We start from the raw sequence: 57,671 nt of genomic DNA on the forward strand, positions 1-57,671 counted from the left end.
TGCATGGTCTGCATGGTCTGCATGGTCTGCATGGTCTGCATGGTCTGCATGGTCTGCATGGTCTGCATGGTCTGCATGGTCTGCATGGTCTGCATCATGCTCGGCTTCCAGCTCGTCATGGGCAACCCCGTGTGCATGCGGCGTGCTGTCCGGCAGAAGGGTTACAATATGCGCATCGGTGCGGGACAATGGTTTCTGCAGAAACTGCTCCAGCCCCGGACCGACCCAGATAACCACGTCGGCCGCCGTCAGCTTGCGCATGTCGGACGGCTTGAGTGCATAGTGGTGCGGGGTGCCTTCGGCCGGCAGCAACAACTCGGGTTCGGTCACTCCCGCGGTCAGGGCCGATGCGATCAATTGCAGCGGCTTGATGCTGGTGACCACCTCGGCTGCCTGAGTAACCGCAGGCATCCCCAGCAAAGCCGTCAATGACAGGCAGGACAGGGCAGGGCGCAGAAGGGCTTTCATGAGCAAGTCTCTCTTCAAAACGAATATGTAAGTTATACTATAACAAAACACCACCTGAACACACTGGAACATTATGGATAATCTGGCTTTCGAGTCCGGTCACAACCATCAGCACTGTATCGATCAGGCCTTGCAGCTGGCACGTCAGCTGTGCCGTGCCCGGCAACAGCGACTGACTCCCGTACGCGAACTGGTGCTGCAGCTGATCTGGCAGAGCCACAAGCCGATCGGCGCCTATGAGCTGCTGCCGGCGCTGGCCGAAGCCGGTTTCAATTCGGCACCGCCAACGGTCTACCGGGCACTGGAGTTTCTGCAGGAGCAGGGGCTGGTACACCGTATTGCGTCACTGAATGCCTTTGTCGGCTGCCCGCACCCCGAGGAGCAGCATCAGGGCTGCTTCCTGATTTGCCGCCAGTGTCATTCTACCTCCGAACTGGACTCCGCACCGGTACACGCCACGCTCATGCAAAGTGCCCAGACAGTAGGCTTTGCCATCGAGCAGGAAACGGTGGAGGTCACAGGCCTGTGCCCCAACTGCCGGGGAGACGCCTTGAATGCCTGAGCACAATCCCGATCTGGTACGACTGGAAGGGGTCAGTGTGCGCTTCAACAAACAGAGCGCCCTGAGCACCATCAACCTGCATCTGCATGACAACTGCATCACCACGCTGATCGGCCCCAACGGTGCCGGCAAGACCACACTGGTCCGCGTGGTACTGGGGCTGATCAAACCGTCTACCGGCAAGGTATGGCGTCAGCCCGGCCTGCGCATTGGGTATATGCCACAGAAGCTGCATATCGATCGCACCCTGCCATTGTCGGTGGAACGTTTTCTCAACACACCGAAGAAAGTCGACAAGACCTTGATGTTGCAGGCGTTGGAAGATGTAGGTGCGGCGCATCTGTTGAAACATTCCATCCACAATCTATCCGGTGGCGAGACCCAGCGAGTCCTTTTGGCACGGGCGCTGCTGCGTAATCCTCAGCTGCTGGTACTGGACGAGCCGGTGCAGGGCGTGGACCTGAATGGCCAGCTGGAGCTGTATCAACTGATCGCGGATATCCGCAAGCAACGCCGCTGCGGGGTACTGATGATCTCCCATGACCTGCATCTGGTGATGGCCTCCACCGATCACGTCATCTGCCTGAACCAGCATATCTGCTGCTCGGGCAACCCAGAGCATGTCAGCAACGATCCCTCGTTCATCGAGCTGTTTGGCCCGGCCCAGGCCAGCACCCTGGCGCTGTACAATCACCATCACGGACATCGACACGATGCCCACGGCGATATCATCGTCGATCACCCGCAACCTGACGAATGCAACGGACATCACTGTGGCTGAGTTTCTGATTCTGGCCCTGGCCGGTGGCCTGGGCATCGCCGCGCTGGCCGGACCCCTCGGGGCCTTTGTGGTTTGGCGCCGCATGGCCTATTTCGGCGATACACTGGCGCACTCGGCGCTGATGGGCATCGCCCTGGGCTTTCTGTTCGACATCAATCTGAACCTGGCCGTGGTGGCCTGTTGCGTACTGCTGGCGGTGCTGCTGGTCTCGCTGCAGCGCCAGCACCTGGTAGCCACGGATACGCTGCTGGGCATCATGGCACACAGCGCCCTGTCGCTGGGGCTGGTGGCCGTGGCACTGCTGGATAACGTGCGCATCGACCTGCTGGAATACCTGTTCGGCGACCTGCTGGCGATTGCACCGAGCGATCTGTACTGGATCTACGGCGGCGGTGCACTGGTATTGCTGTTGCTCTGGCGGCTGTGGAACCCGCTACTGGCGATCACCATCAACGAGGAGCTGGCACAGGTGGAAGGAGTGCCGGTGGCCCGAACCCGCCTGGCGCTGATGCTGCTGATCGCAGTGGTGATTGCAGTGGCCATGAAGCTGGTCGGTATCCTGCTGATCACCTCGCTGCTGATCATTCCGGCCGCCGCCGCCCGCCGACTGGCCAGCACCCCTGAACAGATGGCGGTCTTCGCCTCGCTGCTGGGCATGCTGGCGGTGGTAGGCGGCATCAGTGCCTCCTGGTTCTGGAACACCCCGGCGGGGCCCTCGGTGGTCGTGACCGCGCTGGTCGAGTTCCTGCTGCTGTACAGCCTGCCGGTACGAGCGCTGCAAACCCGATGACCCCTTCAGCAATATGACCTCCAAGACCCATTGGCCGGACAGGGCCACCCATAGCCGCGTTTGGGCACTGGCCTGGCCGATGATGCTGTCCAACATCACCGTGCCGCTGCTGGGCCTGATCGATACCGCCGTCATCGGCCATCTGCCCGAGCCCCACCATCTGGGGGCGGTGGCCGTGGGCAGCATGATCTTCTCCATTCTGTACTGGGCCTTCGGATTTTTGCGCATGGGCACCACCGGCATGGTATCCCAGGCCAGCGGCCGCGATGACGGCGAACGCATCCGCACCTTGCTGGGCCAGTCGCTGATCCTGGGTGCCGGCATCGGCCTGCTGATCCTGCTGCTGCGCACGCCGCTGACCGGCCTGGCGCTGCAGTGGATGGACCCGGAACCGGCGGTGCTGGCCTCGGCCGCCGAGTACACTGCCATTCGTGCCTTCGGCGCCCCGGCGGTGCTGTGCAACTTTGCCCTGCTGGGCTGGTTCGTAGGCAACCAGAACACCCGCATCGCGTTGATTTTGCTTACCAGCACCAACCTGCTCAACATGCTGCTCGACCTGTTGTTCGTGTTCGGCTTCGGCATGGCCGCCGATGGCGTAGCCCTGGCCACGGTCTGCGCGGAGTATTTCAGCCTGGCGCTGGGACTCTGGTTCTGTCGTCGCATGCTGGGGCGCATCCCCGGTCACTGGGCCTGGCAGCAACTGCGTCGGTTCAGCGATTATCGCGAACTGATCAGCGTCAATCGCTACCTGTTCGTGCGCACCCTGTTGCTGCTGATGACCTTTGCCTTCTTCACCAGTCAGGGGGCCCAGCAGGGCACCAGCATCCTCTCGGCCAACGCCGTGCTGCTCAACTTTCTGCTGCTGATCTCCAACGCCCTGGATGGCTTTGCCCACGCCACCGAAGCACTGACCGGCAAGGCACTGGGACAGAAACGCCGTGACGGCTTCTATCGCATCCTCATCTGCGCCACCCAGTGGTCGTTGGTGAGTGCCGTGCTGTTGACACTGGTGTTCTGGCTCGGCGGCCAGCCGATCATCCATCTGCTCACCGATATTCCTGAGGTGCGCGCGGAGGCGGTGCGTTACCTGCCCTGGATCATCCTGCTGCCGCTGGTGGGCACCTGGAGCTTCCTGCTCGACGGCATTTTCATCGGCACCACGCGGGTGAAGGCGATGCAGAACACCATGCTGGTCTCGGTGCTGCTGGTGTTTGCCCCGGTGTGGTGGCTGGCCCAGCCGCTGGGCAACCACGGTCTTTGGCTGGCGTTCCTGTCGCTGTTCGCCGCCCGCGGCATCACCGGTGCCTGGGTGTTCTGGTGTCTGGACCGACGTGACGCCTGGTTCAGTACCGAAGACAAGGTGGCGTAATCGACCCCGGACAGCCAGACTCTTTTTGAGCGTGAAGGATTGAGCCTGAAGGGAGATAAACGCATGCGCACACCTTTGCTGACCGCCGCCCTGAGCAGCCTTGCATTCAGCAGCAGCGTCCAGGCCCTGCCACTGGAGCAGCTGCAGCTGCCGCCGGGCTATCGAATCGAGATCGCCGCCGAGGTGCCCAACGCCCGGCAGATGGCGCTGAGCCCGGCGGGCATTCTCTATGTGGGCACCCGCCGCGATGGCCGGGTATTTGCGCTACAAGACCAAGATGGTGACCAGCGCTACGAAACCCGCCACACACTGCTGTCGGGCCGGCGCCTGCCCAACGGGGTGACCTGGTCAGACGGCGATCTGTACCTGGCCGAATTGACTCGTCTGGTCCGCCTGAACGGTATCGACACCCGGCTGGACAATCCGCCAGAACCGGAGGTGCTGCTCGACAACCTGCCCGACATTACCCATCACGGCTGGAAATACCTCAAGCGGGGGCCGGACGGCGCCTTCTACTTCACCCTCGGCGCGCCCTGCAACGTATGCCTGGAAACCGATCCCCGTTTCGCCAGCATCATGCGTTTCGATCCCGCCAGCGGCAACGCGGCCCCCTGGGCCCGGGGCGTGCGTAATTCGGTGGGCTTTGCCTGGCATCCTGAGGATAACAGCCTCTGGTTTACCGATAACGGCCGCGATCATCTGGGCGACGACCAGCCCGATGACGAACTCAATCGCGCCGGGCAGGGCGGCCTGCACTTCGGCTTTCCTTTCGTCCATGGCGATGGCTTGGCCGACCCGCGTTTCGGCGCAGGCGCACGAGCCCTCGACAGCCAGGCCCCGGTGGCCCTGCTCGGCGCCCATGTGGCCGCCCTGGGCATCAGTTTCTATACCGGTGAACAGTTTCCCGACACCCCAAATACCAGCCTGTTCATGGCCCAGCACGGTTCCTGGAACCGCTCCAGCAAGGTGGGCTACCGGGTCATGCGAGTCGATACCTCGGGGGAGAAGATCACCGCCGTCACCCCGTTCATCACCGGCTGGCTACAGGGCGAAACCGCCTGGGGCCGCCCGGTGGACGTGCTGGTGGAGCCCGACGGCGATCTGCTGATCTCCGATGACAAGGCCGATGTAATCTATCGGGTCTGGTATCAGCCTCTGAACCCCAAGCAGTAACCGGAACCGTGTAGCGACTTGCCACCCGAGCAGGGTTGCGCCAAGGAAAAACATCATAATAAAATTGATAACGATTCGTATTAAAATTAAATTCAATTTTATTTCGCTGGAACGCCAATGAAGCCATCCTTGTTAACCCTCGCCTGTGCCGTCGCACTCATGGCTCCGCTGTCCGTACACGCTGCCGACACCTCCGTTAGCGCCGAAATCGAAGCACTGAAACAACGCATCGCCGAGCTGGAAGCCCGTCAGGCTGCCCAACCGACAGCCGCACCGGCGGACGCCGGCAACCACTGGACCGACCGTGTCAGCCTCGGCGGCAAGGCTGAATTCCTCGCCACCCACAGTGAACTGGATGAAGGCAGCACCAATGATCTGGATGTGGATACCGTGGAGCTGGTGGTGGATGCACAGGTCAATGAATTCATTACGCTGTCCACCACACTGAAGTACGAAGACGAAGGTGCAGACGAAGAGTTCTTCGTCGATGAAGCGATCGCCGTGATCGCCAAAGAGGGCAGCCCGCTGTCCCTGACCGTCGGCAAGACCGGCATTCCCTTCGGCGTGATCGAAAGCGCCACCTGGACCGACCCGCTGACCGACGACCTGAGCGACAACACCGACGACCTGGCCATGCTGAGCTACGCTCAGGGCGGTTTCAGCTCCGATCTGTACATCTTCAAGGGTGATCAGGACAACGACGACCACGTCAACAATGCCGGCCTAAACCTGGGCTACGCCTTCGGCAATGGCCTGTCGGTCGGTGCCGGCTACCTGAACAATCTCGGCAACACCGAACTCTTCCTTGATGCCGGCGTTGATGAAAAGCAGTCCGCCTGGCGCATCAATGCCGCGCTGGAGCTGGGTGAGCTGGGCGTTTCAGCCGAGTGGATCCAGGCCGACGACTTTGCGGCCCTAGGTGGCGCCAAGCCGAGCGTCTGGCATCTGGGCACACATTATAATACGGCGGTCTTCGGTGCGCCGGGCACTCTGGCGCTGGGCTACAGCGAATCGGATGAGGCGGCAGGACTGGATTTGGCCGAGCAGCGTTTGGCGGCCAGCGTCAGCCGCGAGCTGGGCGCCCATGCCGAGCTGATCGCCGAATACGTGCGAGAGGAGGGCTACGCCGATGAGGACAGCGATACGCTGAATCTGGTACTGGCCACTTACTTCTGATCATACGACTCGGTCACGCCTGCATGGCCGAGCCCCTTACAGATCGGCCGCTTGCCCCAGCTCCCGACAGGCCTGATGGCGTGGACAGTGGCGCAGGTGGTCATTCACCAGGCCGACCGCCTGCATGTAGGCATAGGCGATGGTCGGGCCAAAGAAACGCATCCCTTCACGCTTGAGATCTTTCGCCAGCTGCTGTGACAGGGCGGTCTGAGCCGGAATCTGCTCCATCCGTTCGAAACCGGACTGGATAGGGCAACCCTCCACATAGCGCCACAGAAAACGGGCAAAGCAGCCGTGGCGCGCCTGCAATTCAAGAAACACCCGGGCATTGTTGATCGACGCCTCGATCTTGGCCCGATTGCGAATGATGCCGGGATCGGCCAGCATCTTTTCGATCTCGGCCTCACCGAACACCGCCACCTGCTCGGGATCGAAATCCCGATAGTGGCGGCGATAGCCGTCGCGCTTTTCCAGCACCGTGCGCCAGCTCAAGCCCGCCTGCGCCGACTCCAGCACCAGAAACTCGAACAGCACCCGATCATCGGTCCGGGGCACGCCCCACTCCTGATCGTGATAGGCCTGCTCAAGAGGGCTGTGCATCGCCCAGCCACAGGGCCGGGACAATGCAGAAGAGGCGGTCATCAGTGGTCGCGGCGGAACGCGCCGGGGTCCATGATCCTGATCGGCTGCGGACTGTCATCCGCCACTGCAGCCGGCGCCTTGTCAGAGCGCTCGCCGCTGACGCGGGTTTCGATCTGCTGGGGATCGGGACGGCCATCCAGGCGCAAGGAGTCAGCAAAACCGCACTTGATGCACTCGCGGTGCTCGCGCTCCTCGTCGCGGTACATACGTACCGTATCCATCTCACCGCAGCGCGGACAGACCGCGCCGGCAATGAATCGCTTGTGTACACTCATGGTCAAACCTCTCAACGGATACCGGAATGGCGCAGCAGGGCGTCAACACTGGGCTCGCGGCCACGGAAGGCGACAAACAGATCCATGGGATCGCCGGAGCCGCCCTGTTCCAGAATTTCCTGACGGAAGGCCAGACCGGTATCGGTATTGAAAATGCCTTCCTCCTCAAAACGGGAGAAGGCATCGGCAGACAGCACCTCGGCCCACTTATAACTGTAGTAACCGGCCGCATAGCCACCGGCAAAGATATGGCTGAAACCGTGCTGGAAGCGATTCTCCTTTGGTGGGCGGATCACCGCTACCTGTTCACGTACGCCATCCAAGAGTGCCTGGATCTCGGTTGTGCCCGGCTGATACTCGTGGTGCAGGCGGAAATCGAACAGCGAGAACTCCAGCTGACGCATCATCATCATGCCGGACTGGAAGTGCTTGGCCGCCAGCATCTTGTCCAGCAGCGCCTGCGGCAGGGGCTCACCGGTCTCGTGATAGCCAGAAATCAACGCCAGCGCTTCCGGCTCCCAGCACCAGTTTTCCATGAACTGACTCGGCAGCTCCACCGCATCCCAGGCCACACCGTTGATGCCGCTGATATCGGCCTCTTCCATCTGCGTCAGCATGTGATGCAGGCCGTGGCCGAATTCGTGGAACAGGGTGGTCACTTCATCGTGGGTCAGCAGCGCCGACTCGCCCGGCAGGGGCGGGGTGAAGTTGCACACCAAGTAGGCCACCGGCAGCTGCAGCTCGGCGTCGCTCAGACGGCGACGCACCCGGCAGTCGTCCATCCAGGCCCCGCCACGCTTGCCGCTGCGGGCAAAGGGGTCGAGGTAGCAATAGGCAAAAGGCTCGCCGTTGCGCTTGAGCGCGAACAGCCGTGCATCCCCGTGCCAGCTGTCAAAATCCTGCTGCTCTTCCACCTCCAGGTCAAACAGGCGACCGGCGATGGTGAACATGCCGTCCAGCACCTTCGGCAGCGGGAAGTAGGGGCGCAGCTCCTGCTGCGAGATATCGAACTTGGCCTGCTTCAGCTTCTCGCCGTAGTAGGTCAGATCCCAGGCATTGAGCTGTTCGATGCCATCACGCTCACGGGCAAAGGCCTGCAGCTCGGCCAGCTCCTGCTCGGCGATCGGTCGGGTTTCCGTGGCCAGATCCTCGAGGAAGCTGACCACCTGCTGCGGCGACTGGGCCATCTTGGTGGCCAGGGAGTAATCGGCATAGGTGTCGAAGCCCAGCAGCTGTGCCAGCTCATGACGCAGCGCCAGAATCTCGTTCATCACCGTGGAATTGTCCCATTCACCGGCCTTGGGGCCCTGATCGGAGGCGCGGGTGCTGAAGGCGCGGTACAGCTCCTCGCGCAGCTGACGGTTATCGGCAAAGGCCATCACCGCATAGTAGGCCGGGAAGTCCAGGGTGATCACCCAACCCTCCAGCTCCTTGGCCCTGGCGGCTTCTTTGGCGGCGGCGACCGCGTGCTCCGGCAGACCGGAGAGCTCGGCCTCGTCGCTGATCTCTTTCCACCAGCCCTGAGTGGCATCAAGCACGTTCTCGGAGAATTTGGTGGTCAGCTCGGACAGGCGCTGCTGCAGCTCGGCATAGCGCTTCTGCTGAGCCTCCGGCAGAGCAATGCCGGACAGGCGGAAGTCGCGCAGGGCGTTATCCACCACCTTGCGCCGTGAAGGGCTGAGCTGCTGATATTCGGCGCTGTTGGCCAGCGACTCGAAGGCCTGGAACAGGCCCTGATGCTGGCCCAGTTCGGTCCAATACTCGGACAGTTTGGGCAGGCAGGCGTTGTACGCCTCGCGCCAGGCATCGGAGTTCATCACCGCGTTCAGATGGGAGACCGGCGACCAGGCCTGCGCCAGTTCGTCGTTGAGCTGCTCCAGCTCGGCCACCAGCGCCCAGCCACTGACCGAGGCATCGGCGGTCAGCGCGGCAATACGGGCGCGGTTGCGTGCCAGCAGCTCGTCGATGGCGGGCTCGGCATGTTCCGGCAGGATGCGGCTGAACGGGGGCAGCAGATGGCGTTCGAGCAGGGGGTTGGACATGGGGTCTCTCCAATCGGGATCGGCATTATGGATCGCCTTCGGCCTCGGCAGGGCGAGGTCAAAGCCTTATTGAGTATACAATGGGGCCCAGCCAAGGTGATTTCAATCAGATTCAGGAGAGCCGCATGAACGTAAGACCCTATCAGGGCATGACCCCGCAACTGGCCGACAGCGTATTCGTGGATCCCAGCGCCGTGGTACTGGGCGATGTGGAGATCGGCGAGCACAGCTCGGTCTGGCCGATGACGGTGATCCGCGGCGACATGCACCGCATCCGCATTGGCCGCTACTCCAGCATTCAGGACGGCTCCGTACTGCATATCACCCATGCCGGTCCCTTCAACCCGGACGGTTTCCCGCTGATCATCGGCGACCATGTCACCGTAGGCCATCAGGCGATGCTGCACGGCTGCACGCTGGGCAGTCGCATTCTGGTCGGCATGGGCGCCATGATCATGGATGGCGCCGTGGTCGAGGACGAAGTGATTGTCGGCGCCGGTAGCCTGGTACCGCCGGGGAAAACGTTGAAAAGCGGCTATCTCTATGTGGGCCGCCCGGCCAAGCCGCAGCGCGAGTTGACCGAGAAAGAGAAGGAATTTTTCACCTACACGGCCGAAAACTACGCCCGACTGGCCAGCAAGCACGCCGCCGAAGACTGGGCCTGACCCGTCTCGGCCTCTCTCAGACAGGCCGCACCATTGCATGTTACAACCGACCTCCGAGGTCGGTTTTTTGGCGCGATCACACGAACATTATTGATAACGATTTGCATTTAGTTTAGTGTAGACAACAACCTAACTCAGCACGGGAGCTGTCATGTCTCTTAAACGTCTTCTGCTGCCTGCCGCGGTTGCGGCAGCGGTCATGTCTCCGTTCACTCCGGTCAGCATCAGCCAGGCGGTTGCCGCACCTGAGGCCGTCAAGGCCCAGGTCGAGAGCGTGAACCGCCACTACGCCGACATCGCCGAAGCCGTTTTTGCCGACTCCCTGGCAGCTGCCAAGCAGCTGCAGGCCGCCATCGACACCCTGATTGCCAACCCCACGGATGCCAATCTGAACGCCGCCCGCGAGGCCTGGAAAGCCGCACGCGTGCCTTATCAGCAGTCCGAAGTGTTCCGTTTCGGCAATGCCATCGTTGATGACTGGGAAGGCAAGGTCAACGCCTGGCCGCTGGATGAAGGCCTGATCGATTATGTTGATGCCAACCGCTACGGCAGCGAATCCGATATCAACGCCTGGTACAGCGCCAACATTATCGCCAACCCGGCCTTGAACATCGGGGGCCAGCAGGTGGATGCCGCCACCATCGACAAAACCTTGCTGGCGGAAACTCTGCACGAGATCGACGGTGTCGAAGCCAACGTGGCCACCGGCTACCACGCTATCGAGTTCTTGCTCTGGGGCCAGGACCTGCACGGTACCAAGCCCGGCGCGGGCGAACGTCCGGCGACCGATTTCGATACCGACAACTGCACCGGCGGCAATTGCGACCGTCGTGCCGCCTACCTGAAAGCCGCCACCGACCTGCTGGTCGATGATCTGGCCGAAATGGCCGCCCACTGGCAAGAGGGCGGTGATGCGCGCCAGCAGCTGGCGGCCAAGGGTGATCTGGGTGGTCTGGCCACGATTACCACCGGCATGGGCAGCCTGTCCTATGGCGAGCTGGGCGGCGAGCGCACCAAGCTGGGCCTGATGCTGCATGACCCGGAAGAGGAGCACGACTGCTTCTCCGACAACACCCACTGGTCGCACTACTATGATGCCCTGGGTATCCGTAACGCCTACCTGGGCGAGTACAGCCGCATCGACGGCAGCACCCTCAAGGGCGCTTCCCTGTCGGCGCTGACCCGGGCGGCAAATCCCACGCTGGATCAGAAGATGCGTGACCACCTGGATGCCACTCAGGCGGCGGCCCAGGTGATGGTGGATGCCGCTGCCCAGGGTGAAACCTTCGATGTATTGATCGCTGCCGGCAACACCGAAGGCAACGCCAAGGTACAGGCCTTTGTCGATGCCCTGACCGCTCAGACCCAGGTGCTCGAAGAAGTGATGACAACGCTGGGGATTGCGGATGTTGAGCTGGAAGGCTCCGATAGCCTGGATAACCCGTCAGCCGTGCTGGGTGGCTGATCAGCACCATGCACCACGCATTGTACGGCTGTCGGCGCCCTGGCCTGGGCTGGCTGATACTGTTGCTCGGTATCAGCCAGAGCCTGCCGATGGCCAGGGCTGACACGGACCGGGCCTCGCCCGGTCCGTCCGTTTCCGCCGCCGAGCGCAAGGCCTTCATGCGCGCCGAGCCCGATATGCCGTTCGAGCAGCGTATGACCTTTGTGCTGGGGCGCGCCATTTTCGAAAAGCTCTGGGTCTCCTCGCCCTCGTCCACCACCGCCAGCGATGGGCTGGGGCCGCTGTACAACGCCCGCGCCTGCTCTCGGTGCCATATCAATAATGGCCGCGGCCTGCCGCCGGACGAGCAGGGCAGTGCCAACCGCAACGGCATCCTGGTCCGGCTGGGCATTCCCGGCAAGGGCCATCAGACACCCTTGGGTGTCACGCCCGAGCCGACCTACGGCACCCAGCTGCAAACCTTTGCCGTGCCCGGCCTCAAGGCCGAAGGCAGCATCCGGCTGGAATACACATATCGCCTGGTTGAACTGGCCGGCGGTGAGTCAGTGGAACTGCGCCAACCGATCTATACCATCACCGATCCGGGCTACGGTCCCCTGCATCCGCAGACGCGACTCTCCCCTCGACTGGCCCCGGCGATGATCGGCCTGGGCTTGCTGGAGCTGATTCCGGCTGCCGATATTCTCGCCCGGGAAGACCCGGATGATGCCGACGACGACGGCATTTCGGGGCGGGCCAACCGGGTCTTTCATCCGGATCATGACCGACCACAGTTGGGACGTTTTGGCTGGAAAGCCGGACAGCCCGATTTGCGGCTGCAGAATGCCGGCGCTTTGAATACCGACATCGGTATTTCCAATCCCGACTACCCGGCGCCCGCCGGTGACTGCACCGTGGCACAGCTCGACTGTCGGCAGGCCCCCAATGGCAATACTGAAGCTCAGGGCGGGCACGAAGCCTCAGCCGAGATGATGGCAGTATTGCTGTTCTACACTCAACATCTGGCGGTACCACCGCAGCGCCGCGCCGAACACCCCGAAGTGCAAGCCGGTGCGCAGCTGTTTACCGAGCTGGGCTGCAGCCGGTGTCATACACCCACGCAACAAACCGGGCAGGCACCGGATCGACCGGCGCTGAGCAACCGGACGATCCACCCCTATACCGATCTGCTGCTGCACGACATGGGGGCTGCACTGGCCGATCATCGACCCGAATTTGCCGCCAATGGCCGCGAATGGCGCACGCCACCCCTCTGGGGTCTGGGCCTGCACCGTACGGTCAGTGGCGAGCGCGCCCTGCTGCACGACGGCCGGGCCCGTACCCTCGCCGAGGCGATCCTCTGGCATGGCGGGGAAGCCGCCGATAGCCGCGAATACTTCCGCCAATTACCATCGCAACAACGCGATCAACTGATCGCTTTTCTGGAGTCACTGTGATGCACACACCTGCCAAACGCATCTGGCCACTCTGGCTGGCCACCACCGGCCTGGTACTGGCCGCCGGTCTGGCCCACGCCGACACCTCAATTCCAGACTGGCCCCGCTTCAATCAGCAGGCCGTTCAGCAGCATGTGCTGCCCCGCTACGCCGCTCTGGAACACTCCACGGCAACCCTGGAGCGCACCACCAGCGCCTTCTGCACCACCCCTTCCGCCGCCGCGCTGGAGCAGGCCCGTGCCGACTGGCATAACGCCATGCAGGCCTGGCAAGGCATTCAGCATGTGCAGTTCGGCCCGGTGCAGTTTTTGATGCGCAACTTCGGCCTGGAGTTCTGGCCCGATCGCAAGAACATCGGTGCGCGTCAGCTGCGTCAGGCACTGGCATCCGACCAGCCCTATGATGCCAAGTTCTTCCGCCAGGCCAGCGTCTCCATTCAGGGCTTCCCGGCACTGGAGCGACTGCTGTTCGCCGACAACGCACTCGAACAGTTGCAACAGGGCCGCAAGTGCGAGCTGAGTCAGGCCATCAGCGGCCATGTTGCCGCGGTCAGCCGTGCCATCCACCAGGAATGGCAGACACAGGCCGAGGCGGATTTCACCGCGTCACAGGAGGATGAGGTCGCCGCCGAGCTGGCCGTAGAACTCATGGCTTCGCTGGTGGAGCCGATCGAAGCGATCCGCGACAGTAAATTGCTCAAGCCCATGGGCAAGAGCGCCGAAGCCGCACGCTATAAACGGCTGGAAAGCCACCGCAGCAGCAGCTCGCTGGCCAATATCCGCAGCAATCTGGCCGCGCTCCAAGAGCTGTATCAGGGCAACCAGCCCAGTGTCGACAGCCTGCTCAGAGAGGCCGGTGCCGCAGCTCTGGCCGATGAGATCAGTGCCACCTTCAACCAGCTTCAGCAGCAGTTGAAGCAGGTGTCGACGCCGTTGAAAATCGCCATCACCCAGCCGGAGCAGCATGCTCGCCTGACCGAGGTGACCGCCCAACTCAAGCAGCTGAGCGAACAGCTGGACAACGCCATGGACGTACTGGGCATCCAACTGGGGTTCAACAGCCGTGATGGAGACTAATCGCCGCCGCTTTCTGGGCCTGATGGCCGCGAGCCTGCTGCTGCCGGCCAGCCGTGTGCTAGCGCACCATCACACCGGCGGGCTGCTGGTCAGTGCCGCCAGCGATCGCCGCCAGCACTGGCTGCTGGTCACCGATGGCGAAGGACAGACACAGCTGCGCTACCCCTTGCCGGAACGTGCCCACCACGTGGAACTGCACCCGCACAAGCCCTGGGCCGCCGCCGTGGCTCGCCGCCCGGGACGCTACATCGAGGTGGTGGATTACCAAAACGGCCGGCAGGTCAAACGCATCGATGCCGGCGAGGGCTATCACTTCTATGGCCATGCCCTGTTCACCCCGGATGGTCGCTGGCTGGTCAGCACCGAAAACGATATGGCCAGCAACCAGGGGCAGGTAGTGGTCCGTGATGTAAGCAACCACTTCGCTCCGGTAAGCCGCATGCCAAGCTATGGTGTAGGCCCTCACGAACTGTTGTTGAATGGCTCCGAGGTCATTGTCGCCAATGGCGGCATCCTCACCCGCAACCGCGAAAAGCTCAACCTGGACAGCATGGAACCCTCTCTGGCTTATATCGACCTGGACTCCGGCAAGTTGCTGGAACAGGTCGGCATGAGCGCCGAAAACCACCAGCTCAGCATCCGTCACCTGGACCGCAACCCGGCCGGTACAGTGGCCATCGCCCTGCAATCCCAGGGCCCGGTCAGCGCCAACAAGCCGCTGGTGGCGCTGCACCGTCGCGGACAGCCACTGAAGCTGCTGCGTGCCCCCGAGCCGATTAACAACCAGATGGAGCAATATGCCGGCAGCGCCCGTATCGACCGCTCCGGCAGAATCGCTGCCATCTCGGCGCCCCGTGGCAACTTGATCACCTTCTGGGACCTTGAACAGGACCGCTTTATCAGCGCCATGCGCTGCCGTGACGGTTGCGGCCTCAGTGCCACCGAGGTGGCAGGGGAGTTTCTGGTCAGCTCCGGCATCGGCCATCTGTACCGCATGCGCCCCGAGGACAACCTGCGCGAGCGCCTGCCGCTGGACCCTATCGCCGCGCGCCTGGCCTGGGATAACCACCTGAGTATCAAAACCGCCTGAGCCAATGGACGCGTGATCGCTATGACCACATGGAAAGTCACCGGGCCGGGCGCACTCATGCTCGCCCTGATACTGAGCTGGCCGGATACCGGCAACGCCTTTGATGCCAACGCCTATCGCCAGCCTCCCGAGCACTGGCCGGCGGCGCACACACATCCTGAAGCAGGGGAGGTGCCCGAACTGGCACCGCTGCCCACACTGCCCCCGGTGGCCTGGCACACCCCGGCCACCGAGGCACTGGGTCAGCAACTGTTTTTTGATCCGCGCCTGTCCGGGTCGGGCCAGCATGCCTGCGCCAGCTGCCACGACCCGGATCTGGGCTGGGCCGATGGCCGCCGCTTTGCTTTCGGTCACGACCGCCAGAGCGGTACCCGCAACAGCATGAGCCTTCTCAATGCCGCCTGGTTCGAGCAGCTGTTCTGGGACGGCCGCGCCCGGGGCTTGCTGGGCCAGGCCCTGCAGCCAATCACCAACCCGGTAGAGATGAACGCCGAACTGGATGAGGTGCTGGCGCGGCTCAACCGCAGTCCGGGCTATCGTCGCGCTTTCGGCGAGGCCTTTGGTCCCGGCCCCATCGATGCCGACCGTCTGGCCAAGGCGCTGGCCGCTTTCGAGCGCCGCATCCTGTCACGGCCCAACCGGCTGGATCGCTTCATCGGCGGCCAGTATCAACTGCTGAATGACCAGGAGATTTTTGGCCTGCACCTGTACCGTACCAAGGCCGGTTGCCTGAACTGCCACAACGGCCCGCTGTACTCCGATGGTCGCTTTCATCATACCGGGCTGAGTTATTACGGGCGTCAATATGAAGACACTGGCCGTGAACAGGCTACCGGTCGGGCAGAGGACCGTGGCAAGTTCCGCACCCCCAGCCTGCGCGATTTTCAGTACACCGCCCCCTGGATGCATAACGGCTTTTTCCCCAGCCTGCGCGGTGTACTCAACATGTACAACGCCGGCATGATCGGCAACACCCGACTGCACCCGGAACTGCCGCCGTTATCCCCCCTGATTCAGCCGCTGCACCTGAGCCGCACTGAACTGGATGCACTGGAAGCCTTTTTGGCGACCCTCAATCGTCGACCTGTGGCGATACGACCGCCCGAACCGCTGATGAGCTCCACAACGCCCTGATCACAGCGACCCCAACCACACGCACGGATACGAACGCAACCCCGATAATGATAATGATTTGCGTAAGCAATTAGTTTATTATCCATTATCCTGCGGATGGCGATTCACCTGCATCTCGCCGATGCCCGGTCGTCTCTCAAGCTTTCACTGACGCACGCCAGGGGACTCTATGCGCTCTCATCATGCCTTATCGCCCATCATCATCATGCTCACCGGCTTATCGACAGCTGTCGTCCAGGCCGAAACAGCCGAGCACTGCCGCGACCCGCAACCGCAGACCTGCAGCCAGGAGCTGCCCAGTGTCACCATCACTGGGCATGAACTGGCGACCGGCGTTCAGGTCATTGACCAGGTGCTGATCGAGCAGCTGCCCACCGGCGAAGGCAATCTGGCCGACCTGTTGCGCATCAATCCGGCGGTGGACTTCTCCCGCAACGGGCGCGGCTCGGCCAATAGCGGAGTGATGCGCCCGGAGGAATTCTCCTTTCATGGCCAGGCGTATTATCAAAACCTGTTCATGATCGATGGCATCGGCGTCAACAACGACATCAACCCGGCGTCCGGCAGCAGCGACTACGGCACGCCCGGCCTGACCAAAACCGACGGCGGCAGCTCACCCCAGGGCTACTATCTGGATGTAGGCCTGCTGGAGCAGGTCGAGGTCTACGATGCCAACGTGCCGGCCAGTTTCGGCGGCTTCACCGGCGGCGTGGTGAGCGCCCGGATGAAACGCTATGACGGCAACGACTTCGTAGACTTGCGCTACGGTATTCAGCGCGATGAGTGGGAATCTTTTCATGTGGATGCCCGTGACCAGGACGACTTCGACAATGCCTCTGGCTTTAGCGCCGACTTCACCCCCATCTATCGCAAGGACAGCTACCACCTGTCAGCCCAGCAAGGGCTGAGCGATCGCAGCGGCGTGACCCTGGGCCTGAGCCGACGCACCTCATCCTTCCGCCAGACCGAACCGGATGGCGACAAGACCTATTTCAACGACCGCATCGATAATCTGCACACTCGACTGGATACGCGCTGGAACGACCGCCTGGAAACCGGTTTCAGCCTGCGCTATGCCGAGCGCCGCCATGACGGGATCACCTCACCGGTGTATGACGCTCCCTATGTGCAGGCTCACCGCGGCATCGGTCTGGGCACCAACCTCGAATACCACCTGACCGGCGGCCATACATTTACCCTGGACGCGGGGCTGGATCGACTGCAGGATGAGCTCGACTCCGGCAGCAACCATGCCTTCCAGGACGCCGCCGGTGGCGATTCTGGCGGTGGCTTCGGTGACAACGAGCGTAACCAGACCAGCCTCACCCTGGCACCCAGGCTGGCACTGGCAAGGCAACTCTGGGGCGCAACCGAACACCGCATCACGTTGGGTGGCGAGCTGCGCTATCAGGAGGCGCACTACAACCGCCCTCAGGATGTGACGATTGATCAAACCCTGGCCAACGGCATGCGCATCCACTCGACCTATGCCAAAGGTGAAATCGGGGTCGATTACTGGACCCGCTCGCTGTACCTGGATGACCGGATACGCTGGCGCAACCTCAATCTGCGCGCCGGTTTGCGAGCCGATTACAATGACTGGCTGGGCAATCTGGATATCGCCCCCCGCCTGAGCGCCGACTGGGACCTGTTCGGTGATGGCAGTACCCGTCTGCTGGCCGGTGCCAACCGCTATTACGGCCGCAGCTTCCTGCAATACGCCATCAACGATGCCCTCAGCGGCTTCTATACACGCAGGGTCTACCTGCCCAATGGCGCTGAGCTGCCACCCAAGCAGGGCGAAGACACCTCGGGGCCGCTTGATCTGGCTACGCCCTATTCGGATGAACTGATGCTGGGCTGGGTCCAGCAGGCCGGGCCGTTCAACAGCACACTGAAACTGGTGCAGCGCGACAGCCGCAACGGCATTCGCAAAACCAAAAGCGATGATCTTGAACTGTATTACAACAGCGGCCGCAGCGACACACTGAGCCTGACCTGGGAATTGGACCATGCCGAACACCCGCTGATGATCGGTAACAGCGCCACGGTCGCTCGCCTGGCGCTGGGCTGGAAAGACAGCACCAGCAACACCCAGGGCAACCATCACCTGGGCGAGTCCGACAGCTATGAAGACTTCATCAACCGCGAGCCAGTCTACTACCAGGGCAAACTGGTGGATCGCAGCGACTTGCCCGCCTGGGACTACAACATTCCGTTGAGTGTCAGCCTGAGCAGCGTCACTCAGCTGCCGGCCTGGAATCTGACCTGGTCCAATTTTATCAATCTGCGCCAGGGCGGCACTATCGCCCGTGACACGCGGAAGAACACCAGCGAGGGTTACGATGTGTATGAGGACTTCAGCCTGGAAGATCTGGTCACCGTCGATACCAAGGTGCAGTGGAAACCCAGAACCTGGGCCAACAGCCAAGGCTATGTAATGGTTGAGGTCAGCAACCTGTTTGACCAGGTGATCAACACCAATACCAGTGACCTGGACGCTTTCAGCGATCGCTACACACCGGGGCGCAAGGTCTGGCTGGAAGTGGGGATGCGCTTCTGACGCTGTCGGCGGGATACACCGTCTGGCGGGGCCTGCAGCCACAAGGCCCCGCCGGGGATTAGTGCGATATCAGGCCTTGGCCTTGGCCAGCTCGCGCAGGCGCTTGACCACCTGGGCGTTGATGCTGCGCTGGGTGAAGTGGCCATCGGTCTTGCGCACTCCGGCGCTGCGGCCCATCAGGATCTCCAGACACTCGTCCACCGTGGACACGGCATGCACGTGGAAGAGCCCATCCTCCACCGCCTGCACCACCTCGGCCTTGAGCATCAGGTGACGCACGTTGGCACGGGGAATCACACACCCCTGCCAGCCGGTCAGGCCGCGGGTCTTGCACAGGTGGAAAAAGCCCTCGATCTTCTCGTTGACACCACCGATCGCTTGCACCTCGCCATACTGGTTGATGGAGCCGGTAATGGCATACTGCTGACGAATGGGGATATGGGTGAGGGCGGAGATCAGGGTACAGATCTCCGCCAGCGAAGCGCTGTCGCCATCCACATAGCCGTAGGATTGCTCCATCGCCAGGCTGGCCGACAATGCCAGCGGAAAGTCACCCGCGTACTTGTGACCGAGGAAGCCGGACAGGATCAGCACCCCCTTGGAGTGGATCGGCTGCCCCAGCGTCACCTCGCGCTCGATATCGACGATGCCCTTGGTGCCCGGGTGGACCGTGGCGGTGATACGCGCCGGGCTGCCGAAGGAGACATCCCCTACCTGCAACACCGTCAGGCCGTTGGACTTGCCCACCGCCTCGCCATCGGTATCGATCAGCACCGTTTCGTTGAGGATGCTCTCCAGAATCTTCTGCGACAGCCGCCCGGTGCGTCGCTCCTTAGCCTCCAGCGCCAGCTCCACATGTTCGGCATTGATCTGGGTATCGCCCTGTTCACGGCGGCGGAAATCCGACTCGCAGAGCAGATCCACCAGTTCGCCCACATGGGCCGACAGCAGATCCTGATCCCCGGCCAGACGGGAGCTGTGCTCCACCAGCCGCGCCACCGCACGGCGGGTCAGCGGTGCCAGATTTTCTTCCGTGGCCAGGGTTTTCATCAGCCGCGCGTACTGACGAATGGAGTGGGGCGTGCGGTGTACGTCCTCGTCGAAGTCCACCACCACGCGGAACATCTTCTCGAAATCGTGATCCAGCTCCTGCAACAGATAGTAGGTATCGCGCTCACCGACCAGTACCACCTTGACCTTGAGGCTGGCCGGTTGCGGACTCAGGGTGATGGCGCTGATGCCGGCATACTCGCTGACCGGGTTCTCGATACGGATCTCGTGGGCCTTGAGTGCCCGCTTGAGCGCCCCATAGACGAAGGGCTGCTCCAGCAGCTTTTCCGCCTCCAGCACCAGGTAGCCACCGTTGGCTCTATGCAGGGCACCAGCACGGATCAGGGTGTAGTTGGTCACCATGGACCCCATTTCGCTGACGTACTCCACCCGACCAAAGAGATTCTCGTAGCTGGGGTGAGATTCGAACACCACCGGCGCACCCTTGGTCTTGTGATTATCCACCAGCAGGTTGAGGCCGTAGTTCTGCTCCAGATACTCGCGGCGCACCACGTCGCTCTTGCCTTCCAGGGCTCCCTCATCACCGAAAAGGTCACTGGCGTTGCGGATCAGGTCGATTTCCAGGTGCTTGAGATAATCGACGATGCCGCCGATATTGGCGTATTTATCGCGCAGCGGCTGAATCAGCGGTTCCACCGCCTGACGGGTGGTGTCTCGGTCCAACACTTTCATCCGCTCGGCCGCCTCACGGCGCCACACCGGCAGCCCGGTCAGGCTATCGTTGAGCATCTCTTCCAGTTCACTGATATGGGCCTGGATCGCCTCCCGCTCCGCTTCCGGCAGCTGGGAAAAGGCGGCCTCATCCATCGCCTGACCGTTGGCCACCGGGGTGAAGCCCACGGTAGCGCCATCACGGTAAACAGCAATGCTGTACTCACGCCCCTTGCGCTCCACTCGATCCAGCGCTTCGTCGTAGTGGCGGTTGAAGTCACGCTCGATCTGGCTTTTCAAGCGCTGATAGGCCGGGTTCTCGAAGGCGGCCGGCAGCTCGCCGAGCAGGGAGTCGAGCAGGTGGCGGATATCGCGCTGCAGATGCCCGGCCTTACCCGCCGGCAGTTCCAGAACCACCGGGTAGCGGTTGTCGCTGAGATTGTTAAGGTAGCACCAGTCACTGGGCTTGCTCTGCTTCTTGGCCGAGGTTTTCAGGCTTTCCATGGCAAAGGAGAAACGGCCGGTGTGCGGGTTGCCCATAACAAAGAGGTTATAGCCCGGGCGCTGCATGCCAATGCCGAAGGCCATGGCTTCGATGGCACGGTCCTGACCGAAGAAACCGGCAAAGGGTTCCAGAGACTCGGTGGTCTTGAAGGGCAGGAGTTCAGGGTCGCAGGTACGATAGAGCGCCGCAGGCGCCAGTGGCAGATGCTTGTCCATGCGCGTACTCCACTACAGAGGGGGTGTTTCTCTGTTATACCGCCTCGCATTTATCCGATGCAAGGCAGCCGGAGTAAAGAACATGTAAAAAGACGTTCATATTCAGGGGGCTAGCACTCGAATCTGACGTCTTGATGACAGCATTCAGGCGGTCTTGAGCGCCGTGCGCAGGGCCTGCATCACCGGCGCCGTGTCGGGCTGTACCCCGCGCCAGATGCGGAAGGACTCCGCTGCCTGCTCCACCAGCATACCCAGACCGTCAATTACCTGAGCAGCGCCCAGCTCCATCGCCCAGCGGCAGAAGGGGGTCGGCTCGGCACCGTACATCATGTCGTAACAGGCGGTGTTCGGCCCCACGCTGGCGGCGGCTATCGGAGGCAGTTCACCCTGCAGGCTGGCGGAAGTACCGTTGATGATCAGGTCGAAGGCTTCGGCGGGTATCTGATCGAAACCGCAGGCCTGCACCCGGCCATCATCGGCGAAGAGTTCGGCCAGCGTTTCGGCGCGGGCAACCGTGCGGTTGGCGACCAGAATGGCGGCCACACCGGCCGCCAGCAGCGGCTGCAGCACCCCGCGCACGGCCCCGCCGGCACCCAGCACCAGCACCCGGGCGCCGTTGAGGGTGACACCGTTATTTTCCGCCAGGTCGCGCACCAGACCGATGCCGTCGGTGTTGTCACCGGCGATGCGGCCATCGTCCAGCCGATACAGGGTGTTCACCGCCCCGGCCAGCTCGGCACGCTCGCTGCGCCACTGCGCCAGCGCCCAGGCCCGCTCCTTGAACGGCACGGTGATGTTCAGCCCCTTGCCGTGGCCCTGCAGAAAGCGCTCCACCGCCGCCTCGAAGTCCTTTTCTTCGATATGCTCGGCGGTGTAGATCAGCGCCTGCCCGGTCTGCGCGGCAAAGCGGGCGTGGATCTGCGGCGACTTGCTGTGCGCGATGGGGTTGCCAAACACGGCGTAGCGGTCGGTCATCTCAGGCCTCCAGCCAGTTGCGCGGCTGCAGGTAACGCTCGTACAGCACCGCTTCCTCGGTACCGGGTTCCGGCTTCCAGTCGTAGTCCCAGCGCACTTCCGGCGGCAGCGACATCAGGATGGATTCGGTGCGGCCACCGGATTGCAGGCCAAACAGAGTACCGCGGTCCCATACCAGGTTGAATTCCACGTAGCGGCCGCGACGGTGCAGCTGGAAGTCACGCTGACGCTCGCCGTAGGGGGTGTCCTTGCGCTTATCGATGATCGGCACGATGGCCGGTGCATAGGCATCGCCGATGGCGCGCATCAGGGCAAAGCTCTGCTCGAAGCCCAGCTCGTTGAGGTCATCGAAGAACAGACCGCCGATGCCACGCGGTTCCTGACGATGCTTGAGATAGAAGTAATCGTCGCACCACTGCTTGAAGCGCGGGTAGATGTCGTCACCGAAGGGAGCACAGGCATCGTGGGCCACCTGGTGCCAGTGGCGGCAGTCGTCGTCGTTGCCGTAGTAGGGCGTCAGATCGAAGCCGCCGCCGAACCACCATACCGGTTCTTCACCTTCCTTTTCGGCAATGAAGAAACGCACGTTGGCATGGGAGGTCGGCACATAGGGGTTGTGCGGATGGATCACCAGCGACACGCCCATGGCTTCAAAGCAGCGACCGGCCAGCTCGGGGCGGTGTGCCGTGGCCGAGCCCGGCAGGGTATCGCCATAGACATGCGAGAAGTTGACGCCACCTTTCTCGATCACCGCGCCCTGGCTGATCACGCGGGTCCGGCCACCACCGCCTTCGGCACGCTCCCAGCTGTCCTCGACAAAACGACCCTCGCCATCGGCCTGCTCCAGCGCCGCACAGATGCGGTCCTGCAGGTCCAGCAGATATTCTTTTACCCGTTTTGCATCAGGTGCCGACATCGTCTCTCTCCAATATGGTTAGCGAATACTTACTACGCCCGTATGGTTTGCATATCCATGATGTTACGAATCACGGTAGGCTTATTCAGGCCACCCAACTCACCCGGCAATATAAAATCAAGGCTGGCACCGAAGTAAGCACTGACTTTCAGTTTTGACTTTGCCGGCTCTGCGGCACTGCGATTGGCTGAAGTGGACACCAGCGGTCCACCGTACTCCCGGCAGAGCGCCTGTACCAGCGGATGCGCACTGACTCTGACCGCCACCTGACTGTGGCAGCCCTTCACCCAGCGCGGGATCAGGTTCTTGGGGTCCGGCAGCAGCCAGGTATTGGGGCCGGGCCAGGTCTCGCTCAGACGCTGGCGCTGTTCATCGCTCAACGGCGCCAGCAGGGGAGCGATCTGGTCTTCATGGGCCGCCACCAGGATCAGCCCCTTGTGTTCAGGCCGCCGTTTCAGCGCCAGCAGGCGCTGTACCGCCTGACGGCTGTAAGGGTCGCACCCCAGCCCCCAGACCGCCTCGGTCGGGTAGGCGATAACACCACCGTTGTTGATACAGCGAACCGCTTCCTTGATTTGCCAGTGATTCATGCGCATACCACCGCGAAAAAACAGAAGGGAAGGGAGGAGCGGCCCCCGTTCAGTGCCGCTCCGAAAGGCGCACGGAGACCTAGGCCTCCAGCTGGGCGATACTCCAGTCGAATACCACCTTGTCGGCCTCATCGACCAGTGTCTGCAACGCCTTCAGGCTGTCGATCAGTTCCGCAGTATTGGCCCGGCAGATATTGACGTGTCCGACCTTGCGGCCCGGACGGATCTCCTTGCCGTACCAGTGCACATGCACACCCGGCACCTGCAGCCACTCGGGCTGCCAGTTGCGTCCCAGCAGGTTGTACATCACCGATACGCCATCGACCGGCGGCGTGATCAGGGGCAGGTCGGCCAGCGCCCGCAGGTGCAGCTGGAACTGGCTGATCGCCGAGCCTTCTTGGGTCCAGTGACCGGAGTTGTGTACGCGCGGCGCCAGTTCGTTGACCAGCAACTTGCCATCAACCACGAAACACTCCATCGCCATCACGCCGATGTAGCCTTCGTCATCCATGATACGCCCCAGCCACTCCTCGGCATTCTGCTGCTGCTCGGCCGGCACCGGCAGATTGGCTACGCTGGCGCGCAGGATGCCGTTTTCGTGCCAATTGCGGGTCAGCGGGTAGAACACCTTTTCACCGGCCGCGTTACGCGCGCCGACCAAAGAGACTTCGTGGCTGAACGGGATCATCGCCTCGGCGATGCATTCACCGGCCCACTCGGCTTCGGGCTGGTCGCCTTTCTGCCAGCGCCACTGACCGCGACCGTCGTAACCGCCGCGACGGCGCTTGACGATCACCTTGTCGGCCACGGATTCCAACTGGGATGTCAGATCACCCTCTTCCAGGCTGACCCAGGGCGAGGTCGGCACCTGCAGGCGATCCAGCAACGCTTTCTGGCGCTGACGGTCGATCACCGCGTACAGGGCCTCGGCGTTGCGGAAATTCGGGTGCTGCTTCAGCTGCAGACCGCTGACACTGTCGGACCAGTGTTCGATCTCGACGGTGATCACATCGTCCGGGCGCAGACCCAGCTCGATATCGCCATTGGGATCAACAGGCATCACGTCCAGCTGCAGCGGCGCACCGGCCTGCTGCAGCATCTGGCCCAGCTGGCCGTTACCGGCGACGACGATTCGTGGCAGCATGGCAATCAACCTCGCGGATCGGGATTATCAAGAACGGTCTGGGTCTGGGCCTGACGCCAGTCGGCCAGGGTCTGCGCCAGCGCCTTGTCTTCGGTGGCCAGCATCTGCGCCGCCAAGAGACCGGCGTTGAAGGCACCGGCACCGCCGATGGCCAGGGTGCCGACCGGCACGCCACGCGGCATCTGCAGGATCGACAGCATGCTGTCCTGACCGTTCAGCGCCTTGCTCTGTACCGGCACGCCCAGTACCGGCACCAGGGTCTTGGCCGCGATCATACCCGGCAGATGGGCAGCCCCGCCGGCACCGGCGATGATCACCTTGAAACCGTTGTCGGCGGCCTGCTCGGCGAACCGAAACATCTTGTCCGGTGTACGGTGTGCGGAGACCACTTCGGTGTGGTACTCGACGCCCAGGGTGTCAAGAATTCCGGCCGCTTCCTCCATGGTGGGCCAATCCGAACGCGAACCCATCACGATCGCCACTTTTGCACTCATCTGTTACTCCCGTCATCACTCTGACTGCGCAGCAGGGCAGGGCGCCGCCACCACACGTACGGTCTGGCTTCCGGCCGGGCCGGAAAAAAGGAAAGGGCGCAATTATAGCAAGCGGTGGACGAAAATTCCCCACCTTCCTCATCCTAGCGCAGCCGGCGCACGCGTGAGCCGCTCAGCTCGATGCGGCCTTCCAGCTGCAGCAGCATCAGCCCGGCCTGCAGTTCGGCCACCGGCAGTGCCAGCTCGGTCGCCAGCTGGTCCAGCCAGACGCTGTCAAAGGGAATCTGCCGCAGCAGCGGGTCATCCGTCTCTGCGACATCAGCCGGCCCCGGCGCCACCTCGGCAGGACTCAGACAGCCCAGTAACGGCCCCAGCTGTTCAATAATCTGGTCAACCTGCTCCACCAGCGTAGCCCCCTCCCGAATCAGGGCATGGCAACCCCGGCTGACCGGGTTGTGAATCGAGCCGGGAATGGCAAACACCTCACGCCCCTGCTCCAGGGCCTGTCGTGCCGTGATCAACGAACCGCTGCGCAGCGCAGCTTCCACCACCAGCGTACCCAGCGACAGACCACTGATGATGCGGTTGCGGCGGGGAAAGTTGGCCGACAGTGGTGGCGTCCTGGGCGGGTACTCGGACACCAGGGCACCGCCCTGAGCAACGATGTCAGCCGCAAGCGCCTGGTGGCGGCGCGGATATACCTGATCGATGCCGGTGCCGATCACCGCCACCGTCGGCTGCCCCAGTTTGACGCAGGCCTGGTGAGCGGCGGCATCGATTCCCAACGCCAGCCCACTGACCGGGATCACGCCGGCACGGCTGAACGCCGCCGCAAAGTCATGTGCCAGACGACAGCCTTCCCGACTGGCCTTGCGGCTGCCCACCAGGGCCAGCTGGGGCAGGGACAGTATATCCGGGGCACCGCGCACCCACAGCAGGGCCGGAGGATCGATAATCTGGCGCAGAAGATCGGGATAGCGGGCATCGGACAACGTTATCAGATGCAGGGCTTCATGCTCGGCATAGGCCAACAGTTCGTCTGCCCGGCGATAGAGTGCGCCTTGGCGCTGGTAGTCATGGAGGGCAGCCAGTGTCTGGGGACGCAAGCGGCAGTGGGGTGGCAGGCCGGTTTCGGCCCGCAGCAGGCGGGGCAGATCCACGCCTTCCTGGCGGAGTCGTGCCAGCGTTGCCGGGCCCAGGCCCGGTAACAAACTGACAGCGACCCACTCCCTTGGATCGCTCATGGACATGGTCTCCTTGTATCAGGGGGTGCGTAGCTCGTCACCCACCGAAATCACATTGGTCGCATTGAGCACCAGTCCATAGCTGACACGGTCAAAGATCTTGAACACCATCAGCTCACCGGCACGCTCGGCCGGCAGGTTAACCAATTCGCCATTGACCGGGTCTTTGACCTGCTCGCCCTTCTTGTAGATGGCGAATACATGGCCGGGCTCGACCCCCTCGAACTCACCCACGCTCAAGGCCACAGCATCAAACTGGCCGATCTTGGCCACGCCGCCGAGTACGTCGATGATCACGCCACTCTCGACCTCAGGCGCCGGCTGCGGCTGGAATACGGACTGGATACGCTTGGACTGGCTGGGCAGCAGTCGATCGCGGGTGCGTACTTCCTCGCGGGTCTTATCAAGATCCAGCGTGACCACATCGCCATCCACGGAGGCAACCGACACGTCTGCCACCTTGTAGAGTTCATAACCGAGGAACTCGCCGGTCACCGGATGGGTGTACTCACGCGACGGACGGTACAGCGTCTGCTGCTCGGCCTCTTCCTCAACCAGCATGCCCCGGGCATAGACACGGTCACCGGCGCCGGCAATGATGCTTTCGTTACGACCGCCGATCACGTAGGGCGCCGACTGCAGCACATCATCCTGGGTCACCAGGTTATCGTTCAGGAAGCTGGCAATGTCACGCAGCGGGATGGCCGGTACCGGCTGCGCCAGCGGTTGCACGCGCACCTGCGGGCTGAGCTTGCGCAGGCCACGACGCAGGTTGAGACGCGGCTGACCATCGACCCAGGTCAGGTAGATCTGGTCGCCCGGATAGATCAGGTGAGGGTTTTCAATCTGAGGATTGACCTCCCAGACTTCGGGCCAGCGCCAGGGGGTCTGCAGGAAGCGCCCCGATATGTCCCACAGGGTATCGCCCTTGACCACCACATATTCGGTCGGGTGATCTTCCTGCAGTTTCAGCCGGTCCGCGCGCTCGGCGGCAGTTGCCGTTCCTGCCAGCATCAGGCAGGCGCCAACCACGCCATACAGCAATCCTCTCATTGTTCAGCTCCCTTGTACGTTAGGCCTAAGACAACCCGCCGCATCCGCGTGCTCCAGGTCCGCAAAGCAATGCATTAGTCAGGTTATTCAGTATAATGATGGCTGTTCATTTTTTTTACCACTAAGGGCCGGATTTTAACGTCCGCTAAAGCAGATACCTATGGCCAAGCTCAATATTCTCGAATTTCCTGATCCGCGTCTAAGAACCATCGCCGAACCGGTTGAACAGGTTGATGACGAGATCCGCCAACTGGTCGACGACATGTTCGAGACCATGTACGACGCGCCGGGCATCGGTCTGGCGGCGACCCAAGTGAACGTGCACAAGCAAGTCGTGACCATCGACCTGTCGGAAGACGGCACCGAGCCGCTGGTGATGATTAACCCGTCCTACACCGTGCTGCAGGATGAGCTGGAGCAGATGCAGGAAGGCTGTCTGTCGGTCCCCGGCTACTATGAAGAGGTCGAGCGTCCCAACCGCATTCTGCTCAAGGCGCTGGACCGGGATGGCAAGCCCTACGAACTGGAAGCGGACGGCCTGCTGGCCGTGTGCATTCAGCACGAACTGGATCACCTAAACGGCAAACTGTTCGTTGACTACCTCACCGCGCTGAAACGCAACCGCATTCGTACCAAGCTGGAGAAAAAGCACCGGCTTGAAGCCCAGCACCAGGGCTGATCGACCCGGCATGTTCCGAAACAGGTTTGCGCAGGCAAGCCTGTTTTTGTATGGAGTTTCGTTGAATGAGTAATACCCCTCTGCGCATCGTCTTTGCCGGCACCCCGGAATTTGCCGCCGAAAGCCTGGCGGCGGTCCTGGCCAGCGACCACCAGGTGGTGGCGGTCTATACCCAGCCGGACCGGCCTGCCGGCCGTGGCCGCAAGCTGCGTCCCAGTCCGGTCAAGGCGCTGGCCCTGCAACACGACCTACCGGTACACCAGCCCCTGAGCCTCAAGGATAGCGAACAGCAGCAGATCCTCGCTGACCTGAACGCGGACCTGATGATCGTGGTCGCCTATGGACTGCTGCTGCCACAGGCCGTTCTGGATACCCCGCGCCTGGGCTGCATCAACGTACACGCCTCGCTGCTGCCGCGCTGGCGCGGTGCCGCGCCGATCCACCGCGCGCTGCTGGCGGGTGACGCCACCACCGGCATCACCATCATGCAAATGGATGCCGGACTGGATACCGGCGACATGCTGAGCAAGGCCGAGTGCACTATTGAAGCCGGCGACACCAGCGGCAGCCTGCATGACCGCCTGGCGGCGATCGGCGCCAAGCTGCTGGTCGACACCCTGGCCCCTCTGGCTTCCGGTACCCTGACACCGGAAGCCCAGGACAACGACCAGGCCACCTATGCCCATAAGCTGGACAAACAGGAAGGGCAGATTGACTGGGCGCTGTCCGCGGAAGACGTGGCCCGCCGCGTGCGCGGCTTCAATCCCTGGCCGGTCTGTTTTACCCGGTTGGGTGAAGACAACCTGCGGGTCTGGTTGGCCGAACCGGAGACCGCCGTCGCGGCCGACGCAGCCCCCGGCACCATCGTCGCTGCCGACGCGGACGGCCTGCGCGTTGCCTGTGGCCAGGGCTGTGTTCGCCTGACCCAGCTGCAGCTGCCCGGCGGCAAGGCCCAGCCGGTCAAGACTCTGCTCAATGCCCACAGAGACCGTTTCGCCCCGGGGGTTCGCCTTGGCTGATGCAATCAACATTCGGGCGCTGGCTGCCGACGTGTTGGCGCCGCTGCTGCGTCAGCACGGCTCCCTGAACACTCATCTGCCCGACGCCCTGGCACACTGTCCGCCGCAGGATCGCGCCCTGCTGCAGCAGCTGTGCTATGGCAGCATGCGCGAGCTATTTCGACTGCAGGCTCTGGCGCAAAAGCTGCTGCAAAAGCCGTTCAAACCGCAGGATATGGACCTTCAGGCCCTGCTGCTGATCGGCCTCTGGCAGCTCAGGTCCAGCCGCATTCCGGCCCATGCCGCCCTGCATGAAACCGTTGAAGCTACGCTGGTCCTGAATAAACCCTGGGCCAAAAAGCTGTTCAACGCCGTGCTGCGCCGTTACCAGCGCGAGCAGGATACACTGGAACAGCAGCTGGCAGACGACCCCTGTTTCACGTGGAACCATCCCGACTGGTTCGTCAGCAAGCTGCAGCACAACTGGCCCGACCACTGGCAGCACATTCTCGCCGCCAACGACGAACAGGCACCGCTGACCCTGCGTGTCAACCGACGCCAGCAGAGCCGGGAGCAGGCACTCGCCCGTCTGAATGCGGCCGGCATCGACGCCAGCACCTGCCGCTTCAGCGCCGACGGCCTGACCCTGGCCCAGGCCATGGACGTCAACGCACTGCCCGGGTTCGAACAGGGCGCGCTGAGCGTGCAAGACGAGGCCGCCCAGCTGGCGGTCCAACTGCTTGATCTACAGCCGGGGCTGCGGGTACTGGATGCCTGTGCGGCGCCCGGCGGCAAGCTGTGTCATCTGCTTGAAGTCGCTCCCGAGCTACAGGCGGTCACCGCCGTCGAGCTGGAACCGGCCCGGGCCCAACGCATCGCCGACAACCTGCAGCGCTTGAACCTGCAGCTTGAATGCCAGGTGTTGACCGCCGATGCCAGCAGCCGCGACTGGTGGCAGGGCCAGCCCTATGACCGGATTCTGGTGGATGCCCCCTGCAGCGGCACCGGCGTCATTCGCCGCCACCCGGACATCAAGTGGTTGCGCCGGGGCGAAGACATCGCGGCTCTGGCGCAGGTACAGCTGGGCATCCTGGCCAACCTCTGGCAGCTGCTGCCGCCGGGCGGGCGTCTGGTCTATGCCACCTGCTCCATCTTCAGCCAGGAAAACGAGCGCATCATCGAACGCTTCCTTAAACAGCAGGCAGACGCACGCCACGCGCCCATCGAGGCACCCTGGGGCGAAGCCCGTCCCTTCGGGCGCCAGCTGTTTCCGCAGCCGGGCGGCCACGACGGTTTCTATTATGCGGTGCTGAGCAAAGCAACGGACACCTGAGCCTATGAAGATCATCATTCTGGGAGCCGGGCAGGTCGGCGGCTCGCTGGCCGAGCATCTGGCCAACGAAGCCAACGACATTACGGTCATCGACACCGACAGCGCACGCCTGCGCGAACTGCAGGACCGGCTCGATATCCGTACCATCGAAGGCAAGGCCTCCTATCCCAGCGCCCTGGAGCAGGCCAGCGCTCAGGATGCCGACATGCTGATTGCCGTTACCAACAGTGACGAGGTCAACATGATCGCCTGCCAGATCGCCCGCACCCTATTCACCGTGCCTACCAAGATCGCCCGCGTGCGCGAACATGACTACCTGCAGCGCAACCACGCCATCTTCGGTGACAAGGGCATCCCCGTGGACGTGCTGATCAGCCCGGAAGAACTGGTAACCCAGCACATCAAGCGCATGATCCAGTACCCCGGTGCCCTGCAGGTGCTCGACTTTGCCTCGGGTCAGGCCCAGTTGGTTGCGGTCAAGGCCTATTACGGCGGTCCGCTGGTCGGGCGCGAGATCTCCTTCCTGCGCTCGCACATGCCCAACATCGACACCCGCGTGGCCGCCATCTTCCGTCAGGATCATCCCATGATTCCGAAAGGGGATACGGTGATCGAGGCCGATGACGAGGTGTTCTTCATTGCCGCCCGGCGCGACATCCGCGCCGTCATGAGCGAACTGCGCCGACTGGACCGCTCCTACAAGCGCATTATGATCGCCGGCGGCGGCAATATCGGCGCCCGGCTGGCCGGCTCGCTGGAAAACGACTACCAGGTCAAGCTGATCGAGCGCGACCTGGGGCGCTGCAACTGGCTGGCCCGGGAGTTGAACAACACCATCGTGCTGCACGGCAGCGCCTCCGATCGCGATCTGCTGGTGGAGGAGAACATCGAGGACACCGACGTGTTCTGCGCGCTGACCAACGATGACGAGGCCAACATCATGGCCTCGATGCTGGCCAAGCGGCTGGGCGCGCGCACGGTGATGACCCTGATCAACAACCCGGCCTATGTCGATCTGGTGCAGGGCGGCGTCATCGATATCGCCATCTCGCCGCAGCAGACCACCATCGGCGCGCTGTTGACCCATGTGCGCCGCGGCGACGTCGCGGCCGTACACTCGCTGCGGCGCGGCGCCGCCGAGGCACTGGAAGCGGTCGCTCACGGTGACAAGCGCAGCTCGCGGGTTGTCGGGCGCGCCATCGAGGAGATCGACCTGCCGCCGGGCACCACCATCGGTGCCATCATCCGCGGCAACGAGGTGCTGATTGCCCATGACGATCTGGTGATCGAAAACGACGACCATGTCATCCTGTTCCTGGTAGACAAGCGGCGCATTGCGGAAGTGGAGCGCCTGTTCCAGGTCGGCCTGACCTTTTTCTGAGGCACTGTCGATGCACTTTCAAGTGATCCTGCGCATTCTGGGTATCCTGCTGATGATCTTCAGCATTACCCAGCTGCCGCCCCTGGCGGTCTCCCTGTTTTATCAGGACATGACTCACTGGGCCTTTGCCACCGCCTTTGCCATCACCCTGGTGACCGGCTTCATCATCTGGGTCCCGGTGTATGCGGTGCGTCAGGAGCTGAGTATTCGCGACGGTTTTCTGGTCACCGTGCTGTTCTGGACGGTGCTGGGCGTATTCGGTTCGCTGCCGCTGATGCTGGCCGAGGAGCCCGGCCTATCGGCGGTGGATGCGGTATTCGAGTCGATTTCCGGGCTGACCACTACCGGGGCCACGGTCATGACCGGCCTGGACAGCTTGCCACACTCGATTCTCTATTATCGCCAGCAGCTGCAGTGGCTGGGCGGCATGGGGATCATCGTGCTGGCGGTGGCGATTCTGCCCATGCTCGGCATCGGCGGCATGCAGCTGTACCGGGCCGAAACGCCGGGGCCGGTCAAGGACAACAAGCTGACGCCGCGTATCACCGAAACCGCCAAGGCACTCTGGTACATCTACCTGTCGCTGACCGTCGCCTGCGCACTGGCCTACTGGCTGGCCGGCATGACCCCCTTCGACGCCATTGGCCACAGCTTCTCCACCGTGGCCATCGGCGGCTTCTCCACTCATGATGCCAGCATCGGCTATTTTGACAGTGCCGCCATCGAGGCGATCGGCATCTTCTTCATGGTGGTGGCCGGCATCAACTTCGGACTGCATTTCTTCGCCTGGCGCAACCACACGCTGCTGCATTACCTGCAGGACCCCGAGGTAAAGTTCTACCTGTCACTGCTGGGGCTGATCACGCTGCTGTCGATGTTCGTGCTGGTGATGACCGATACCTATCCGGCGGTGGAATCCCTGCGCCGGGCCGCCTTCATGGTGGTGTCAGTGGCGACCACCACCGGCTTTGCTACCGCCGATTTCGCCCACTGGCCGGCCATGCTGCCGTTCATGCTGTTCGTGCTGGCGTTTGTCGGCGGCTGCGCCAGCTCCACGGCAGGGGGCATGAAGGCGATCCGGGTCCTGCTGATCCTCAAGCAGGGCTACCGCGAGATTCTGCGCCTGATCCACCCCAATGCGGTGATCCCGGTCAAGCTGGGGTTGCGGCCGATTCCCGACCGCATTCTGCAGGCGGTCTGGGGCTTCTTCTCGGTATACCTGATCGTCTTCGTGGTGATGCTGATCGCGCTGCTGGCCACCGGTCTGGATCAGGTCACGGCCTGGTCGGCGGTGGGCGCCACGCTGAACAACCTGGGCCCGGGGCTGGGCGAGGTGGCGGCCCACTTTGGCGGCCTCAACCCGACCGCCAAGTGGATTCTCTGCTTTGCCATGCTGCTGGGGCGTCTGGAAGTCTTCACCATGCTGGTACTGTTCACTCCGGCCTTCTGGCGCCGCTGAGGCGGCAGCACCCTAGCTGTAGAAACGAGGTGCGCCTTCGGGACGGGTGCTGAAACGGCGGTATTCCCACTGATACTGCTCCGGCAGGGCACGGACACAGGTCTCCACCGACCGGTTCATGGCCGCTGCCGCCGCCTCCAGATCGCGGCTGTTAATCTGCTCATCCGCCGCTACGAAGTGCAAGTCGAAGCCCTGTGCATCGGGCAGGCGCTCGGCATAGCCGCAGACCACCACCGCACCGGTCTGTGCCGCCAGCTGCGGCAGCAGCTTCATGGTCAGCGCCTGGACGCCGAAGAAAGGCACATGGATGCCACCGCTGCGATCCGGTTCCTGATCCGGCAGGATCCCGACCATCTCGCCACGCCGGAGTGCCTTCATCACCATGCGCACGCCACGCGTATCGGCCGGTGCCATGCGTGTGCCCAGCCGGGCACGCATGCGCTTGATCAAGTCGTCCATCAGCTTCATCTGCGGCGGCTTGTACATGGCGGTAAAGGGGTAGTGGGCCGATAGGTAGAGATTGAGCACTTCCCAGTTGCCCAGGTGCGGCGCGATCAGAATCACCCCCTTGCCCGCATCAATCGCCTCGGCAAGCAGCGCTTCGTTGTGCACCTGACGCACCTTTTTCAATGTGCGCTCGGCCGGCCACAGCCAGGCCATGCCCATCTCGCACAACGAGCAGCCGGTCTGCTGCAGGCTGGCACGGGCCAGTGCCTCACGCTCGGATTCGCTCCATTCGGGAAAGCAGGCGTTGACGTTGCGCCGTGTCTGCCGGGTCATCTTGGCGGCATCCCCCTTGCGCCAGTAACGGTTGCCCAGGCGGTGCCCCAGCCGCTGTGACAGACTCAACGGCAACAGCGCCAGCAACCCCAGCAGGGCAACGGCCAGCAATGACTTGATCAGCTTCACGGTTTTCTCCATCCATCCGGTACAGGCCCCTGATTATAGTCAGACCGAGCGCCGGGCGTAAGCGATGGCCTCCGACGGCCAGAAAGATGCCGCCGGGTCAAGCGGGGAGGGGGCATTCAGGCCGCTGTCATGTATAATTCTGCTCCTATTTCGACCACATTCAACAGCAATGGTGATTTCCGTGACTGACAAGGTGACTCCAGACGTTAGCACATTCCAGGGACTGATCCTGGCCCTGCAGCAATACTGGGCCGAACAGGGCTGTGTCATCGTGCAGCCACTGGACCTGGAGGTGGGTGCCGGTACCTTCCACCCCTGTACCTTCCTGCGGGCCATCGGCCCCGAAACCTGGCGCTCCGCCTATGTGCAGCCCAGCCGCCGTCCCACCGATGGCCGCTATGGCGAAAACCCCAACCGCCTGCAGCACTACTACCAGTTCCAGACTGTACTCAAGCCTTCGCCCGATAACATTCAGGAACTCTACCTGGGTTCCCTGGAACGTTTGGGCATCGACCTGGGCGTGCATGATGTGCGCTTTGTCGAAGACAACTGGGAATCACCGACCCTCGGTGCCTGGGGCCTGGGCTGGGAAGTCTGGCTCAACGGCATGGAAGTGACCCAGTTTACCTACTTCCAGCAGGCCGGCGGTCTGGAATGTTACCCGGTCACCGGCGAGATCACCTACGGTCTTGAGCGTATCGCCATGTATATCCAGAACGTGGACAGCGTCTACGATCTGGTCTGGGCCCGCCACCCGGACGGCAGCGAAGTGACCTATGGGGATGTCTTCCACCAGAACGAAGTGGAGATGTCGACCTACAACTTCGAACACGCCGATGTCCCGGCACTGTTCACCAACTTCGATCACTACGAAGCCGAGTGCCAAAAACTGCTCGCCGCCAACCTGCCGCTGCCGGCCTATGAAATGGTGCTCAAGGCATCGCACACCTTCAACCTGCTGGATGCCCGTCACGCCATCTCCGTGACCGAGCGCCAGCGCTACATCCTGCGTGTGCGCACCCTGGCCCGCGACGTGGCCCATGCCTATTTCGAGGCGCGTCGTGCCCTTGGTTTCCCGATGGCCCCTGAAGCGATTCGGGCAGAAGTTCTGGCTGCCTGCGAGGAGGATAAGTAATGTCCCAGCACGATTTTCTGGTAGAACTCGGCACCGAAGAGCTGCCGCCCAAGGCGCTGAAGACCCTGTCCGGCGCCTTCCTCAATGGCATCACCGCCGGTCTGGACGCCGCCGGTATCGGCTATGCCGAGGCGCGTCCCTACGCCGCACCCCGTCGTCTGGCCGTATTGCTCAGCGGTATCCAGCTGCAACAGCCGGATCGCCCGATCGAAAAGCGCGGCCCGGCCACCCAGGCACCCGAAAAGGCGGTACAGGGCTTTGCCGGCTCCTGCGGTGTCGACATCGACCAGCTGGACGTGATGGAAACGCCCAAGGGCAGCTACTACGTTTACCGTGGCGTCGAGCAGGGGCAGAGCACAGCCTCTCTGCTGCCGGGCATTGTTACCGAATCCCTGAACAAGCTGCCGATCCCCAAGCGCATGCGCTGGGGTGCCTCGCGCACAGAATTTGTACGTCCGGTTAAATGGCTGTGCATGCTGCTGGGTGATGAGGTGGTTGACGCCGAGATCCTCGGCCTGAAAGCCGGTCGCAAGACCCGCGGCCACCGCTTCCACTACAACCATGACATCGAGCTGATCGCCCCGGCGGATTACGCCCGCGTGCTGAAGGAAACCGGCAAGGTGATGGCCGATTTCGCCGAGCGCCGTGAGCTGATCCGCGAGCAGGTGATCCGCGAGGGCGAGCGCATCGGCGGCGTGGCCCAGATCGATGACGACCTGCTGGACGAAGTCACCGCACTGAACGAGTGGCCGGTGGCCCTGACCGGTCGTTTCGAAGAGCGCTTCCTGGACGTACCGGCGGAAGCGCTGATTCTGTCGATGAAGGAAAACCAGAAGTACTTCCACGCCCTGGATGCCGACGGCAAGCTGATGCCGTACTTCATCACCGTCGCCAACATCGAGTCCAAGGACCCGCAGCAGGTGATCGAAGGCAACGAGAAGGTGATCCGTCCGCGCCTGGCGGATGCGGCCTTCTTCTTCGACACCGACAAGAAGCAGCCACTGGAAGCCCGCATCGAGAAGCTGAAGTCGATCGTGTTCCAGCAGCAGCTGGGCACCGTGTTCGACAAGACCCAGCGCATCGAAGGCCTGGCGGCGTCGATTGCCGAGCTGATCAACGGTGATGCTGGCTACGCCCGTCGCGCCGCAGCGCTGAGCAAGTGCGACCTGATGACCGACATGGTGTTCGAGTTCACCGAACTCCAGGGCCTGATGGGCTATCACTATGCACTGCATGATGGCGAGCCGGAAGAGGTTGCCCAGGCGATGAACGAGCAGTACCTGCCGCGCTTTGCCGGTGATGACCTGCCCGCGACCCGCACTGGTATCGCCCTGGCGATTGCCGACCGCCTGGACACCCTGACCGGCCTGTTCGGCATCAACCAGCCGCCGACCGGCTCCAAGGACCCGTTCGCGCTGCGCCGTGCCGCCTTGGGCGTGCTGCGCATTATCGTCGAGCACAAGTTGGACCTGGATCTGCATCAGCTGCTGACCCTGGCCGCCGAACAGCACGGCGATCTGCCGGGCAGCGAAGGCCTGGCCGATCGCGTGCTCGACTTCATGCTGGACCGTTTCCGCGCCTGGTATGACGACCGCGGCATCAGCGCCGAAACTTTCCTGGCCGTCCATGCCCTGCGCCCGACCAGCCCGCTGGATTTCGACCGCCGCATCGACGCCGTCAGTCACTTCCGCAACCTGGCGGAAGCGGAAGCCTTGGCCGCCGCCAATAAGCGCGTCAGCAACATCCTCAGCAAGCAGGGCGGCGATATCAGCAGCGCGGTGAATGCCGATCTGTTGCAGGAAGCCGCCGAGCAGGCCCTGGCGTCCGCGCTGACTTCGGCCGAGCATGAGCTGCAGCCGCTGTTCGAGCAGGGCGACTACCGCACCGCGCTGGAACGCCTGGCCGGTTTGCGTGACGTGATCGACAGCTTCTTCGACAACGTCATGGTAATGGCAGACGACGAAGCAATCCGGGCCAACCGCCTGGCACTGCTGAAGCGTCTGCGTCGACTCTTCCTGGGGGTAGCGGATATCTCGCTGCTGGGCTAAGCGCTTAGCCCCTCCAAGACAAGCCCCGCAACTGCGGGGCTTTTTTTGGCCCGCCGTTCAGCAATGGCACTGCCGAAACAGATCCCGACTGTTTCACGTGAAACATCTTCTATACGGCCATGACAGCATTTGGCACGCATACCCGACCTGAATAACGGCTGCACCTGTTCCTCACCACAGGCGCAAAAAAGCCGCTCCTAAGAGCGGCTTGTTGGACGGGCTGACAGTTGCCGATCAGATATCCAGGTTGGAAACGTTCAGGGCATTGGATTCGATAAAGTTGCGGCGCGGCTCCACCTCGTCGCCCATCAGCGTGGTAAACAGCTGGTCGGCTGCAATGGCATCGTCCACGGAGACCTGCAGCATGCGACGCGCGTTAGGGTCCATGGTGGTTTCCCACAGCTGCTCCGGGTTCATCTCGCCCAGCCCCTTGTAGCGCTGGATGGCATTGCCGCGACGGGACTGTTCCAGCAGCCAGCGGATGCCTTCGCCCAGCTCGTTCAGGGCAAAGCGGCGCTCGCCACGTGCCAGGTAGGCACCGTCGTCCAGCAAGGACTGCAGCTCCTGACCCAAGGCCACGATGGACTGATAATCACGGGAGCGGAAGAACTCCACATCCATCACGTAATCGGTATCCACGCCGTGCTGGATAATCTTGATCAGCGGCAGGAACAGGCTGTGCTCACGGTCTTCCTTCAGCGAGCACTCGTAGCGCTCACCGCCATCGACATAGGTGGCCAGCGCTTCACACAGACGCTCGGACCAGGCCTGAACGGCCGCGGCATCGGCCAATTCTTCAACCGCCAACACCGGCAGGTAGAGCAGCCGCTTGAGCACTTCCTGCGGATAGACCCGGCTGAGGCGCTGACACATGCGCTCAACCTGACGGTAGCGCGTGATCAGCGATTCCAGCGCGGCACCGGAAATAGCCGGTGAGTCTTCACTCGGATGCAGACTGGTGCCGTCCAGTGCGCCCTGCAGCAGGTGGTTGTCCAGCGCTTCGTCATCCTTCAGGTACTGTTCCTGCTTGCCCTTCTTGATCTTGTACAGCGGCGGCTGGGCGATGAAGATGTGACCGCGTTCGATCAGCTCCGGCATCTGGCGGAAGAAGAAGGTCAACAGCAGGGTACGGATGTGCGAGCCGTCCACATCCGCATCGGTCATGATGATGATGCTGTGATAGCGCAGCTTGTCCGGGTTGAATTCCTCGCGGCCGATGCCGCAGCCCAGCGCGGTGATCAGGGTACCGACTTCCGCCGAGGTCAGCATCTTGTCAAAGCGGGCCTTCTCCACGTTGAGGATCTTGCCCTTGAGCGGCAGAATCGCCTGGGTACGGCGGTCACGGCCCTGCTTGGCCGAGCCGCCCGCGGAGTCACCCTCCACCAGGTAGAGTTCTGACAGCGCCGGATCCTTCTCCTGGCAGTCCGCCAGCTTGCCGGGCAAGCCGGCCACGTCCAGCGCGCCCTTGCGACGGGTCATTTCACGCGCCTTGCGGGCCGCTTCACGGGCACGGGCGGCATCGATCATCTTCTGCACCACCGCCTTGGCATCCTGCGGATGTTCCAGCAGGTATTCCTGCAGCTGCAGCCCCATCAACTGTTCCACAGCCGTTTTTACCTCGGACGAAACCAGCTTGTCCTTGGTCTGAGACGAGAACTTGGGGTCGGGCACCTTGACCGAGATGATCGCGGTCAGTCCTTCACGGCTGTCGTCACCGCTGGTGCTGACCTTACCGTTCTTGTTCAGCTGCTCGTGCTCGATATAGCTGTTCAGGCTGCGGGTGAGGGCGGTGCGGAAACCGGACAGGTGGGTACCGCCGTCGCGCTGCGGAATGTTATTGGCAAAACAGTGCAGGCTTTCCTGGAAGCTGTCGTTCCACTGCATCGCCACTTCAACACCGACGCCGTTTTCATGCATCAGATTGAAGTGAAAGATCTGGTTGATCGGCGACTTATTCTGGTTCAGGAACTCCACGAACGCGGCCAGACCACCCTCGTACTCGAACACTTCTTCACGGCCGCTGCGCTCATCCTTCAGGCGAATGCGCACGCCGGAGTTCAGGAACGACAGTTCACGCAGGCGCTTGGCGAGGATGTCGTACTGAAAGCAGATGTTGCTGAAGGTCTCTTCCGACGGCTTGAAGCGCACGATGGTGCCGCTCTGGTCGGTTTCGCCCACCACCGCCAGCGGGGCCGCCGGTACACCGTGGTGGTAGATCTGTTCGTGCACCTGACCGGCGCGGCGGATGGTCAGCTTGAGCTCGGAGGAGAGGGCGTTGACCACGGACACGCCGACTCCATGCAGGCCACCGGAGACCTTGTAGGTGTTGTCGTCGAACTTGCCGCCAGCGTGCAGCACGGTCATGATCACCTCGGCTGCCGACACGCCTTCCTCTTCGTGGATGTCGGTCGGGATGCCGCGGCCATTGTCGGACACGGTCACGCTCTCGTCGGGATGGATGGTCACGCCGATTTCAGAGCAGTGACCGGCAAGCGCCTCGTCGATGCCGTTGTCGACCAGCTCGAATACCATGTGATGCAGGCCGCTGCCGTCATCGGTATCGCCAATGTACATGCCCGGTCGTTTCCTGACGGCATCAAGCCCCTTCAGGACCTTGATACTGGACGAGTCGTAGTTCTGGTTTTCACCACTCATGTTTGATCTCCTGGCGCACCCTTGTGCGTTAACGTACCGGATTCCACCCTGAACAGTGCAACATCAGTCTCGGGCTGCCAGATCCGGCTCAACAGGCCGGGATCCACGCAGGTGATAAAGCACTGATTGGCACTCGCCTCCAAAAATTCGCAAAACCGCCGGCAGTGATGCTCATCGAGCTCCGACGGCAGGTCGTCGATCAGATAAATGCAGGCGCGGTTGCTGAGGCGATGAAACAGCGCACCCTGGGCCAGCCTGAACGCACTGACCACCAGTTTTTTCTGACCACGAGAAAGGCGGTCGGCGGCATTCAAAGTGCCGACCTTGAACCTGAGGTCCGCGCGCTGCGGCCCCAGGCCGGTAAAGCCCTGGCGCAGATCGCGCTCGAAGCTTTCCGCCAGCAGAGCCTCCAGCCCCTTGCTGCGGTCCCAGCCGGGACTGAACAGCAGACGCACCTCCACGCCCCGCAGCAGGGCCGACAGCGCGGCCTCGAAGTCGGGCCGCAGGCGGTCGATATAGGCCTGCCGATGGTCTGTCATGGCGTCGGCATAATGAACCAGTTCGGCATCCCAGACCTTGCGTACGCGAGGGTCGATTTTACCACATTTCAGCAACGAATTTCGCTGTTTCAACGCACGTTTGAAGCCGCGCCAGTGCTGGATGAACGCCGGATCGGCATGGAAGGCGCCCCAGTCGAGAAACTGGCGCCGCACCCCGGGGCTGCCATCCAGCAGATCGAAGGTGTCACTGTTGATCACCTGCAGCGGCAGCAGTTCGGCCAGGTCGGTCGGCCCCAGACTCTGGCCGGCATAGCGGGCACGCACTTCACCTTCCAGGCTGCGTTCGACCCCCAGCGGGCGCGGCGTGTTCTGATTCAGCGGATCGGCCTGGGCAAACACCAGTGCCTGCTGCTGTCCTTCCTGTAGCAGGTGGCGGAACTGGCTGCCGCGGAAGGAACGGGTCAGCCCCAGAAAATGGATCGCTTCCAGCACGCTGGTTTTGCCGCTGCCGTTGTCGCCATAGAGGATATTGATCCGGCTCAGCGGGGCCAGACTGACGGTATCGAGATTGCGAATGTGCTGGATCTTGAGCTGCTTGAGCGGCATGAAGGCTTAACGCGTGCGTCCGGGGTTGGCGGGCAAATATGGCCGCTGGGGCGATCATCTTAAGGCCATATAGTACCGCTCCTGCCGATGAATGTCTGCGCCCCTAATGCTCGCAATCTATCAGGCACACCGAAGAGATCCACTAGTGACCGCATTTGCGTACAGAATGTTTGAAATGCATGTTTAATTGGCTATTATGAACGTTAGTTTGGATGCTCCCAAAGGGAAAATCTTACCCACGAGGATCATGGCAGGGATTGCCGCCGATTCGATGCACCTGCAGGACGCGCCTCCCGGCACCGCATCAATCCGCTCGTTTCCGTGTACCCACCAGGTGCACTGGCCTGATGGCCACTGTTCTGCCCCCAATGGTTTGTCTTCTCGATCTGCCCGCGCATCCAGCCTCCACAGCTCAGCGGCGCACCGAGCTGACAACAATAATAACCGGAAAGTGCCATGCCCTGTTTTACCGTGACCTTTACCCGCTCGGTACTGGATCGTCTGACCGAGCATTCCGAACACTACACTCCCATGGAACTGGCCTGCCTCGAGACAGGAGAGCCGCAGTTCTGGCTCAAGGCCCCCACGGCAGCCCTGGCCGAAACCTTCTGCCGCCTGACAGCGGGTAATGACGACTTCACCTGTCTCGCGCTGGACACCCCGGCCGTTGACGGCACGGGGGATGAACTCGACAGCGGCATCGATATTGTGCTGGATTATGACGGTATGCCGGTAAAATACAGGGATACACCTGTACTGACCGCCCTCTGCAATGCCGTACCGCCGCTGACCGAACATGCCCGTTTCGCACGCGAGTTCACCGAGATGCTGGCGGCGGCCGGCTTCGGTGACGTTCAGATCGATGCGGCGCTGTCGCTGCTGGACGGGCGTGTCGACCCTGAACACACCCGTGCCGGTCAGCAAATGCACGGCCCTGATGCCGACCGCCAGGCGCTGCTGCAGGAAGCGCTGAATGAAGTGCTCTGGCTGCACGGCGTCAGCCGCGATCCCAAACATGACTTTGTCTGGCTGGAAACCCGTGGCCAGTACAGTGCAACTCTGTGCTGGCACAAGGATCAGCTGCTCTGTGGCCCGGCAGATGAGTTGCTGGCACGCATCACTGACTGGCATCAGAACGTGCTGGAGTTACAGGCGGATGCGGATTCCCTGCTGGGGCAGGTGCTGCTGAAACGCAAGCTATCCCTGCCGGGCAAACTCACGCCGGCCCCAGTATGCCTGGAAGCTTGGCAGCTGTATCAGCAGGAGCAGATTCTAGACGCGCTGGATACGAATCTGGAGGCGCTGCTGGCCCACGCCATTTAGTAGGCGTGGGCTCTGGCAGCAAGGCGGGATGCGGCGCAATTACATCCGCATCGGCATGACAACGTACAGCGCTTCCGGCTCGTCCTGGCCCTGGATCAGGGCGCTGCTGTTGGAGTCCAGCAAGGTGAAGCGCACTACGTCGGAATTGAGGATCGACAGCACGTCCAGCAGGTAGTTGACGTTGAAGCCGATCTCCAGGTGACCGCCCTGATAATCCACGGCCACGGTTTCTTCCGCTTCTTCCTGCTCCGGGTTGTTGGCCATCACCTGCAGATAACCGTCATTCAGGGTCAGACGTACGCCGCGGTACTTCTCGTTGGACAGAATCGCGATGCGGCTGAACACCTGGCGCAGCTCCTGGCGATCGCCCAGCAGCTCCTTGTCGCCGTTGCGCGGGATCACGCGCTGGTAATCCGGGAACTTGCCGTCCACCAGCTTGGAGGTGAAGGTGAAGTCACCCACGTTGGCGCGGATATGGTTGGCACCAATGACCAGCTTGACGCTCTCGTCACCGCCCTGCAGCAGGCGGGCCAGTTCCAGAATCCCCTTGCGCGGTACGATGATCTGCTGCTGGGAACCAGCATCGGTATCCACGCCGCTGACCGATGTGGCCAGACGGTGGCCGTCGGTGGCGACGCTGCGCAGTTCGCCGTCCTTGACCTCCAGCAGCATACCGTTGAGGTAGTAGCGCACGTCCTGCTGCGCCATGGAGAAGCCGGTCTGTTCGATCAGGCGACGCAGCGCCGACTGCGGCAGCTGCAGTTCGAAGGTCTCCGGGCTGTCTTCCACATTGGGGAATTCATGCGCCGGCAGGGTGGACAGGCTGAAACGGCTGCGACCGGACTTGATCATCATCTTCTGGCCGGACAGCTCCAGTTCAATGCGGGCATCATCGGCCAGAGATTTGCAGATATCCATCAGCTTGCGGGCCGGTACGGTCACCGAGCCGGCCTCGGCCGGTTCGTCCAGCTGTACACGTCCCACCAGCTCGACTTCCAGGTCGGTGCCGGTCAGCGACAGCTGGTCACCCTCTGCCACCAGCAGGATGTTGGACAGCACCGGCAGTGTCTGACGGCGTTCCACAACACCAGCGACCAGCTGCAGTGGTTTGATGAGCGCTTCGCGGGATATAACAAGTCTCATGATTCTGGCTACCCTGTCAGGTCCATCACTACGCCGTCAGATGACGCAGCAGGTTTTTGTAATCTTCAGCAATATCGGTATCGGTCTCACGCAGCGACTTGATCTTGCGGCAGGCGTGCAGCACCGTCGTATGATCTCGGCCGCCAAAGGCGTTGCCGATTTCGGGCAAACTGTGGTTGGTCAACTCTTTCGCCAGGCTCATGGCCATCTGACGCGGCCGCGCCACAGAACGGCTACGGCGTTTGGAGAGCAGATCAGCCACCTTGATCTTGTAATAGTCGGCGACTACCCGTTGAATGTTGTCAATACTAACCTGTTTGTCCTGCAACGCCAGCAGGTCTTTCAGGGATTCCTTGATAAAGGGAGTATTGATCGCATTCCCGGTAAAGTGGGCGTTGGCGATAACACGCTTGAGCGCGCCTTCCAGCTCGCGCACGTTGGAGCGGATTTTCTGCGCCAGGAAGAAGGCGGCATCGTCGGGCAGGTTGACCTGCGCTTCCTGCGCCTTCTTCATCAGAATCGCCACCCGGGTTTCCAGTTCCGGCGGCTCGATCGCGACCGTCAGGCCCCAGCCGAAGCGGGACTTGAGGCGTTCTTCCACACCATGGATCTCCTTCGGATAGCGGTCACTGGTCAGGATCATCTGCTGACCGCCTTCAAGCAGGGCGTTGAAGGTATGGAAAAACTCTTCCTGGGAACGCTCCTTGCCGGCAAAGAACTGAATGTCATCAATCAGCAGCGCATCCACCGACCGGTAGTAGCGCTTGAAGTCGTTGATGGCATTCAGCTGCAGTGCCTTGACCATGTCGGCTACGAAGCGCTCGGAGTGCAGGTAAACGATACGGGCATTGGGGTTGCGCTTGAGCATTTCGGTTCCCACCGCATGCATCAAGTGCGTTTTACCCAGGCCCACGCCGCCATAGATAAACAGTGGATTGTAAGACCCGCCCGGATTGTCGGCCACCTGCTGAGCCGCGGCCAGCGCCAGCTGGTTGGACTTGCCCTGCACAAAGGACTCGAAGGTGAACATCGGGTTGAGGTTGGACTGATGGCGCACGCCCCCCTCGACCTCGACCCGACGGCCCCCGCCCATGCCGGAAATGCCCGCCATGCTATTGATCGGCTCGGGCTGTTCAAACTGATCGAAGAAGCCCATCTGCGGTGTCGGCTCGACAGCCGGTTCAACCACGGCATCATCCACGCGGGAAGTATCGGGCCGGGGCTGGGACGTCGGTGCCGCCTGGGGCATCATCTGAGATGCCGGCTGAGGCTGACCGTTGAGGGCCATGGCCGATTCAGGCCCTGCCTGCCAGCTCGATGCTGACGAGGGCTCAGGCGGACGGGCCACTGGCGCTTGACGTTCCGGCATGGCTCGCGGTGTGCGCATGCGGCCGGGTGCCGTGCGCGGACGCGGGGCGGCCGCCGAAGGACCCGATACGTCAAGGCGTACCTCGACGCTCATGTCACCTGTGGTTTCGCAGACGGCCTGCTGGATACGGGCCAGGAACTTGTCGGCGACCCAGTCCTTGACGAAACGGTTGGGCGCCAGCAACAGCAGTTCGCTGCCCGCACTGTCTTGCGCGCGCAGAGGCCTTATCCAAGTGTTGAATTGCTGGGAGGGAAATTCCTGCTGCAACGCCCGCAGGCACTGCTCCCAAAGATCAACTGACATCCATCTACTCCCGACCGCTCAGGCTTCAGAGTCCAAGGGGTGATCACGTATATAAAAGGAGCATCATTCTAACGCCTTGAAACACGGTTATCCACAGTAAAAACCGCTTTTGTGCAAAAAGATGAATAACTCCTGCGACCGTGGAAAAACCGGGACTCCGACCAATCAGGCCCCTGTCAAACCGGCTGGAAAACAGTTTGAGAACATGTTGTATTCAGCTTAATCAACAGATCAATACATTGTTTTAAAAGGATTAAACTAGGATATCAACAAAATCATGGCTAGCCTGCGTCCATTTCACTGTGCCGGCTTCCTTGCCCTGGGTATCCACGGCAGTCCGTATCGCCGCTTGAGCATCCACGGAAACCTGAATCGGCCATTTTTTCGGCAATTCTGCAAAAAGTGTTTGCAAGATAACCAGTAATTCCCTAAGATTTCGCGTCTTGATTTTTTACCCGTGGATATCAGCCACCTCACGTACATCAGTGTAAGTAGGACTGAGGCAATGAAAAGAACATTCCAACCCAGCGTTCTGAAACGCAAACGTAATCACGGTTTCCGTGCTCGCATGGCCACCAAAGGCGGCCGTCAGGTTCTGAACCGTCGTCGCGCCAAAGGTCGTAAGCGTCTGTCTGCTTGATTCAGACACTGCATAAGGTCGCATGACTGAATGACCGACTTCCGATATCCCCGCCAGTTGCGTCTGTTGACCGGCGGGGATTTCAAACGCGTTTTCGACCGAGCGGTCGTCAAAGTACCGGAACAGCAGCTGCTGATCCTGGCCCGCCCCAACGATCTCGGACATCCCCGGATCGGCTTTGTCATATCCAAGAAAAATGTCCGTCGGGCGGTGCAACGTAACCGTGTACGGCGTATCATTCGCGAATCGTTTCGCCTGCACCAGCATCAACTCCCGGCTCTCGACATGATTATCCTGGCCCGCAAGGGACTGGACACTCTTGATAACGCCGAATTGCATGCCATGATCAGGCGTTGCTGGTCCCGCGCCGGCAAGAAAGCCCGAAAGCTCACATAACAAACTGATGGTTCTTCCACCATGGATGTACAGCGAGTCATACTGATTGCCGCTCTGGCACTGGTCTCCTATCTGATGGTGCTGCAGTGGAACGAGGACTATGGTCCTTCCCAGCAGCCACAGCAGCAGGCCGCTACCGTCTCCGCCTACGCCGACGCTGCCGCGGGCGAAGCTTCCGAACTGCCCCAAGCCAGCAACGCCACCGGTAATGCTGACATTCCGGCAACTGCCGCCGGTCCGATTGCCGCCGCCAAAAGCCAGTCCTTGATCCATGTGCGTACCGACGTCCTCGACCTGTTGATCGATCCGCATGGCGGCGACATCATTCAGGTGGCGCTACCGGAGCACCTGGCAGCCCTGGCCAGCGACCAGCCTTTCGTGCTGCTGGAGCAGAATGCCAACCGTACCTATGTGGCCCAGAGCGGCCTGATCGGTCGCAATGGCCCGGATGCCAGCGCCGACGGTCGCCCGGTCTATAGTGCGGCCCAGTCCGAATACACGCTGGAAGGCGATACCCTGAACGTCGACCTCACGCTGACCACGGACCAGGGTGTTGACGTCACCAAGCGCTTCACCTTTGCCAAGGGCGCCTACAAGGTCGATGTCGAATTTATCGTCAATAACGCCTCCGACGCGCCTTTCGAAGCAGTCCTGTTCGGTCAGATCAAGCGTGACGGTTCCGCCGATCCGTCGCAACAGACCAGCATGGGCATGCAGTCCTATCTGGGTGCCGTGTTCTCCACTGCCGAGAACAACTACCAGAAAGTCGATTTCGACGACATGGACGAAGAGCGCTTCAAGGCCCAGAGCCCGGATGGCTGGGTCGCCATGGTGCAGCACTATTTCCTCAGTGCCTGGATTCCGGCACCGGGTGCCGAATACACCTATGAATCCCGCAAGATCAACGGCCAGTACCTGGTCGGCTTCCTGTCACCGAGCTTCAGTGTGGCACCGGGCCAGACCCAGACGGTCAGTGCCGACTTCTATGCCGGTCCCAAGGATGTTGATCAGCTGGAACAGATCGCACCGAACCTGGAACTGACCATCGATTACGGCTGGCTGTGGTGGATCGCCTCGCCGCTGTACATGCTGCTGAAGTGGATTCACTCAGTGGTGGGCAACTGGGGCCTGGCAATCATCGGCATCACCATCCTGGTCAAGGCCGCGCTGTTCCACCTGAACGCCAAGGCGTTCAAGTCCATGGCCAAGATGCGCAAGTTCGGTCCGGAAATGGCCCGCCTGAAGGAACTCTACGGTGATGACCGCCAGAAGATGTCCCAGGAAATGATGAAGCTGTACCAGAAGGAAAAGATCAATCCGCTGGGCGGCTGTCTGCCGATCCTGGTGCAGATGCCGGTATTCATCGCCCTGTACTGGGTACTGATGGAATCCGTCGAGCTGCGTCATGCGCCGTTCTATGGCTACATTCAGGATCTGTCGCAGATGGACCCGTACTTCATCCTGCCGATCCTGATGGGTGTGACCATGTTCATCCAGCAGATGCTGAACCCGACTCCGCCTGATCCCATGCAGGCCAAGATGATGAAAATGCTGCCGATTCTGTTCACCTTCTTCTTCCTCTGGTTCCCGGCCGGTCTGGTGCTGTACTGGCTGGTCAATAACATTCTGTCGATCGCCCAGCAGTACGTGATCAACAAGCAGATCGAAGCCGGCGACGTCAAAGACTAACGCTCGCTTCCACAGTAGAATAAAAGGCTCCTTCGGGAGCCTTTTTGCGTTTCAGCATCACGATCAGGGTCAGGAGATTCACATGCTCGGTACCACTCAGGACACCATTGCCGCTCAGGCCACACCGCCCGGACGTGGCGGTGTCGGCATCATTCGTCTGTCCGGTCCTCAGGCACTGAGCATCGCCGAACAGCTGCTGGGATTTGCCCCCAGACCGCGTCACGCACACTACACCCCATTTCTGGGCGAGGGCGGGCAGGTGCTGGATCAGGGCATCGCGTTGTACTTCCCCAACCCGCACTCCTTTACCGGCGAAGACGTGGTCGAACTCCAGGGCCACGGCGGTCCGGTGATCATCGACCTGCTGCTGCAGCGCTGTATCGCCCTCGGCGCACGCCTGGCGCGTCCCGGCGAGTTCTCCGAACGGGCCTTCCTCAATGACAAACTGGACCTGGCCCAGGCCGAGGCGATCGCCGACCTGATCGACAGTTCCTCCGAGCAGGCGGCACGCTGTGCACTGCGCTCACTGCAGGGGGCTTTCTCCGAGCGGGTGCATGCACTGGTGGAAGCACTGATTCAGCTACGCATCTATGTCGAGGCCGCCATCGACTTCCCCGAGGAGGAGATCGACTTTCTCGCCGACGGCAAGGTGCAGAGCGATCTTGAGCGGATCCTTATGCAACTGGGTGAGGTGCGCCGGGAAGCCCGCCAGGGCAGCCTGTTGCGCGAAGGCATGAACGTGGTGATCGCCGGTCGCCCCAACGCCGGCAAGTCGAGCCTGCTCAATGCGCTGGCGGGGCGCGAAACCGCCATTGTCACCGATATCGAAGGCACCACCCGCGATGTACTGCGCGAACATATCCACATCGACGGCATGCCGCTGCATATTATCGATACCGCCGGGTTGCGTGATGCGCCGGACGCCGTGGAGCGCATTGGCATTGACCGCGCCTGGGAAGAGATCCGCAAGGCCGATCGTATTCTGATGATGGTGGACAGCACCCGCTCGGCCACCACCGACCCGGCCGAGCTCTGGCCGGAGCTGGCCGATCATCTGGACGACTTCAGCCATGTCACGCTGATCCGCAACAAGGCCGACCTGACCGGCGAGTCCATCGGCCTGGAGCAGCAGGGCGAGTACACCCTGATCCGCCTCAGCGCCAAGGGCGGCGAGGGTGTTGATCAGTTGCGCCAGCACCTGAAGGAAGTGATGGGGTTCAGCAGCACTACCGAGGGCGGCTTCATGGCCCGTCGCCGTCATGTCGATGCCCTGGAACGTGCCCGCGAGCTGCTGGACACCGGGGCCGAACAGCTGCAGCTGCACGGTGCCGGTGAACTGCTGGCGGAAGACCTGCGTCAGGCCCAGCAGGTACTGAGCGAGATCACCGGCGAGTTCACCTCCGACGATCTGCTGGGGCGGATCTTCAGCTCCTTCTGCATCGGCAAGTGATCCCTCCGGCGCGGGTGATCGGTCCCGCGCCTTGCCTCTCCATCCCCTGGCCTTGTCCACCCGTACTTATCCACACACTTTTTTTCATGCCGGCCGATTTTTTTTATTCACATCCGTGCGTCCAGTCTTGTGAGTTCTGCCGATCAAACCTCACCCTGGATCACCTCCCTATGGTAACCCGGCTGTGCATAAAAGATTTATTCAACTTTTATCAACAGCCAGCAACGCTCTCAACTGCATGATATATATGGTTTTTTTGACTTAACCCTGCTTTTCGCGGTAACCTTGTTCACATATGGCAGGCGTGCTATCGGCAACACTTATACAGGTCATTCACAGAGTTATTCAACAGGATTGTTCCGTTTTTTCAGCGCCCTGCGTATACCTATTTCGAAAGAAACACAGGTTGTACCGGCGTTTACCAAGGCTTTATTCAGCAGAAATATTTGTGCACATTACATTGCGCATATCCTGTCACTGTTACCGGCAATCAGTTGTGCGTAAGCATTGGACAATTTCAACCTGTGTGTAACCAGCCTTCTTGTGCACAGCTCATCCCAAGCTCGCTACCAGCCTCCGGGGATGTGTTGTACAGGGTTTGTTGCTATATAACCTACTGATATGAATGAACTAATAGCAACTATCCACGAAAATGCGCCAACCTAAATACAGTAAACAACAACAATCTTCTTATATATATTCTTTAAATCTTCTTCTTATATATAGACACACGGGGACTGAAAACAGGTTGATCAATAGTTGACCATTTCCCGAACGGTCCCAGAGCGCTATACTGAGCGACCTTTTCACCCGACCCCTGCGGTCAATTCTGAACATGCAAACTTGTGAGGCCTTCAGTGGATTACCCTGACCACTTTGATGTAATCGTAATTGGTGGCGGTCATGCCGGAACGGAGGCCGCACTGGCATCGGCACGAACAGGTGCCAAGACGCTGCTGCTGACCCATAACATCGAAACCCTGGGACAGATGTCCTGCAACCCGGCCATAGGCGGCATCGGCAAAAGCCATCTTGTCAAGGAAATTGATGCGCTGGACGGTGCCATGGCCCTTGCCACGGATCGGGGCGGCATCCAGTTCAGAGTGCTCAACGCACGCAAGGGACCGGCGGTGCGTGCCACCCGTGCCCAGGCAGACCGCGTGCTGTACAAGGCCGCCATCCGCTCGATACTGGAAAACCAACCGAACCTGCAGATCTTTCAGCAGGCTGCCGATGACCTCATCGTTGATGGCGATACCGTCAAGGGTGTGGTTACCCAGACCGGTATCCGCTTTCAGGCACGTTCGGTGGTATTGACCGCCGGTACTTTCCTGGGAGGTGTCATCCATGTCGGTCTGGATCACCATGCCGGCGGACGTGCCGGAGATCCGCCGTCCATTCGCCTGGCCGAGCGCCTGCGTGAACTGCCGTTGCGAGTCGATCGGCTGAAAACCGGTACGCCGCCCCGTATTGACGCCCGCAGTGTGGATTTTTCGGTCATGCAGGCTCAGCCGGGGGATACCCCGACACCGGTAATGTCATTCATGGGCAACCAGAGTGATCACCCGCAGCAGGTGAACTGCTTCATCACGCACACCAACGCCCGCACCCATGACATCATCCGAGAGGGGCTGGACCGCTCGCCGATGTACACCGGCGTCATCGAAGGCATCGGCCCGCGCTACTGCCCGTCCATCGAAGACAAGATCAACCGCTTTGCCGACAAGGACCAGCACCAGGTGTTTGTCGAGCCGGAAGGGCTGACCACACACGAGCTCTATCCCAATGGGATCTCCACCAGCCTGCCGTTCGATGTACAGATGGCACTGGTTCGTTCCATCCGCGGTTTCGAGCAGGCACATATCACCCGCCCGGGCTATGCCATCGAATATGATTTCTTCAACCCCCAGGATCTGCGTCACACTCTGGAAACCCGACATATTCAGGGGCTGTATTTTGCCGGTCAGATCAACGGCACCACCGGTTACGAGGAAGCGGGTGCCCAGGGACTGCTGGCGGGCTACAACGCGGCCGCGCGAGCACTGGAGCGTGACACCTGGTACCCGCGACGTGACGAAGGCTACATCGGCGTCATGGTGGATGACCTGATTACCCACGGGACCTCCGAGCCCTACCGCATGTTCACCAGCCGGGCCGAATACCGCCTGATTCTGCGTGAAGACAATGCCGACCTGCGTCTGACCGAAAAGGGCCGTGCACTGGGGCTGGTGGGCGATGCCCGCTGGGCCCGCTTCGAAGCCAAGCGCGAAGCAATGGAGCAGGAACTGCAGCGCTTGAAGAACACTTGGGTCCATCCACAGACACCGGAAGCGGAGCAGCTGGGCACCCGGCTCAAGACCCCGCTGAACCGCGAATACAACCTGGCGGACCTGATCAAGCGTCCTGAGTTGAACTATCAGGATGTGGCCGGCCTCAAGGGTGAACCGATCGAGGACATCCAGGCGGCGGAGCAGGTCGAGATTCAGCTCAAGTACTCGGGCTATATCGAGCGGCAGAAAACCGAAATCGAACAGATGCGCCGCCAGGAAAGCACCCGGCTGCCGGAGGATTTCGATTATGACCAAGTCAGTGGCCTGTCCAACGAGCTCAGGCTGAAACTCAGCCAGCAGCGTCCGGAAACGCTGGCCCAGGCATCCCGTATCCAGGGCATGACCCCGGCGGCCATCTCGCTGCTGCTGGTGTACCTGAAGAAACGTCAGCTCAATACCCGTGCCCGCCAGGAGAACGCATGATGTCCGAGTTTCGCGAGCTGCTGCTGCGTGGTGTGGCGCCACTGCAGATTGACTTGAGCGCTGAACAGATTGATCGCTTGCTCGACTATCACCGCATGCTGGTGAAGTGGAACAAGGCCTACAATCTGACCGCCGTACGTGATCCGGCGCAGATGATCAGCCGTCATCTGGTCGACAGTCTCAGTGTGTTGCCGTGGATCGGTGAGGGACGGCTGCTGGATGTGGGCAGCGGCCCCGGGCTCCCCGGCGTTCCCCTGGCCATCTGCCGTCCCGACCTGCAGGTCACGACACTGGACAGCAATGGCAAGAAGACCCGTTTTCAGGTACAGGTGAAGGCCGAATTGGGGCTGGACAACCTCAATGTGATCAACGGCCGGGTGGAAGCGGTACAGGAGCCGCCCTTTGACATGGTGATCTCACGGGCCTTTGCCTCGCTGGCCGACATGCTGAATCTCAGCGGTCATCTGGTCGTTCCCGAGGGTATTTTTCTGGCCATGAAAGGGCTGTATCCTGAAGCCGAACTGGCACAGATGCCGGCCGGTTATGCCCTCCAGTCCAGTCACCGCCTGGCACTGCCGGCGCACGAGGGCGAGCGGCACCTGCTGATTCTTGGGAGAGCATAAGCGTGGCCAATATCATCACCATCACCAACCAGAAGGGCGGCGTGGGCAAGACCACGACCTGTGTCAATCTGGCGGCGTCCCTGGCGGCGACGCACAAGCGGGTGTTGATGATAGACCTGGACCCCCAGGGCAATGCCACCATGGGCAGCGGCATCGACAAGCATCAGCTGGCGTGTTCGGTATATGAATTGCTGACCGATCAGGCCGGGGTGGCGGATGCGATCATGACCGATACCCGCTGCGGCTACCATCTGATCGGTGCCAATGGCGATCTGACCGCAGCGGAAGTGGAGCTGCTGCAGCTGCCGAGGCGGGAATTCCGTCTCAAGATGGCACTGCAGCCGATTCTGGATGAATATGACTATATCCTGATCGACAACCCGCCATCGCTGAACCTGCTGACCGTCAATGCCCTGTCGGCGTCGGCCGGCGTGATCATTCCCATGCAGTGCGAGTACTACGCGCTGGAAGGCATCAGTGCACTGGTGGGCACCATCAACAAGATCAACCAGCGCCTCAACCCGGCGCTGCGCATCGAGGGCATCCTGCGTACCATGTTCGACCCGCGTATGAGCCTGACCAAGGATGTATCCTCGCATCTCATTGAGTACTTTGGCGACCGAGTGTATCGCACCGTGATCCCGCGTAACGTGCGCCTGGCCGAAGCGCCGAGTCACGGCCTGCCAGCGCTGCAGTACGACAAGAATTCACGCGGTGCCCAGGCCTATCTGGCGCTGGCCGGCGAGCTGATTCGCCGCACCGAACGTCAGCAGGCGGCCGCCGCCGCAACGGAACAGGAAACAGACTGAAATGGTAGCGAAGAAACGTGGTCTCGGACGGGGCCTGGACGCCCTGTTGTCGGACGTCTCCGTCAGCCATGCCGCGGGCACTGATATGCAGGCAGAGTCGGGTGCATCTGCAGCGGATCTGCGCGAGCTGGTACTGGACCGAATCGAGCCGGGCCGCTACCAGCCCCGTCGCGATCTCAATCCCCAAGCACTGGAAGAGCTGGCCGAGTCCATCCGTCGCCAGGGTGTAATGCAGCCGATTGTAGTGCGGCCCGTGGGGGCCGACCGGTATGAAATCATCGCCGGTGAGCGGCGCTGGCGGGCGACTCGCCTGGCGGGACTGGAGAAGGTACCGGTCATCATCCGGGATGTGCCCGACGAAGCCGCCATTGCCATGGCTCTGATCGAAAACATCCAGCGCGAAAATCTCAATCCGATCGAGGAAGCACGGGCTCTGCAACGCCTGCAGAACGAGTTCGAGCTGACTCAGCAGCAGGTTGCCGAAGCGGTTGGCAAATCGCGTTCCACCATCGCCAATCTGCTGCGGCTGATGAATCTGACTGAAGAAGTCAAGCGTCTGCTGGAGCATGGCGAGCTGGAAATGGGGCATGCCCGTGCCTTGTTGGCCTTGTCCGGTCTGGTACAGGTAAAGGCCGCGGACGAGGTGGTGGCGAACGGACTGTCCGTGCGTCAGACCGAGCAATTGGTCAAGCGTTACCAGGGGCAGGCGCAGCCCGCTGCCGCTGCTCTCGCGGCCGACCCCGTGCTGGAACAGTGGGCCGGTTCGCTGGCGCAGCGTCTGGAGACCGGCGTCAAGATTAGCAGCCGCAACGGCAAGGGCCGCATCGCCATTGAATTCGGTTCTCGTGAAGAGCTTGAAGCCATTCTGCAACGGATCTCTTGACCCCGGGCACCCGGGATGCACGAAGTTAAGACCTTAGTGCAAAACTGTCGGGATTAAGTTGAGAATGTGGGGGGGAATGCCTATAATCTGCCCGCTATTTGGGCACTGTTCAGGCTAGAAACAGGATCAGACTTGAGAAAGGGTGAAGCAGAACAGGCGCCGGCTGCCGTCAGTCGTCATCAACGGCGCAGTTTCAAGGCGTTTTTGCGCATCCTGCAAGTACAAGCCGTATTGATACTGGCAGTATCGACGGCTTGTTTGCTGCTGGGCAAAGTGGAAGCCTACTCCGCACTGCTTGGCGGTCTGCTCTATCTGGTTCCGAATCTGTACTTTACTTTGCGTGCCCTGGGCAATCGGCAGGTCGCCACGACTGCGCGCGGTGTGCTGGCGAACATGTATGCGAGCGAAATAGGGAAAATGATGCTGGCGGTGGGGCTGTTCACCTCCACCTTCCTGCTGGTTCAGCCTCTGAGCCCATTTTCCCTATTTGGCACCTTCATATTGTTGCAACTATCCGGCTGGATGCTGCACTTGAGGTTGTTCAACACCGGTTCCTGACAAACTTTTGACTGAGAGAAGCTGAGAATGGCAAGCGAAAACCCTACATCCTCAGAGTACATATCGCATCACCTGAGCAATCTCACCTTCGGTAACCACCCCACAGGGGGCTGGACGTTTGCCGGCGGCGAAAAAGCAGCGGAGATGGGATTCTGGGCGATCAACGTCGATACCATGTTCTTTTCCATCCTGATGGGGATGATTTTCATCTGGCTGTTCCGCAAGGTGGCTGACTCCGTGACCAGTGGTGTGCCGGGCAACCTGCAGAACTTCATCGAGTCGGTTGTCGAATTCGTCGACAGCAACGTGAAGAGTATCTTCCATCACAAGAATCCGGTTATTGCACCGCTGGCACTGACCGTGTTTGTCTGGATCTTCCTGATGAACGCGCTTAAACTGATTCCGGTCGACTTCATTCCGTACATTGCCAGTGAAATGGGCATTCCGTACTGGAAGATCGTGCCGACCACGGATATCAATGCCACCATGGGCATGAGTATTTCTGTCTTCTTCCTGATCATCTACTACAGCATCAAGGTCAAGGGCGTGTCCGGTTTCGCGGCTGAGCTGTCGCTGCAGCCGCTGGGCAAGTACTTCATCCCCTTCAACCTGTTCCTGGAAGTGGTGAACCTGCTGGCCAAGCCGGTCTCTCTGGGTCTGCGACTGTTCGGTAACATGTACGCGGGCGAGATCATCTTTATCCTGATTGCACTGCTGCCGTTCTGGGCTCAGTGGATTCTGTCAGTGCCCTGGGCGATCTTCCACATCCTGGTAATCGTTCTGCAGGCATTCATCTTCATGGTGCTGACCATCGTCTACATGGCTATGGCACACGATGATCATTAAGGTGCCTGGCACCCGATAAAAAACGATTCAATTTCAATTCAACTTAACTAAACCTTGAAAACTCTGGAGAAATAAAATGGAGATCACTTATATCGCTGTTGCGCTGCTGCTGGGTCTGTCTGCTCTGGCAGGTGCTCTGGGCGTAAGCCTGCTGGGCGGCAAATTCCTGGAAGGTGCTGCACGTCAGCCGGAACTGGTTCCGGTGCTGCGTAGCCAGTTCTTCATCGTGGTAGGTCTGGTCGACGCTGTGCCGATGATCGGCGTTGGTATGGCACTGTACATTCTGTTCGCAGGTTGATTCCGGTTTAAAACCAAAGTTGAGACCGCTGTCTGGTCTCACGAGACTATTCAACTGCGAGGGGTAATGGCGTGAATATCAATCTCACCATCATTGGTCAGGCCATTGCATTCTTCATTTTCGTTGTATTTTGTATGAAATACGTCTGGCCGCCGATTACCGGCGCGCTGGCAGAACGTAAGAAGAAGATTGCGGAAGGGCTTGATGCGGCCGACCGCGCTGAACGTGATCTGAAGCTGGCTCAGGAAAAAGCCGCTGACGATATGCGTGCCAGCAAGGAAGAGGCAGCCGCCATCATTGAGCAGGCCAACAAACGGGCTACCAAGATCATCGAGGAAGCCAAGGAGCAGGCACGCGAAGAAGCCGATCGCGTGAAGGCATCCGCCGAGGCTGAGGTCGAACAGGAACTCAACCGTGCCAAAGACGCTCTGCGTGCACAGGTTGGTGCGCTGGCAATTGCCGGTGCCGAGAAAATCCTGGAAGCCTCAATCGACGAGAAAGCCCACGCACAGCTGGTTGAGAAACTGGCCGCTGAGCTTTAAGCGAGGTTTACGATGGCTGAACTCAATACAGTCGCCCGGCCCTACACCAACGCCGCATTCGAATATGCGCGCGAGCAGGGCAGCCTCGATCAATGGTCCAGTCTGCTGTCCCTGGCCGCGCTTGCGGTCCAGGACGGCGACATGGACCGTGTGCTGAGCAATCCGGCACTGACGGCAGAACAGAAAGCGGAACTGGTAATCGCGGTTTGTGAAAAGCAGATCGACGCGGCAGGCAAGAACTTCATTAGCCTGCTGGCCGAAAACCACCGCCTGGCCCTGCTGCCGGAAATTGCAGCGCAGTTTGGTGTCCTGAAAGCCAATCTGGAGAAGAAGGTCGAGGTCGATCTGACCACGGCCTACCCTCTGGACGAAGCACAGCAGGCCAAGCTGGCGCAGGCCCTCAGCAGCAAGCTGGGTCGCGAAGTGACACTGACCTCCCAGGTGGATAAATCCATCCTTGGCGGTGTGGTCGTTCGCTCTGATGACCTTGTGATCGATGGTTCCGTTCGTGCACGACTGGCGAAACTGGCCGAAGCGATGAATTCCTGAGTGTGAGGAATAACAATGCAGCAACTGAATCCTTCTGAGATCAGCGAGATTCTCAAGAAGCGCATCGAAAAGCTCGACGTGTCTTCTGAAGCCCGTAACGAGGGCACCATCGTCAGTGTTTCCGATGGTATCATCCTGATCCACGGTCTTGCCGACGTTATGTACGGCGAGATGATTGAATTCCCGGGCGGCGTCTACGGTATGGCGCTGAACCTGGAACGTGACTCTG

Annotated in this window: 52 protein-coding genes (1 of these 52 running past the window's edge); 35 read left to right on the forward strand and 17 right to left on the reverse strand. The window is 61.3% G+C overall.

The features are described from left to right. The coding region (locus KTN04_RS10390) for a metal ABC transporter solute-binding protein, Zn/Mn family (protein WP_217335169.1) at window positions 1–468 on the reverse strand (468 nt) is incomplete at its 3' end. 73 nt (window positions 469–541) lie between these two features. Here KTN04_RS10390 and KTN04_RS10395 point away from each other — a divergent pair. The 6 genes from KTN04_RS10395 (at window position 542) to KTN04_RS10420 (ending at window position 6,319) form a co-directional block, all read left to right on the forward strand. Beyond that, window positions 542–1,030: a Fur family transcriptional regulator gene (locus KTN04_RS10395; protein WP_217335170.1), complete on the forward strand. Its 489-nt coding sequence runs from the start codon at window positions 542–544 to the stop codon at window positions 1,028–1,030. Continuing rightward, window positions 1,023–1,811, forward strand: coding sequence for a zinc ABC transporter ATP-binding protein ZnuC (znuC, locus tag KTN04_RS10400; RefSeq protein ID WP_217335171.1), 789 nt, complete (start codon window positions 1,023–1,025; stop codon window positions 1,809–1,811). Before KTN04_RS10395 ends, znuC begins: the two co-directional genes overlap by 8 nt. Beyond that, window positions 1,804–2,601 (forward strand): zinc ABC transporter permease subunit ZnuB, encoded by a 798-nt coding sequence (gene znuB, locus KTN04_RS10405; RefSeq protein WP_217335172.1) that lies wholly within the window; start codon window positions 1,804–1,806, stop codon window positions 2,599–2,601. Before znuC ends, znuB begins: the two co-directional genes overlap by 8 nt. Before the next feature lie 13 nt (window positions 2,602–2,614). Continuing rightward, the gene (locus KTN04_RS10410) at window positions 2,615–3,970 is read left to right on the forward strand and encodes an MATE family efflux transporter (RefSeq protein WP_217335173.1); all 1,356 of its coding nucleotides are present in this window, start codon (window positions 2,615–2,617) and stop codon (window positions 3,968–3,970) included. A gap of 63 nt (window positions 3,971–4,033) precedes the next feature. After that, window positions 4,034–5,143, forward strand: a complete 1,110-nt coding sequence (locus KTN04_RS10415) for a PQQ-dependent sugar dehydrogenase (protein WP_217335174.1) — start codon at window positions 4,034–4,036, stop codon at window positions 5,141–5,143. A 117-nt stretch (window positions 5,144–5,260) separates the two neighbouring features. Continuing rightward, entirely contained in the window at window positions 5,261–6,319 is a 1,059-nt protein-coding gene (locus tag KTN04_RS10420; RefSeq protein WP_217335175.1) for an LbtU family siderophore porin, read from the forward strand. A gap of 36 nt (window positions 6,320–6,355) precedes the next feature. On the opposite strand, the gene KTN04_RS10425 is transcribed toward KTN04_RS10420, so the two are convergent. From KTN04_RS10425 to prlC, 3 genes are read right to left on the reverse strand one after another with little or no spacing between them, the layout of a single operon-like run. Continuing rightward, the gene (locus tag KTN04_RS10425; protein WP_254262498.1) at window positions 6,356–6,919 is read right to left on the reverse strand and encodes a DNA-3-methyladenine glycosylase I; all 564 of its coding nucleotides are present in this window, start codon (window positions 6,917–6,919) and stop codon (window positions 6,356–6,358) included. A gap of 41 nt (window positions 6,920–6,960) precedes the next feature. Continuing rightward, a complete protein-coding gene (locus KTN04_RS10430) occupies window positions 6,961–7,236 on the reverse strand; it encodes a YheV family putative zinc ribbon protein (protein ID WP_217335177.1) in 276 nt (91 codons plus the stop codon). 11 nt (window positions 7,237–7,247) lie between these two features. Further along, window positions 7,248–9,278, reverse strand: coding sequence for an oligopeptidase A (gene prlC, locus KTN04_RS10435; protein ID WP_217335178.1), 2,031 nt, complete (start codon window positions 9,276–9,278; stop codon window positions 7,248–7,250). A gap of 125 nt (window positions 9,279–9,403) precedes the next feature. On the opposite strand from prlC, the gene KTN04_RS10440 reads away from it, so the two are divergent. From KTN04_RS10440 to KTN04_RS10470, 7 genes are all read left to right on the forward strand, one after another. After that, window positions 9,404–9,943 (forward strand): gamma carbonic anhydrase family protein, encoded by a 540-nt coding sequence (locus KTN04_RS10440; RefSeq protein ID WP_217335179.1) that lies wholly within the window; start codon window positions 9,404–9,406, stop codon window positions 9,941–9,943. 151 nt (window positions 9,944–10,094) lie between these two features. Continuing rightward, window positions 10,095–11,408 (forward strand): imelysin family protein, encoded by a 1,314-nt coding sequence (locus KTN04_RS10445; protein WP_217335180.1) that lies wholly within the window; start codon window positions 10,095–10,097, stop codon window positions 11,406–11,408. A gap of 8 nt (window positions 11,409–11,416) precedes the next feature. After that, window positions 11,417–12,844: a di-heme oxidoreductase family protein gene (locus tag KTN04_RS10450; protein WP_217335181.1), complete on the forward strand. Its 1,428-nt coding sequence runs from the start codon at window positions 11,417–11,419 to the stop codon at window positions 12,842–12,844. After that, entirely contained in the window at window positions 12,844–13,920 is a 1,077-nt protein-coding gene (locus KTN04_RS10455) for an imelysin family protein (RefSeq protein WP_217335182.1), read from the forward strand. The genes KTN04_RS10450 and KTN04_RS10455 overlap by 1 nt, the downstream gene beginning before the upstream one ends. Continuing rightward, a complete protein-coding gene (locus KTN04_RS10460; RefSeq protein WP_217335183.1) occupies window positions 13,910–15,010 on the forward strand; it encodes a DUF1513 domain-containing protein in 1,101 nt (366 codons plus the stop codon). Before KTN04_RS10455 ends, KTN04_RS10460 begins: the two co-directional genes overlap by 11 nt. Before the next feature lie 21 nt (window positions 15,011–15,031). After that, window positions 15,032–16,144: a cytochrome-c peroxidase gene (locus tag KTN04_RS10465; RefSeq protein WP_254262499.1), complete on the forward strand. Its 1,113-nt coding sequence runs from the start codon at window positions 15,032–15,034 to the stop codon at window positions 16,142–16,144. A 169-nt stretch (window positions 16,145–16,313) separates the two neighbouring features. Continuing rightward, window positions 16,314–18,707 carry a TonB-dependent receptor plug domain-containing protein gene (locus tag KTN04_RS10470; RefSeq protein ID WP_217335184.1) on the forward strand — a complete coding sequence of 798 codons (2,394 nt, stop codon included), beginning with the start codon at window positions 16,314–16,316 and terminating at the stop codon, window positions 18,705–18,707. Window positions 18,708–18,776: 69 nt separating this feature from the next. On the opposite strand, the gene KTN04_RS10475 is transcribed toward KTN04_RS10470, so the two are convergent. From KTN04_RS10475 to KTN04_RS10510, 8 genes are all read right to left on the reverse strand, one after another. Then, window positions 18,777–21,149, reverse strand: a complete 2,373-nt coding sequence (locus KTN04_RS10475; RefSeq protein WP_217335185.1) for a Lon protease family protein — start codon at window positions 21,147–21,149, stop codon at window positions 18,777–18,779. A 144-nt stretch (window positions 21,150–21,293) separates the two neighbouring features. Beyond that, entirely contained in the window at window positions 21,294–22,124 is an 831-nt protein-coding gene (gene aroE, locus KTN04_RS10480) for a shikimate dehydrogenase (protein ID WP_217335186.1), read from the reverse strand. 1 nt (window position 22,125) lies between these two features. Continuing rightward, complete coding sequence (gene hemF / locus KTN04_RS10485; RefSeq protein ID WP_217335187.1) at window positions 22,126–23,040, reverse strand: oxygen-dependent coproporphyrinogen oxidase; 915 nt, start codon at window positions 23,038–23,040, stop codon at window positions 22,126–22,128. 32 nt (window positions 23,041–23,072) lie between these two features. Further along, complete coding sequence (locus tag KTN04_RS10490) at window positions 23,073–23,630, reverse strand: L-threonylcarbamoyladenylate synthase (RefSeq protein ID WP_217335188.1); 558 nt, start codon at window positions 23,628–23,630, stop codon at window positions 23,073–23,075. Between the two features lie 79 nt (window positions 23,631–23,709). Beyond that, on the reverse strand, window positions 23,710–24,774 hold the full coding sequence (purK, locus tag KTN04_RS10495) for a 5-(carboxyamino)imidazole ribonucleotide synthase (RefSeq protein WP_217335189.1): 1,065 nt from the start codon (window positions 24,772–24,774) through the stop codon (window positions 23,710–23,712). 5 nt (window positions 24,775–24,779) lie between these two features. After that, window positions 24,780–25,268, reverse strand: coding sequence for a 5-(carboxyamino)imidazole ribonucleotide mutase (purE, locus tag KTN04_RS10500; protein ID WP_217335190.1), 489 nt, complete (start codon window positions 25,266–25,268; stop codon window positions 24,780–24,782). A 143-nt stretch (window positions 25,269–25,411) separates the two neighbouring features. Further along, a complete protein-coding gene (gene dprA / locus KTN04_RS10505; RefSeq protein WP_217335191.1) occupies window positions 25,412–26,512 on the reverse strand; it encodes a DNA-processing protein DprA in 1,101 nt (366 codons plus the stop codon). Window positions 26,513–26,530: 18 nt separating this feature from the next. After that, window positions 26,531–27,565 carry a LysM peptidoglycan-binding domain-containing protein gene (locus tag KTN04_RS10510; RefSeq protein WP_217335192.1) on the reverse strand — a complete coding sequence of 345 codons (1,035 nt, stop codon included), beginning with the start codon at window positions 27,563–27,565 and terminating at the stop codon, window positions 26,531–26,533. Window positions 27,566–27,725: 160 nt separating this feature from the next. Between KTN04_RS10510 and def the strand changes: the two genes are divergently transcribed. The 5 genes from def (at window position 27,726) to KTN04_RS10535 (ending at window position 33,415) form a co-directional block, all read left to right on the forward strand. After that, entirely contained in the window at window positions 27,726–28,244 is a 519-nt protein-coding gene (def, locus tag KTN04_RS10515; RefSeq protein WP_217335193.1) for a peptide deformylase, read from the forward strand. 65 nt (window positions 28,245–28,309) lie between these two features. Further along, window positions 28,310–29,263: a methionyl-tRNA formyltransferase gene (fmt, locus tag KTN04_RS10520; protein ID WP_217335194.1), complete on the forward strand. Its 954-nt coding sequence runs from the start codon at window positions 28,310–28,312 to the stop codon at window positions 29,261–29,263. Then, the gene (gene rsmB / locus KTN04_RS10525) at window positions 29,256–30,575 is read left to right on the forward strand and encodes a 16S rRNA (cytosine(967)-C(5))-methyltransferase RsmB (protein ID WP_254262500.1); all 1,320 of its coding nucleotides are present in this window, start codon (window positions 29,256–29,258) and stop codon (window positions 30,573–30,575) included. The genes fmt and rsmB overlap by 8 nt, the downstream gene beginning before the upstream one ends. A 4-nt stretch (window positions 30,576–30,579) precedes the next feature. After that, entirely contained in the window at window positions 30,580–31,956 is a 1,377-nt protein-coding gene (gene trkA, locus KTN04_RS10530) for a Trk system potassium transporter TrkA (RefSeq protein ID WP_217335196.1), read from the forward strand. Between the two features lie 10 nt (window positions 31,957–31,966). Continuing rightward, on the forward strand, window positions 31,967–33,415 hold the full coding sequence (locus tag KTN04_RS10535; protein WP_217335197.1) for a TrkH family potassium uptake protein: 1,449 nt from the start codon (window positions 31,967–31,969) through the stop codon (window positions 33,413–33,415). 12 nt (window positions 33,416–33,427) lie between these two features. On the opposite strand, the gene KTN04_RS10540 is transcribed toward KTN04_RS10535, so the two are convergent. Continuing rightward, window positions 33,428–34,324, reverse strand: a complete 897-nt coding sequence (locus tag KTN04_RS10540) for a lysophospholipid acyltransferase family protein (RefSeq protein ID WP_217335198.1) — start codon at window positions 34,322–34,324, stop codon at window positions 33,428–33,430. 169 nt (window positions 34,325–34,493) lie between these two features. On the opposite strand from KTN04_RS10540, the gene glyQ reads away from it, so the two are divergent. Both glyQ and glyS read left to right on the forward strand, forming a co-directional pair. Continuing rightward, window positions 34,494–35,459 carry a glycine--tRNA ligase subunit alpha gene (gene glyQ / locus KTN04_RS10545; protein WP_217335199.1) on the forward strand — a complete coding sequence of 322 codons (966 nt, stop codon included), beginning with the start codon at window positions 34,494–34,496 and terminating at the stop codon, window positions 35,457–35,459. Next, window positions 35,459–37,507, forward strand: a complete 2,049-nt coding sequence (glyS, locus tag KTN04_RS10550; protein WP_217335200.1) for a glycine--tRNA ligase subunit beta — start codon at window positions 35,459–35,461, stop codon at window positions 37,505–37,507. Before glyQ ends, glyS begins: the two co-directional genes overlap by 1 nt. Window positions 37,508–37,741: 234 nt before the next feature. Here the strand turns inward: glyS and gyrB are convergent, their stop codons facing one another. Together gyrB and recF are read right to left on the reverse strand one after the other, a co-directional pair. Next, a complete protein-coding gene (gyrB, locus tag KTN04_RS10555; protein WP_217335201.1) occupies window positions 37,742–40,162 on the reverse strand; it encodes a DNA topoisomerase (ATP-hydrolyzing) subunit B in 2,421 nt (806 codons plus the stop codon). After that, window positions 40,159–41,268: a DNA replication/repair protein RecF gene (gene recF / locus KTN04_RS10560; RefSeq protein WP_217335202.1), complete on the reverse strand. Its 1,110-nt coding sequence runs from the start codon at window positions 41,266–41,268 to the stop codon at window positions 40,159–40,161. The genes gyrB and recF overlap by 4 nt, the downstream gene beginning before the upstream one ends. Before the next feature lie 456 nt (window positions 41,269–41,724). Here recF and KTN04_RS10565 point away from each other — a divergent pair, with 456 nt between their 5' ends. After that, window positions 41,725–42,591 (forward strand): hypothetical protein, encoded by an 867-nt coding sequence (locus KTN04_RS10565; protein ID WP_217335203.1) that lies wholly within the window; start codon window positions 41,725–41,727, stop codon window positions 42,589–42,591. 39 nt (window positions 42,592–42,630) lie between these two features. Here the strand turns inward: KTN04_RS10565 and dnaN are convergent, their stop codons facing one another. Continuing rightward, the gene (gene dnaN / locus KTN04_RS10570) at window positions 42,631–43,734 is read right to left on the reverse strand and encodes a DNA polymerase III subunit beta (RefSeq protein ID WP_217335204.1); all 1,104 of its coding nucleotides are present in this window, start codon (window positions 43,732–43,734) and stop codon (window positions 42,631–42,633) included. Between the two features lie 28 nt (window positions 43,735–43,762). Next, entirely contained in the window at window positions 43,763–45,406 is a 1,644-nt protein-coding gene (gene dnaA / locus KTN04_RS10575; RefSeq protein WP_217335205.1) for a chromosomal replication initiator protein DnaA, read from the reverse strand. Window positions 45,407–45,911: 505 nt separating this feature from the next. Here dnaA and rpmH point away from each other — a divergent pair. The 14 genes from rpmH to atpA form a co-directional block, all read left to right on the forward strand. Next, complete coding sequence (gene rpmH / locus KTN04_RS10580) at window positions 45,912–46,046, forward strand: 50S ribosomal protein L34 (protein WP_181740180.1); 135 nt, start codon at window positions 45,912–45,914, stop codon at window positions 46,044–46,046. 30 nt (window positions 46,047–46,076) lie between these two features. Next, window positions 46,077–46,442 (forward strand): ribonuclease P protein component, encoded by a 366-nt coding sequence (rnpA, locus tag KTN04_RS10585; RefSeq protein WP_217335206.1) that lies wholly within the window; start codon window positions 46,077–46,079, stop codon window positions 46,440–46,442. A gap of 21 nt (window positions 46,443–46,463) precedes the next feature. Next, the gene (yidC, locus tag KTN04_RS10590) at window positions 46,464–48,131 is read left to right on the forward strand and encodes a membrane protein insertase YidC (RefSeq protein WP_217335207.1); all 1,668 of its coding nucleotides are present in this window, start codon (window positions 46,464–46,466) and stop codon (window positions 48,129–48,131) included. A gap of 82 nt (window positions 48,132–48,213) precedes the next feature. Further along, window positions 48,214–49,581, forward strand: a complete 1,368-nt coding sequence (mnmE, locus tag KTN04_RS10595) for a tRNA uridine-5-carboxymethylaminomethyl(34) synthesis GTPase MnmE (protein ID WP_217335208.1) — start codon at window positions 48,214–48,216, stop codon at window positions 49,579–49,581. 857 nt (window positions 49,582–50,438) lie between these two features. Next, window positions 50,439–52,334 (forward strand): tRNA uridine-5-carboxymethylaminomethyl(34) synthesis enzyme MnmG, encoded by a 1,896-nt coding sequence (mnmG, locus tag KTN04_RS10600; RefSeq protein WP_217335209.1) that lies wholly within the window; start codon window positions 50,439–50,441, stop codon window positions 52,332–52,334. Continuing rightward, window positions 52,334–52,957 (forward strand): 16S rRNA (guanine(527)-N(7))-methyltransferase RsmG, encoded by a 624-nt coding sequence (rsmG, locus tag KTN04_RS10605; RefSeq protein WP_217335210.1) that lies wholly within the window; start codon window positions 52,334–52,336, stop codon window positions 52,955–52,957. The genes mnmG and rsmG overlap by 1 nt, the downstream gene beginning before the upstream one ends. Window positions 52,958–52,959: 2 nt before the next feature. Continuing rightward, window positions 52,960–53,766, forward strand: coding sequence for a ParA family protein (locus KTN04_RS10610; protein ID WP_217335211.1), 807 nt, complete (start codon window positions 52,960–52,962; stop codon window positions 53,764–53,766). 1 nt (window position 53,767) lies between these two features. Further along, on the forward strand, window positions 53,768–54,649 hold the full coding sequence (locus KTN04_RS10615) for a ParB/RepB/Spo0J family partition protein (protein ID WP_217335212.1): 882 nt from the start codon (window positions 53,768–53,770) through the stop codon (window positions 54,647–54,649). A gap of 66 nt (window positions 54,650–54,715) precedes the next feature. Beyond that, window positions 54,716–55,207 carry an ATP synthase subunit I gene (locus tag KTN04_RS16885; RefSeq protein WP_217335213.1) on the forward strand — a complete coding sequence of 164 codons (492 nt, stop codon included), beginning with the start codon at window positions 54,716–54,718 and terminating at the stop codon, window positions 55,205–55,207. Between the two features lie 27 nt (window positions 55,208–55,234). Beyond that, window positions 55,235–56,053: a F0F1 ATP synthase subunit A gene (gene atpB / locus KTN04_RS10625; protein ID WP_217335214.1), complete on the forward strand. Its 819-nt coding sequence runs from the start codon at window positions 55,235–55,237 to the stop codon at window positions 56,051–56,053. A gap of 76 nt (window positions 56,054–56,129) precedes the next feature. Then, window positions 56,130–56,351, forward strand: a complete 222-nt coding sequence (gene atpE, locus KTN04_RS10630) for a F0F1 ATP synthase subunit C (RefSeq protein ID WP_181740124.1) — start codon at window positions 56,130–56,132, stop codon at window positions 56,349–56,351. A 71-nt stretch (window positions 56,352–56,422) separates the two neighbouring features. Beyond that, window positions 56,423–56,893: a F0F1 ATP synthase subunit B gene (locus KTN04_RS10635; protein WP_217335215.1), complete on the forward strand. Its 471-nt coding sequence runs from the start codon at window positions 56,423–56,425 to the stop codon at window positions 56,891–56,893. 12 nt (window positions 56,894–56,905) lie between these two features. Further along, complete coding sequence (locus tag KTN04_RS10640; RefSeq protein WP_217335216.1) at window positions 56,906–57,442, forward strand: F0F1 ATP synthase subunit delta; 537 nt, start codon at window positions 56,906–56,908, stop codon at window positions 57,440–57,442. A gap of 15 nt (window positions 57,443–57,457) precedes the next feature. Beyond that, window positions 57,458–57,671, forward strand: the start of a protein-coding gene (gene atpA, locus KTN04_RS10645; protein WP_217335217.1) for a F0F1 ATP synthase subunit alpha. Its footprint extends 1,331 nt past the window's final position; 214 of the gene's 1,545 nt are visible here — the first part of the coding sequence; it begins with the start codon at window positions 57,458–57,460; its stop codon lies off the right edge, out of view.

Source organism: Marinobacterium weihaiense, assembly GCF_019061305.1.
GTDB lineage: Bacteria > Pseudomonadota > Gammaproteobacteria > Pseudomonadales > Balneatricaceae > Marinobacterium > Marinobacterium weihaiense.

Coding starts and splice junctions, on each gene's coding strand:
- KTN04_RS10510 (WP_217335192.1), bottom strand. CDS start 27,565: ATGAGAGGATTGCTGTATGGCGTGGTTGGCGCCTGCCTGATGCTGGCA.
- KTN04_RS10640 (WP_217335216.1), top strand. CDS start 56,906: ATGGCTGAACTCAATACAGTCGCCCGGCCCTACACCAACGCCGCATTC.
- KTN04_RS10470 (WP_217335184.1), top strand. CDS start 16,314: ATGCGCTCTCATCATGCCTTATCGCCCATCATCATCATGCTCACCGGC.
- KTN04_RS10440 (WP_217335179.1), top strand. CDS start 9,404: ATGAACGTAAGACCCTATCAGGGCATGACCCCGCAACTGGCCGACAGC.
- KTN04_RS10455 (WP_217335182.1), top strand. CDS start 12,844: ATGCACACACCTGCCAAACGCATCTGGCCACTCTGGCTGGCCACCACC.
- KTN04_RS10465 (WP_254262499.1), top strand. CDS start 15,032: ATGACCACATGGAAAGTCACCGGGCCGGGCGCACTCATGCTCGCCCTG.
- glyQ (WP_217335199.1), top strand. CDS start 34,494: ATGGTGATTTCCGTGACTGACAAGGTGACTCCAGACGTTAGCACATTC.
- def (WP_217335193.1), top strand. CDS start 27,726: ATGGCCAAGCTCAATATTCTCGAATTTCCTGATCCGCGTCTAAGAACC.
- KTN04_RS10415 (WP_217335174.1), top strand. CDS start 4,034: ATGCGCACACCTTTGCTGACCGCCGCCCTGAGCAGCCTTGCATTCAGC.
- atpB (WP_217335214.1), top strand. CDS start 55,235: ATGGCAAGCGAAAACCCTACATCCTCAGAGTACATATCGCATCACCTG.
- fmt (WP_217335194.1), top strand. CDS start 28,310: ATGAGTAATACCCCTCTGCGCATCGTCTTTGCCGGCACCCCGGAATTT.
- KTN04_RS10395 (WP_217335170.1), top strand. CDS start 542: ATGGATAATCTGGCTTTCGAGTCCGGTCACAACCATCAGCACTGTATC.
- trkA (WP_217335196.1), top strand. CDS start 30,580: ATGAAGATCATCATTCTGGGAGCCGGGCAGGTCGGCGGCTCGCTGGCC.
- KTN04_RS10490 (WP_217335188.1), bottom strand. CDS start 23,630: ATGAATCACTGGCAAATCAAGGAAGCGGTTCGCTGTATCAACAACGGT.
- KTN04_RS10565 (WP_217335203.1), top strand. CDS start 41,725: ATGCCCTGTTTTACCGTGACCTTTACCCGCTCGGTACTGGATCGTCTG.
- KTN04_RS10460 (WP_217335183.1), top strand. CDS start 13,910: ATGGAGACTAATCGCCGCCGCTTTCTGGGCCTGATGGCCGCGAGCCTG.
- KTN04_RS10430 (WP_217335177.1), bottom strand. CDS start 7,236: ATGAGTGTACACAAGCGATTCATTGCCGGCGCGGTCTGTCCGCGCTGC.
- dnaN (WP_217335204.1), bottom strand. CDS start 43,734: ATGAGACTTGTTATATCCCGCGAAGCGCTCATCAAACCACTGCAGCTG.
- prlC (WP_217335178.1), bottom strand. CDS start 9,278: ATGTCCAACCCCCTGCTCGAACGCCATCTGCTGCCCCCGTTCAGCCGC.
- rnpA (WP_217335206.1), top strand. CDS start 46,077: ATGACCGACTTCCGATATCCCCGCCAGTTGCGTCTGTTGACCGGCGGG.
- aroE (WP_217335186.1), bottom strand. CDS start 22,124: ATGACCGACCGCTACGCCGTGTTTGGCAACCCCATCGCGCACAGCAAG.
- purE (WP_217335190.1), bottom strand. CDS start 25,268: ATGAGTGCAAAAGTGGCGATCGTGATGGGTTCGCGTTCGGATTGGCCC.
- yidC (WP_217335207.1), top strand. CDS start 46,464: ATGGATGTACAGCGAGTCATACTGATTGCCGCTCTGGCACTGGTCTCC.
- rsmG (WP_217335210.1), top strand. CDS start 52,334: ATGTCCGAGTTTCGCGAGCTGCTGCTGCGTGGTGTGGCGCCACTGCAG.
- atpE (WP_181740124.1), top strand. CDS start 56,130: ATGGAGATCACTTATATCGCTGTTGCGCTGCTGCTGGGTCTGTCTGCT.
- hemF (WP_217335187.1), bottom strand. CDS start 23,040: ATGTCGGCACCTGATGCAAAACGGGTAAAAGAATATCTGCTGGACCTG.
- KTN04_RS10410 (WP_217335173.1), top strand. CDS start 2,615: ATGACCTCCAAGACCCATTGGCCGGACAGGGCCACCCATAGCCGCGTT.
- KTN04_RS10475 (WP_217335185.1), bottom strand. CDS start 21,149: ATGGACAAGCATCTGCCACTGGCGCCTGCGGCGCTCTATCGTACCTGC.
- znuC (WP_217335171.1), top strand. CDS start 1,023: ATGCCTGAGCACAATCCCGATCTGGTACGACTGGAAGGGGTCAGTGTG.
- KTN04_RS10535 (WP_217335197.1), top strand. CDS start 31,967: ATGCACTTTCAAGTGATCCTGCGCATTCTGGGTATCCTGCTGATGATC.
- glyS (WP_217335200.1), top strand. CDS start 35,459: ATGTCCCAGCACGATTTTCTGGTAGAACTCGGCACCGAAGAGCTGCCG.
- KTN04_RS10420 (WP_217335175.1), top strand. CDS start 5,261: ATGAAGCCATCCTTGTTAACCCTCGCCTGTGCCGTCGCACTCATGGCT.
- KTN04_RS10425 (WP_254262498.1), bottom strand. CDS start 6,919: ATGCACAGCCCTCTTGAGCAGGCCTATCACGATCAGGAGTGGGGCGTG.
- dprA (WP_217335191.1), bottom strand. CDS start 26,512: ATGAGCGATCCAAGGGAGTGGGTCGCTGTCAGTTTGTTACCGGGCCTG.
- mnmE (WP_217335208.1), top strand. CDS start 48,214: ATGCTCGGTACCACTCAGGACACCATTGCCGCTCAGGCCACACCGCCC.
- rpmH (WP_181740180.1), top strand. CDS start 45,912: ATGAAAAGAACATTCCAACCCAGCGTTCTGAAACGCAAACGTAATCAC.
- KTN04_RS10615 (WP_217335212.1), top strand. CDS start 53,768: ATGGTAGCGAAGAAACGTGGTCTCGGACGGGGCCTGGACGCCCTGTTG.
- recF (WP_217335202.1), bottom strand. CDS start 41,268: ATGCCGCTCAAGCAGCTCAAGATCCAGCACATTCGCAATCTCGATACC.
- KTN04_RS10450 (WP_217335181.1), top strand. CDS start 11,417: ATGCACCACGCATTGTACGGCTGTCGGCGCCCTGGCCTGGGCTGGCTG.
- purK (WP_217335189.1), bottom strand. CDS start 24,774: ATGCTGCCACGAATCGTCGTCGCCGGTAACGGCCAGCTGGGCCAGATG.
- gyrB (WP_217335201.1), bottom strand. CDS start 40,162: ATGAGTGGTGAAAACCAGAACTACGACTCGTCCAGTATCAAGGTCCTG.
- dnaA (WP_217335205.1), bottom strand. CDS start 45,406: ATGTCAGTTGATCTTTGGGAGCAGTGCCTGCGGGCGTTGCAGCAGGAA.
- KTN04_RS10445 (WP_217335180.1), top strand. CDS start 10,095: ATGTCTCTTAAACGTCTTCTGCTGCCTGCCGCGGTTGCGGCAGCGGTC.